This is a genomic window from Bacillus sp. DHT2, assembly GCF_026241455.1.
Taxonomy (GTDB): domain Bacteria; phylum Bacillota; class Bacilli; order Bacillales; family Bacillaceae_G; genus Bacillus_A; species Bacillus_A pseudomycoides.
Window position 1 is genome coordinate 114495 of sequence record NZ_JAPHWH010000010.1, and the last position, 57671, is coordinate 172165.

The 57671-nt window shown below is 35.6% G+C and carries 57 protein-coding genes, 1 pseudogene and 2 other annotated features (2 of these 60 cut by a window edge); of the genes and pseudogenes, 19 read left to right on the forward strand and 39 right to left on the reverse strand.

The window, feature by feature from the left end; translation table 11 throughout:
- From ORL93_RS21335 to ORL93_RS21345, 3 genes are all read right to left on the reverse strand, one after another.
- A protein-coding gene (locus ORL93_RS21335) for a hypothetical protein (protein WP_018782758.1) crosses the window boundary here: on the reverse strand, positions 1-354 show its beginning. 453 nt of this gene lie to the left of the window's left edge; only the first 354 of its 807 coding nucleotides appear in the window; its start codon is at positions 352-354; its stop codon lies beyond the left edge, outside the window.
- Positions 355-510: 156 nt separating this feature from the next.
- The gene (locus tag ORL93_RS21340) at positions 511-1293 is read right to left on the reverse strand and encodes a membrane protein insertase YidC (RefSeq protein ID WP_098160517.1); all 783 of its coding nucleotides are present in this window, start codon (positions 1291-1293) and stop codon (positions 511-513) included.
- A 28-nt stretch (positions 1294-1321) separates the two neighbouring features.
- A complete protein-coding gene (locus ORL93_RS21345) occupies positions 1322-1606 on the reverse strand; it encodes a hypothetical protein (RefSeq protein ID WP_018782757.1) in 285 nt (94 codons plus the stop codon).
- A gap of 275 nt (positions 1607-1881) precedes the next feature.
- On the opposite strand from ORL93_RS21345, the gene ORL93_RS21350 reads away from it, so the two are divergent.
- Entirely contained in the window at positions 1882-2775 is an 894-nt protein-coding gene (locus ORL93_RS21350) for a YitT family protein (protein ID WP_018765048.1), read from the forward strand.
- Between the two features lie 367 nt (positions 2776-3142).
- Complete coding sequence (locus tag ORL93_RS21355) at positions 3143-3529, forward strand: DUF3938 domain-containing protein (RefSeq protein ID WP_018765049.1); 387 nt, start codon at positions 3143-3145, stop codon at positions 3527-3529.
- A 157-nt stretch (positions 3530-3686) separates the two neighbouring features.
- Here ORL93_RS21355 and ORL93_RS21360 read toward each other — a convergent pair whose 3' ends face one another.
- From ORL93_RS21360 to ORL93_RS21375, 4 genes are all read right to left on the reverse strand, one after another.
- Entirely contained in the window at positions 3687-4793 is a 1107-nt protein-coding gene (locus ORL93_RS21360) for a M50 family metallopeptidase (protein ID WP_098160515.1), read from the reverse strand.
- Positions 4793-5506: a DUF3169 family protein gene (locus ORL93_RS21365; protein WP_265959458.1), complete on the reverse strand. Its 714-nt coding sequence runs from the start codon at positions 5504-5506 to the stop codon at positions 4793-4795. Before ORL93_RS21365 ends, ORL93_RS21360 begins: the two co-directional genes overlap by 1 nt.
- Complete coding sequence (locus ORL93_RS21370) at positions 5496-5717, reverse strand: helix-turn-helix transcriptional regulator (protein ID WP_003201788.1); 222 nt, start codon at positions 5715-5717, stop codon at positions 5496-5498. The genes ORL93_RS21365 and ORL93_RS21370 overlap by 11 nt, the downstream gene beginning before the upstream one ends.
- 201 nt (positions 5718-5918) lie before the next feature.
- Positions 5919-6533 carry a DedA family protein gene (locus ORL93_RS21375; RefSeq protein ID WP_003201786.1) on the reverse strand — a complete coding sequence of 205 codons (615 nt, stop codon included), beginning with the start codon at positions 6531-6533 and terminating at the stop codon, positions 5919-5921.
- Positions 6534-7071: 538 nt separating this feature from the next.
- Between ORL93_RS21375 and ORL93_RS21380 the strand changes: the two genes are divergently transcribed.
- On the forward strand, positions 7072-7974 hold the full coding sequence (locus ORL93_RS21380) for an EamA family transporter (protein ID WP_006096476.1): 903 nt from the start codon (positions 7072-7074) through the stop codon (positions 7972-7974).
- 30 nt (positions 7975-8004) lie between these two features.
- On the opposite strand, the gene metG is transcribed toward ORL93_RS21380, so the two are convergent.
- A complete protein-coding gene (gene metG, locus ORL93_RS21385) occupies positions 8005-9633 on the reverse strand; it encodes a methionine--tRNA ligase (protein WP_265959459.1) in 1629 nt (542 codons plus the stop codon).
- Positions 9634-9685: 52 nt separating this feature from the next.
- Positions 9686-9959: a binding site (T-box leader), on the reverse strand.
- A gap of 116 nt (positions 9960-10075) precedes the next feature.
- Between metG and ORL93_RS21390 the strand changes: the two genes are divergently transcribed.
- The gene (locus ORL93_RS21390) at positions 10076-10870 is read left to right on the forward strand and encodes a class I SAM-dependent methyltransferase (RefSeq protein WP_097795015.1); all 795 of its coding nucleotides are present in this window, start codon (positions 10076-10078) and stop codon (positions 10868-10870) included.
- 258 nt (positions 10871-11128) lie between these two features.
- Here ORL93_RS21390 and ORL93_RS21395 read toward each other — a convergent pair whose 3' ends face one another.
- A complete protein-coding gene (locus ORL93_RS21395; RefSeq protein WP_097795014.1) occupies positions 11129-12223 on the reverse strand; it encodes a TIGR04053 family radical SAM/SPASM domain-containing protein in 1095 nt (364 codons plus the stop codon).
- Between the two features lie 139 nt (positions 12224-12362).
- Between ORL93_RS21395 and ORL93_RS21400 the strand changes: the two genes are divergently transcribed.
- Positions 12363-12677: a metal-sulfur cluster assembly factor gene (locus tag ORL93_RS21400; protein WP_097795013.1), complete on the forward strand. Its 315-nt coding sequence runs from the start codon at positions 12363-12365 to the stop codon at positions 12675-12677.
- Positions 12678-12721: 44 nt separating this feature from the next.
- Here the strand turns inward: ORL93_RS21400 and ORL93_RS21405 are convergent, their stop codons facing one another.
- Positions 12722-14371 (reverse strand): M4 family metallopeptidase, encoded by a 1650-nt coding sequence (locus ORL93_RS21405; RefSeq protein WP_141556323.1) that lies wholly within the window; start codon positions 14369-14371, stop codon positions 12722-12724.
- Between the two features lie 242 nt (positions 14372-14613).
- On the opposite strand from ORL93_RS21405, the gene ORL93_RS21410 reads away from it, so the two are divergent.
- Positions 14614-14883 carry a hypothetical protein gene (locus ORL93_RS21410; RefSeq protein WP_033796560.1) on the forward strand — a complete coding sequence of 90 codons (270 nt, stop codon included), beginning with the start codon at positions 14614-14616 and terminating at the stop codon, positions 14881-14883.
- Between the two features lie 66 nt (positions 14884-14949).
- On the opposite strand, the gene ORL93_RS21415 is transcribed toward ORL93_RS21410, so the two are convergent.
- The 3 genes from ORL93_RS21415 to ORL93_RS21425 form a co-directional block, all read right to left on the reverse strand.
- Complete coding sequence (locus ORL93_RS21415) at positions 14950-15648, reverse strand: pirin family protein (protein WP_097795012.1); 699 nt, start codon at positions 15646-15648, stop codon at positions 14950-14952.
- Between the two features lie 49 nt (positions 15649-15697).
- Positions 15698-16108: a MarR family winged helix-turn-helix transcriptional regulator gene (locus ORL93_RS21420; protein ID WP_097795011.1), complete on the reverse strand. Its 411-nt coding sequence runs from the start codon at positions 16106-16108 to the stop codon at positions 15698-15700.
- Between the two features lie 113 nt (positions 16109-16221).
- On the reverse strand, positions 16222-16656 hold the full coding sequence (locus ORL93_RS21425) for a DUF3920 family protein (protein WP_097795010.1): 435 nt from the start codon (positions 16654-16656) through the stop codon (positions 16222-16224).
- A 395-nt stretch (positions 16657-17051) separates the two neighbouring features.
- Here ORL93_RS21425 and ORL93_RS21430 point away from each other — a divergent pair, with 395 nt between their 5' ends.
- The 3 genes from ORL93_RS21430 (at position 17052) to ORL93_RS21440 (ending at position 18007) form a co-directional block, all read left to right on the forward strand.
- Positions 17052-17492, forward strand: coding sequence for a Dps family protein (locus tag ORL93_RS21430; protein ID WP_018765061.1), 441 nt, complete (start codon positions 17052-17054; stop codon positions 17490-17492).
- Positions 17462-17623, forward strand: coding sequence for an NADH dehydrogenase (locus tag ORL93_RS21435; protein WP_081621459.1), 162 nt, complete (start codon positions 17462-17464; stop codon positions 17621-17623). The genes ORL93_RS21430 and ORL93_RS21435 overlap by 31 nt, the downstream gene beginning before the upstream one ends.
- 186 nt (positions 17624-17809) lie before the next feature.
- Entirely contained in the window at positions 17810-18007 is a 198-nt protein-coding gene (locus tag ORL93_RS21440; protein ID WP_018765062.1) for a hypothetical protein, read from the forward strand.
- A 27-nt stretch (positions 18008-18034) separates the two neighbouring features.
- On the opposite strand, the gene ORL93_RS21445 is transcribed toward ORL93_RS21440, so the two are convergent.
- Positions 18035-18613 (reverse strand): LOG family protein, encoded by a 579-nt coding sequence (locus ORL93_RS21445; RefSeq protein ID WP_018782746.1) that lies wholly within the window; start codon positions 18611-18613, stop codon positions 18035-18037.
- Between the two features lie 73 nt (positions 18614-18686).
- On the opposite strand from ORL93_RS21445, the gene ORL93_RS21450 reads away from it, so the two are divergent.
- The 3 genes from ORL93_RS21450 (at position 18687) to ORL93_RS21460 (ending at position 20914) form a co-directional block, all read left to right on the forward strand.
- On the forward strand, positions 18687-19007 hold the full coding sequence (locus tag ORL93_RS21450) for a MazG nucleotide pyrophosphohydrolase domain-containing protein (protein WP_016112448.1): 321 nt from the start codon (positions 18687-18689) through the stop codon (positions 19005-19007).
- A gap of 55 nt (positions 19008-19062) precedes the next feature.
- On the forward strand, positions 19063-19569 hold the full coding sequence (locus tag ORL93_RS21455) for a ferritin (RefSeq protein WP_097795009.1): 507 nt from the start codon (positions 19063-19065) through the stop codon (positions 19567-19569).
- A gap of 172 nt (positions 19570-19741) precedes the next feature.
- Positions 19742-20914, forward strand: coding sequence for a DUF418 domain-containing protein (locus ORL93_RS21460; RefSeq protein WP_097795008.1), 1173 nt, complete (start codon positions 19742-19744; stop codon positions 20912-20914).
- Positions 20915-20958: 44 nt separating this feature from the next.
- Here ORL93_RS21460 and ORL93_RS21465 read toward each other — a convergent pair whose 3' ends face one another.
- From ORL93_RS21465 to ORL93_RS21475, 3 genes are all read right to left on the reverse strand, one after another.
- A complete protein-coding gene (locus tag ORL93_RS21465; RefSeq protein ID WP_018765065.1) occupies positions 20959-22140 on the reverse strand; it encodes a NupC/NupG family nucleoside CNT transporter in 1182 nt (393 codons plus the stop codon).
- Positions 22141-22482: 342 nt separating this feature from the next.
- A complete protein-coding gene (locus tag ORL93_RS21470) occupies positions 22483-23664 on the reverse strand; it encodes a NupC/NupG family nucleoside CNT transporter (RefSeq protein ID WP_006096459.1) in 1182 nt (393 codons plus the stop codon).
- Between the two features lie 300 nt (positions 23665-23964).
- Positions 23965-25401, reverse strand: a complete 1437-nt coding sequence (locus ORL93_RS21475; protein WP_003201744.1) for an alanine/glycine:cation symporter family protein — start codon at positions 25399-25401, stop codon at positions 23965-23967.
- Positions 25402-25725: 324 nt separating this feature from the next.
- Between ORL93_RS21475 and ORL93_RS21480 the strand changes: the two genes are divergently transcribed.
- Positions 25726-26364, forward strand: coding sequence for an NAD(P)-dependent oxidoreductase (locus ORL93_RS21480; RefSeq protein WP_006096457.1), 639 nt, complete (start codon positions 25726-25728; stop codon positions 26362-26364).
- Between the two features lie 36 nt (positions 26365-26400).
- Here ORL93_RS21480 and ORL93_RS21485 read toward each other — a convergent pair whose 3' ends face one another.
- The 4 genes from ORL93_RS21485 to ORL93_RS21500 form a co-directional block, all read right to left on the reverse strand.
- Complete coding sequence (locus tag ORL93_RS21485) at positions 26401-27303, reverse strand: thioester domain-containing protein (protein ID WP_097795006.1); 903 nt, start codon at positions 27301-27303, stop codon at positions 26401-26403.
- A 140-nt stretch (positions 27304-27443) separates the two neighbouring features.
- The gene (locus tag ORL93_RS21490) at positions 27444-28004 is read right to left on the reverse strand and encodes a biotin transporter BioY (RefSeq protein ID WP_003209123.1); all 561 of its coding nucleotides are present in this window, start codon (positions 28002-28004) and stop codon (positions 27444-27446) included.
- 142 nt (positions 28005-28146) lie between these two features.
- A complete protein-coding gene (locus tag ORL93_RS21495) occupies positions 28147-28989 on the reverse strand; it encodes an aldo/keto reductase (protein WP_265959460.1) in 843 nt (280 codons plus the stop codon).
- 56 nt (positions 28990-29045) lie between these two features.
- Positions 29046-30263 carry an MFS transporter gene (locus tag ORL93_RS21500; protein WP_097795005.1) on the reverse strand — a complete coding sequence of 406 codons (1218 nt, stop codon included), beginning with the start codon at positions 30261-30263 and terminating at the stop codon, positions 29046-29048.
- A 319-nt stretch (positions 30264-30582) separates the two neighbouring features.
- On the opposite strand from ORL93_RS21500, the gene ORL93_RS21505 reads away from it, so the two are divergent.
- The 3 genes from ORL93_RS21505 (at position 30583) to ORL93_RS21515 (ending at position 33058) form a co-directional block, all read left to right on the forward strand.
- Positions 30583-30933, forward strand: coding sequence for a winged helix-turn-helix transcriptional regulator (locus tag ORL93_RS21505; protein ID WP_003202000.1), 351 nt, complete (start codon positions 30583-30585; stop codon positions 30931-30933).
- Between the two features lie 461 nt (positions 30934-31394).
- Positions 31395-31835, forward strand: a complete 441-nt coding sequence (locus tag ORL93_RS21510; RefSeq protein WP_003201998.1) for a DUF1641 domain-containing protein — start codon at positions 31395-31397, stop codon at positions 31833-31835.
- Between the two features lie 44 nt (positions 31836-31879).
- On the forward strand, positions 31880-33058 hold the full coding sequence (locus ORL93_RS21515) for an NAD(P)/FAD-dependent oxidoreductase (protein ID WP_003201996.1): 1179 nt from the start codon (positions 31880-31882) through the stop codon (positions 33056-33058).
- Between the two features lie 299 nt (positions 33059-33357).
- Here the strand turns inward: ORL93_RS21515 and tyrS are convergent, their stop codons facing one another.
- From tyrS to psiE, 12 genes and pseudogenes are all read right to left on the reverse strand, one after another.
- Complete coding sequence (gene tyrS, locus ORL93_RS21520) at positions 33358-34620, reverse strand: tyrosine--tRNA ligase (protein WP_097795004.1); 1263 nt, start codon at positions 34618-34620, stop codon at positions 33358-33360.
- A 70-nt stretch (positions 34621-34690) separates the two neighbouring features.
- Positions 34691-34912 (reverse strand) — a binding site (T-box leader).
- A 127-nt stretch (positions 34913-35039) separates the two neighbouring features.
- Entirely contained in the window at positions 35040-35957 is a 918-nt protein-coding gene (gene murB, locus ORL93_RS21525; protein ID WP_006096450.1) for a UDP-N-acetylmuramate dehydrogenase, read from the reverse strand.
- Between the two features lie 474 nt (positions 35958-36431).
- A complete protein-coding gene (locus ORL93_RS21530; protein WP_097795003.1) occupies positions 36432-37826 on the reverse strand; it encodes a DUF4179 domain-containing protein in 1395 nt (464 codons plus the stop codon).
- Positions 37796-38356, reverse strand: a complete 561-nt coding sequence (locus ORL93_RS21535) for a sigma-70 family RNA polymerase sigma factor (RefSeq protein WP_018765075.1) — start codon at positions 38354-38356, stop codon at positions 37796-37798. The genes ORL93_RS21530 and ORL93_RS21535 overlap by 31 nt, the downstream gene beginning before the upstream one ends.
- Before the next feature lie 114 nt (positions 38357-38470).
- Positions 38471-38866, reverse strand: coding sequence for an SET domain-containing protein (locus tag ORL93_RS21540; protein ID WP_003201985.1), 396 nt, complete (start codon positions 38864-38866; stop codon positions 38471-38473).
- 222 nt (positions 38867-39088) lie between these two features.
- Positions 39089-39577, reverse strand: a complete 489-nt coding sequence (locus ORL93_RS21545) for a YndM family protein (RefSeq protein WP_003201983.1) — start codon at positions 39575-39577, stop codon at positions 39089-39091.
- A 347-nt stretch (positions 39578-39924) separates the two neighbouring features.
- Positions 39925-41127, reverse strand: a complete 1203-nt coding sequence (locus ORL93_RS21550; protein WP_265959461.1) for a Ger(x)C family spore germination protein — start codon at positions 41125-41127, stop codon at positions 39925-39927.
- A complete protein-coding gene (locus ORL93_RS21555) occupies positions 41108-42214 on the reverse strand; it encodes a spore germination protein (protein ID WP_018765079.1) in 1107 nt (368 codons plus the stop codon). Before ORL93_RS21555 ends, ORL93_RS21550 begins: the two co-directional genes overlap by 20 nt.
- A complete protein-coding gene (locus ORL93_RS21560; RefSeq protein ID WP_373926183.1) occupies positions 42211-43755 on the reverse strand; it encodes a spore germination protein in 1545 nt (514 codons plus the stop codon). The genes ORL93_RS21555 and ORL93_RS21560 overlap by 4 nt, the downstream gene beginning before the upstream one ends.
- A 465-nt stretch (positions 43756-44220) precedes the next feature.
- Positions 44221-44367: pseudogene (locus ORL93_RS21565) on the reverse strand (DUF3955 domain-containing protein); the annotation flags it as partial.
- A 202-nt stretch (positions 44368-44569) separates the two neighbouring features.
- Complete coding sequence (speG, locus tag ORL93_RS21570) at positions 44570-45088, reverse strand: spermidine N1-acetyltransferase (protein ID WP_016112470.1); 519 nt, start codon at positions 45086-45088, stop codon at positions 44570-44572.
- A gap of 261 nt (positions 45089-45349) precedes the next feature.
- Positions 45350-45754 carry a phosphate-starvation-inducible protein PsiE gene (gene psiE / locus ORL93_RS21575; protein WP_003201971.1) on the reverse strand — a complete coding sequence of 135 codons (405 nt, stop codon included), beginning with the start codon at positions 45752-45754 and terminating at the stop codon, positions 45350-45352.
- Between the two features lie 367 nt (positions 45755-46121).
- Between psiE and ORL93_RS21580 the strand changes: the two genes are divergently transcribed.
- The 3 genes from ORL93_RS21580 to ORL93_RS21590 all read left to right on the forward strand — a co-directional run bounded on the left by ORL93_RS21580 (position 46122) and on the right by ORL93_RS21590 (position 49291).
- On the forward strand, positions 46122-46451 hold the full coding sequence (locus tag ORL93_RS21580) for a PadR family transcriptional regulator (RefSeq protein ID WP_097794486.1): 330 nt from the start codon (positions 46122-46124) through the stop codon (positions 46449-46451).
- A 1-nt stretch (position 46452) separates the two neighbouring features.
- Positions 46453-47220, forward strand: coding sequence for an NADH dehydrogenase subunit (locus tag ORL93_RS21585; protein ID WP_097794487.1), 768 nt, complete (start codon positions 46453-46455; stop codon positions 47218-47220).
- A gap of 577 nt (positions 47221-47797) precedes the next feature.
- On the forward strand, positions 47798-49291 hold the full coding sequence (locus ORL93_RS21590) for a peptide MFS transporter (RefSeq protein ID WP_373926182.1): 1494 nt from the start codon (positions 47798-47800) through the stop codon (positions 49289-49291).
- Positions 49292-49772: 481 nt separating this feature from the next.
- Here the strand turns inward: ORL93_RS21590 and ORL93_RS21595 are convergent, their stop codons facing one another.
- The 6 genes from ORL93_RS21595 to ORL93_RS21620 form a co-directional block, all read right to left on the reverse strand.
- Entirely contained in the window at positions 49773-50675 is a 903-nt protein-coding gene (locus ORL93_RS21595) for a TniQ family protein (protein ID WP_265959465.1), read from the reverse strand.
- 4 nt (positions 50676-50679) lie between these two features.
- Positions 50680-51816: an ATP-binding protein gene (locus ORL93_RS21600; protein ID WP_265959466.1), complete on the reverse strand. Its 1137-nt coding sequence runs from the start codon at positions 51814-51816 to the stop codon at positions 50680-50682.
- A gap of 6 nt (positions 51817-51822) precedes the next feature.
- Entirely contained in the window at positions 51823-54486 is a 2664-nt protein-coding gene (locus ORL93_RS21605; protein WP_265959467.1) for a TnsA endonuclease N-terminal domain-containing protein, read from the reverse strand.
- 10 nt (positions 54487-54496) lie between these two features.
- Positions 54497-55789, reverse strand: coding sequence for a TniQ family protein (locus tag ORL93_RS21610; RefSeq protein WP_265959468.1), 1293 nt, complete (start codon positions 55787-55789; stop codon positions 54497-54499).
- A gap of 428 nt (positions 55790-56217) precedes the next feature.
- Positions 56218-56553 (reverse strand): hypothetical protein, encoded by a 336-nt coding sequence (locus ORL93_RS21615; protein WP_265959469.1) that lies wholly within the window; start codon positions 56551-56553, stop codon positions 56218-56220.
- 108 nt (positions 56554-56661) lie between these two features.
- Positions 56662-57671: the 3' portion of a restriction endonuclease subunit S gene (locus ORL93_RS21620; RefSeq protein ID WP_265959470.1), read on the reverse strand. The gene runs 217 nt beyond the window's last position; 1010 of the gene's 1227 nt are visible here — the last part of the coding sequence; its start codon lies beyond the right edge, outside the window; its stop codon occupies positions 56662-56664.

Genomic DNA, 57671 nt, shown 5'->3' on the forward strand with positions numbered 1-57671 from the left:
CTCTTTTACTTGTTCATGTGTTAATGTACCAGACTTTTTCTGCTCCATGATTGCTTTTACCTTTTCTTTTGCCTGATCATCCAGGTTAGCAAACATTTCTCCTCGTTTCCCTTTTTCAGGAAGTTTCACACCTAGTTCTGCTAATTGCTTTTTCGCCTCCTGCATGATCGTTTGCACTTTTTGTTTCGTTGCTTCATCCAAGTTTTGATACGAAGTCCCTTTCTTAGTTTGTTCTGTGGCTTGTGTAGAATTGTCTGTGCTAGCTGCAGCAAAAGCAGGGATACCTGCCCCTCCCATAATTCCTAGTGATAAAGCTCCTGCAGCTACTACATACCCAATTGTTTTCTTCTTCATATGAAAATTCCTCCTTCATTTCATATCAAATAACTTTCTAAAACTTGTACACCTTCGTATACAATTCACATAGTAAATTGGTTTTCTTAATTTTTCCTTAACCATTAGATAAACTTCAACAAATCAATAAAAGCCGCTCAATTGAGCGGCTTTCTTCTATGCATTTTGTAATTGTCCTTCTTCACGATCCATTACTTTTCTAAGCACAATTGTTTGTAGCATTGTAAATATGTTACCTGTAATCCAGTACAATACAAGTCCTGATGGTGCCGCAAATCCCATAAATAAAATCATTGCTGGCATCATGAACTGTTGCACTTTCAGCATTTGAACTTGCTCTCCAGGTGTCACATTTGACTGCATAACCTTCATTTGAATAAATGTTGCTAGCGCTGCAAGAATCGGTAAAATATGATACGGATCTGCATGTCCTAAGTTTACCCATAAAAATGAAGATGTACGAATCTCTTCAGTCCTGCTAATCGCATAATACAATGCTGAAAAAATCGGCATTTGTATTAGAAGTGGCAAGCAACCAGCCAAAGGATTCCAACCGCCCGTTTTCATTAGTTCTGACATTTCTTTTTGATATTGTTTTTGCTTTTCAATATCTTTGCTTACATTACCATGCTTTTCTTTCAACTTCTGAATCTGTGGCTGCATTTTTTTCATTTTCATTTGACTACGATATTGCGAAACAGCTAATGGAATCATTGCTGAACGAATCACAAGCGTAATGATAATAATTGCAATACCGAGGCTTCCGCCAGGTACATGATGAGCAACAAATTGAAGCATAAGCGAGATTGGATAAACAAAATAGTGATCCCAAACCCCCGTACTATGTGCATCAATTGGTGCCGTACTGCTACAACCAGATAAAACAAAAACAAGTAATAATGATAAACTAACGAGCACAGCTCGGTATGATTTTAACATGTTCATTCCTCCAATGTTTCGTAATTAGTTAGCGAAACATTGGTAAATATGGACCGACCTCATCACTCTCTCCGCTCGATTCTTGTCTGCGAACCGACCGAACCATTCCATATTTATAGAAGATGGAAAAAAGCGGAGTATTTCCTATATGTTCTTCACATATATCAACGAATGCGAAAGCTCTTTGTCTACCGCTTGATGTTTGTTGGCGTACAAAGCGAGAAACATTAGCGAGAAAATAGACTTCTAATAAACAGAATGCTGTCGTTACAAAAGTTATATATAGAATTGCATCTTGCAATAAAAATTCCATCGCTTCACATCCTTAATAAGCTCATTTTAGCACATTCTCCAAACGTTCTCTATTTCCTTTTATTTTCAAATAAATGTTTTGCATATTTTCTCACAAAAATGATACAGAAAACCATTGTATTCGTTTTCTTTAGTATATTCACACATATAACTGAATAGGTTTGATTTTTTAGAAATTTATAAAATTTTCGTATTATAATAAAACGGTTGCCAGTTTTTGAAAAAAGCATTATTCTCTTCTTGTAATCAAAAATGAATATGGAGATGAAACATACTATGGGTCAATTAGGAGACGCCGATTACGTTCCCGACACCGCCTTTTTATCCTTCCCAGCAGCTAGAACATTTCATTTAGAATTTGTAATACAATTGATTGTTATTTTTATAGCTTCCATTTTGTATGCTATTTCAATGAATATGTTTTTTATCCCGCATAATATGATTAGCGGTGGTTTCGCTGGAGTTGGGATGATTATCGGTTATTTAATGCATTATAATATCGGTGCACTTATCTTTTTACTAAATATCCCTCTTCTCATTTTAAGTCACTTTTACTTAGGAAAGAAGACAACCTTTTTAACAGCGTATTTCGTGGCTGTATCATCACTTGCCATGAACATTATCCCAGTACATCAAGTATCAGATGATATTTTACTTTCTTCTGTATTTGGTGGGGTCATCTGTGGTGCAGCCTCAGGGATTATATTCCGATTTGCTTCTTCAACAGGTGGTTTTGATGTTGTTGGATTGATTGTAGCGAAATATAAAGACATTTCGATTGGTGCTATTATTTTTGGCTTCAACTTAATCTTACTTGTTGTCGCTGGCTTTATTTTCGGATGGGATATTACACTGTACACATTAATTAGTCGTTTTGTTGTCAGCAAAGTAATTGATGCTGTACATACAAAACACATTAAATTAACGATAATGACAATTACAGAAAAAGGCGAGGAAATTAAAAGCGCACTACTGCATCACGGCATACGTGGTGTAACGATGGTAGACGCTGTCGGCGGCTATACCAACCATAAGAAAAAAATGATTTACACTGTCGTAACCCGTTACGAATTAGGAGAAATAAAGCGTATCATTCGTCATGTAGACAATCATGCGTTTATGAATATTACAGAAACCGTTGAAATCGTTGGACGTTTCAAACGTATATAAGAAGGCGCAAGGAATTCGAATTCCTTGCGCTTTTATTTTTACACTCATTGTAAAATCAGATAATTCTATTATTATTATTAAGCTAAATATGTTATAATACAATAAGACTCACAAAAAAGAATGTATAGACTTGGGAGTTTCTCTTACTTGTATAAGCAAAAAGAAACGAGAAGTCGGGTATATCTCAAGTGCAAGTTTACGTAATAACGAATCATTTTCGCATCATACAAGAAACGGTTCAAAGTGACCAATTATCTTAATTATTCTTCATTACTCTAAAAAAGATACGTACAACTAAAATTTACTTCTATTACTATACCTACCTTTTTGACTTCCAAATCATCTTATTACATAAGGAGATGAACATATGAATCAACATATACGGTACATGGTAGCTGTCCTGTTTGCTCTTATCGGCGGCATGATTTGCTTCTGGACAAACATTCAGCTTGGAGAACATATCATTTTTAATGGAATCGAATCACTTGTAAGCGCTTCAATATTAGGCGGATACATTTTCTTCCTCTTTAATCCAGAAGAAAATGCTCAAAAAACAATGTTATTAACAATGATCGGAATCGTTGGAGGATGTATTTCCTTCTCAATGACGAATTACACATTACCATTACAATTAAGCTCAGCTTTCTTCCACGGTCTTTGGACTTGGTTTATCGCATTTTGCTTAGCAGATGTGTTTAACCTATTACAAGACCCTGAAGAAGAAAATGGTCGAGGGATCGAGAGCAACTCTTAATACAAAAGAGGCTAGAAGATGAATCTTCCAGCCTCTTTTTGCAATATATCGACCGGTCCACAAAATACGACACGCCTTGATCCTCACCATTCACTATATCAAGCTATATAAAATTATATATAGAAAAGAGGATATCTTACTCAGTGTAAGATATCCTCTAGATTACGAGTTTCTTTTGCAAAAGCTGGAACCATTCTCGTTCTAATTGTAAATAACCGACTCCACTCTTTTCAGCATTCTTTAACTCACTTTCTGCCTTCTTCATATATGTATGAAAGGATTCCGCATCCTTCTCTAAATATTTTAAGATTGCATGTGTACGGTAATACCCATGCGGGTCCAATTTTGTTATAGCCTTCGCGTGCTGCTTCATATCTTGTAAAGAAACATCGTCCATATCATATAGCACTTTATATAACAAATACCAGCTATGAAAACCACCAACAAAATATTTATTTTCTTTTGTAACAGGTATTTGTAAAACCTGTTCTAGGCAAACGATCCCTGTTTCCATTCCTTCTCTATCACATCGCGAATAAAACGTGAGCATAAGATCACTCAGTACTTCTCTTACCTCTTCATCGCCCTTTATTTTTTCTTCACTTATTTCTACTAACTTTTCGTCCCAATCTTTTGGCCGCTTGAAGCTCCACAACTCGCTAGATACTTGAATACTATGTAAATGTTGCTGCGCCTTTTCATCACCTTTAATTAAGATTAAAAATTGTTTGCCATCACTAAGCATAATTCCCTTCATTGGAATCACTGTAGCTAAAAAGATTGCTAAATGTAATACAGAAAAATATAAAAGAAATTGGTAGTAGCTCACCATGTATACATAACCAGCTAACAAACCGCACACCAAACTTGTTATCGGTCCACCTAGCGTCATCCATGCCCATTTCTTTGAAAGATTTGGTGTATGTATAGACGGAGGTAACAACATAGCTACGCCTCCAAAATACAACCACAATTTATTTTCTCTTATCCGTATTTTCTCTCCCTCTTTTTGGATAGTAATAGGGCCTGCTACCATAAATTTAAACTTCAAACCATTTAGCAGACCAAAAATAACATGCCCAAGTTCATGAATTGCAAGAACAAGTACTCCAATAAGCAGTACTCCCCATATTTCCATAAACCCTTGCATTTTTTCTGGTCTGATCCATCCATATATAACTGAACAAACAAAAGCAATAACTATAGAAAAAGCTGGCCTTTTCAAAATATCCACCTTGTTTCTCCCCTCAGTAATCTTTAACATTAATAAATCATTTTCTTATGCATTTCATACATGTATTTCCCAATATGCAATACCCATACAAATGAAATCATACCAATAAAGAAGAAACCTTCTCCCGTCCAAAGCGTATAAATAATCGCAGCCAACCATACGCATACAAGAACAATATTTGTAGATTGATAAGCTCGATACCCTGCTTCATGAACGATGTGAGTTTGTCCTTCATCTGCATTTTTTGCCCACATCTCAAGTGATTGTGAATATGTTACGCTCTGTTCTGGATACAGTGCGTTGTATCGACTTTTCATAATAACGCCTAATAAGATAACGACAATGATCCCTACTGAAGATGCAATTACATTTCCAACTTCAAATAATGACATTGTATTTGTTATATAAGAGCGATAGCAAGATATGTATGCATAAACTCCCCAAGACGGTATAATGATTTCACTTGCACGTAAATAAATTAATTGTGCTCCTAACCGTCTACCTAGAATGCTTTCCTCTTCATCACGTAATTTATTTAAGAAACGTGTCGTTTTCCAAATTCGATACATAATCCCTACGGCAAATAAAATAAGCGCAATGATTACTAAATAACTAGGCGCAGGTACTATTCTTCGTCCTGGTACAAAAGCATCCGCTAATATAAAACCAACACCAAAACCACCCATCATAGCCATTAAAATCTTCAAAATCGTAAACAAATTCCCTTTCTTTTTACTTCTCATCGTCCTTTTCCCCCTCTACTAATGTAAATATCTCCTCCACCGGTACTCCAAAAACATGCGCAATCTTCAGCGACAAAACAATTGAAGGCGCATAATCTCCGCGCTCAATTAAGCTAATCGTCTGCCGCGATGAATCAATTACTTTCCCTAAATCACCCTGTGACATTCGATGCTTTGCTCGAAATTCTCTCACTCGATTTTGAAGCTTCATATTCGACCTCTTTTTCGTTTATTTAATTAAAATTGTAAATAATATCCTCATAGTCGTCAATTATCATTGTCATTTTGACATTAATGTATGTCAAAATGACTCTATAAAACAAACTTTTACATGAAACTTAAAAGGAAAATAAAAAAGGCAGTGCCTATCAGCACTACCTCTTCCAATTTCCGACATAGAATGGATTCCATATTAATTTGCACTTTGTACAAATACGCGTTTTAATTGTTTGCGGAAACGAACTCCTAACGTAATTGCTACAATAACAATCACTCCAAAGATAATTTTCCCAATGTGTTGTCCAAGTACTCCAAATATATCATGTAAGTTTCCACCTAACCAATAGCCACCGATTAAGAAGAAAGATACCCAGAATAGAGCACCAGAGTAAATCGTTATAGCAAAGCGACGGAATGGTAAATTAATAATGCCTGCAAAGTATCCAGTAAAATGGCGTACACCTGGAATAAAGAATCCGATAAAAATAAGGAAGTATCCATATTTATCAAACCACATTCTCGTTAAATCAATTTTTCTTTGCGTTAAAAACACATACTTCCCATACTTCTGTACGAACGGCATACCAAGTTTATTACCTAAAAAGTACTGAATTGTCATCCCAACACTCGTTCCAATACATGATAAGATAATTAAAAGTGGTAATTGTAAATCCCCTTGATGCGCCAAAAAACCCGCGTATGCTAGTGTTGGCTCTCCCGGAAACGGAAGCGCAATATACTCTAACAGCAACCCTACAAGTACTACATAGTAACCGTATTGCTGAAATAATTCATGAATCCATTCCATGTCGATCTCTCCTTTTCTCTCTTATCTACAGCATCTATCACGTTCAAACTGTTACTATTATTGTATAAAAAAATTGTCGAAATAACTATCACAATAGCTTACATTTAGATTACATTTTTGTAAGGGAAATACTAAAATACCCCATATTCATGCAAATTCTCCTAATATCTATTATATATTTTCAAATTTTTTCATTTCTCCTTTATTATATACAAAAAAATTGCATTTTTCTCTCATTTTCGCATAGTTAACTTTTAGAAATTCACTTATCCTTATTTTAGAAGATACGCGCAACTCTTCTCACATGTGATTTCTAAAAAAACACACAAAACTTGCGAAAAGAATTACATCTACTTTATATTAAAAATGTAAAAGAGATTGCTATAAACTAGAGTCATAGTCATTATCAAATGTTTTATATCCAAACTCACACACGATTGTGAGTGGCGGAATTTTGTAGAGTTTTCACTCTGTTTCGTTCGCCCGCTGTCCTGAATTGGACAGCGGGCGTTTTTTATTTGTCGAAGGAGGATTTTTTATGGAGAAATTTAAGTTTTCATTATTAGTTTTATTTGGTGCCTGCAGCTACGGCGTACTTTCTACAATTTTCAAACTTGGCTTTATGAACGGGTTTTCTGCACATGAGTTACTAGGTGGACAATATGTATTTGGTTGGGTGGGACTTTTATTGCTCGTTCTTTTCTTCTCGCGCCATAAAGTCTCGAAAAAACAAGCATTGACCTTATTAGCTGTCGGAACAACAATGAGCATGACCGGGATTTTCTACGCGATTTCTGTAGAAGAATTACCTGCTTCCATCGCTGTTGTTCTACTCTTTCAATTTACCTGGATTGGAGTAGTCATTGAAGCAGTCGCTAATAAGACATTACCAAGCCGCGAAAAGGTAATATCTATTATTATTTTATTTGCCGGAACATTATTTGCAGGCGGTGTGTTTGAAGGTCTTGGTCAAAACTTCTCTACAAAGGGTATTATCTTTGGACTATTAGCCGCTGTCTCTTTTTCCTTTTATGTCTTTGCAAGTGGCCGCGTTGCTACAAATGTACCACCCTATACAAAAAGCTTCCTTATGACAACAAGTGCTACACTTATTGTGTGTTTATTCTTTCCGCCAACCTTTTTAATGGATGGTGCCTTGCAAGCAGGATTATGGAAGTACGCTTTCTTCCTTGGATTCTTCGGTGTTGTTGTACCGGTAATTTGCTTCTCCATCGGTGTACCAAAGGTCGGCATAGGATTGGGAACCATTTTAGGTGCTGCAGAACTACCAACAGCAATCATTGCTTCTATCACTCTTGTTCATGAAGTCGTATCACCGATGCAATGGCTCGGCATTGTTTGCATATTGCTTGGTATTTTCACACCACAAATTTTGACTGCACGGAAGGAGAAGAAAAAGAGCATAGAGCATAGCGCCTAAAAAAGAGCACATCATGTGCTCTTTTTACTTTCATGCTCCATATAACCTTTCTACCTCTTTTTCAATTTGTTTTATATCAATTCTTTCAAATAAAGGCTGTACATGACTTATCCGCTCTGGCAATATATTTTCACATTTCCAGCCCGTATTCGTAATCGCTAGCATATTCCGCACCCTTTCACTTGAAAACGGTAAAAATGGCTCCAGTAACTGCGCAAAATTCACAATAAAATATACACAGGTGTAAATCGTCTCTTCGCAAGCAACAGGCTCTTCCTCCCTTTGCTTCCATGGCGCCTTCTCATCAAAATATTTATTCGCAAAGCGTACCGTTTCAAAGATTGTTTCTACTGCTACTTTAAAATGAGCCTGCTCAATCGCATTTCCTACACTGCGATATAATTCCTCTATTCTTTCTTTTAGCTCTAGATTTATATGTCCCTTTGGTACCGCACCGTCATAATATTTCTCAATAAACTTTAATGTACGATTTACAAAGTTCCCATATGCGCCTAGCAACTCACTGTTATGGCTATAAATAAATTCGCGCCAAGAAAAATCGGTATCGCGATTTTCTGGTGCATTAATCGTTAAGAAATAACGAATCGAATCTGGATCATACCGCTCTAATATATCCGGTACCCATACTGCCCAGTTTTTGCTTGTCGATAACTTTCGTTTCTCAACAGTTAAATATTCATTGGAAACGATATGACGCGGAATTGCCTTTTCTCCTATCCCAAGTAATACAGCTGGCCAAATAATAGAATGGAACGGAATATTATCCTTCCCATGAACATAGTATGTCCTCGCGCTGCTACTCCAGAACTCCCCATCATCTTGCCTTGTTTCTTCAGCCCATCGTTTACTCGCTGAATAATAACCAGCAACAGCTTCAATCCACACATAAATTTTCTTATCCTCATATCCCTTAACTGGAATTGGTACTCCAATTGGTAAATCACGTGATACAGCCCGGTCCTGTAATCCTTCTTCTAAGTAACGCTCTGTTAATTGAATTGCATTATCACGCCATGCTCCTTCTCGTTTTGCAACTGCTACGGCATCTTTAATCTGCGGCTGAAATTTATGCAAGGCAAAATAGAAATGCTCCGTTTCCTTAACTGCTGGCGTATTTCCACACAGCTTACATTTCTTTTCTAATAAATCGAGTGGATCTAAAATAGCTGAGCATGCATCACATTGATCCCCACGTGCTGGTTCATGGCAATGTGGACAAACCCCCTCCACATAGCGATCCGGTAAAAATTGTGTACACGTTTCACAATATGCTTGCTCAACTGTCTTTTTATAAATAAATCCTTCTTCTAACAAACGTAAGAAAATCTTCTGTACCGTTTCATGATGATGCTGTGCATCTGTACGTGTATAACGATCATACGTAAAACCAAGCTGCTTAAAACATCGCTCAAATTCCTCATGATAATAGTCTGCAATTTCTTTTGCAGTAAACCCTTCTTGTTTTGCCCGAATAGCAATCGGAGTTCCATTACAATCGCTTCCTGATACGTAAAGAACATTTTCACCTTTCGTTCTATAATAGCGAGCTAAAATATCCCCAGGTAATAAACCCGCAACATGCCCAAGATGTAAAGAGCCATTCGCATATGGCCAAGCTCCTCCAATAAAAATACTCATCTTACATTCCTCCTTTTAAATATAAAAAAGCCCCGCCCCTATCTTCTAAAAAGATAAGGGCGGGGCTGTATAAACAGTCGCGGTACCACCTTATTTCGCCAGTTATTCACATAACCGACCTCGTCAAGTACGGAGCATTATTGTGCTCTTATACTGTGGTTTTGATAACGAGAACCAACTCTCGTCGCCGCTTACTATTATCATTTGATAAGTTCAGGACGCAGCTCAAAGGCCATTGTTCAAATGAACATTCTTGCTTCTTCTCAGCTCCCGAAGCTCTCTGGAAAGAATGGTTTCATTCTACTTTTCCTTTTCAAGGCTTTTCATATATAACACGTATTTTACGACTAAAGTACAGAAAAATCAAACTTTTAATAAAAGAAAACAGGAAATAAATAATCCCTTCCGAATATATACATGTTTAAAGAAAGGAGCGATCTCATTGAATCAAAAACAATTAAGCACAATTAATAAGCAAAGTTGGAACGCTGCTGCCTATGAGGCGTGGACCAATCGGCACGGTACACCCAAGGAATATGCAAAGAAATTATTACAAGATCCAGCCCATGAAGTATCCTATTACTTACCTTACATAGAGAATATACAGGAAAAACGCATCATAAATTTACTTGGTTCGAAAGGAAATAAAGCTGTGGCATTCGCATTATTAGGTGCTGACGTAACAGTTGTAGATATTTCTGAAAGCAATGCCAAATATGCAAATGAGCTAGCGGATGCTGCAGGAACCTCTATTACATATATTGTTTCTGATGTACTAGACATTTCTCCTTCCAAAACATTCGATGTTGTTTTATTAGAGCTAGGTGTACTCCACTATTTTTTAGATCTTAAGCCACTCTTTAAATTAATCGCTGGGCTGCTAAAAGACGGTGGCACTTTCATACTTCGGGATTATCATCCTCTCTATACAAAGTTAGTAGCGATAGATCATGAAATGTTCCAAGCAAACGGGAATTATTTTTATGAAGAGATTATTGAAGATAACGTTGCTTATAGCAGTCTACTGGATAAAACGCAGCGAGACCTACTACCAAAAACGAAGATTCGTCGCTGGACGTTAGGAGAAATTATTACAGAAATTGCTAAAGCAAACTTACGCATTGAAGAACTTATTGAGGAACGTGGTCCACATCAGCGCTGGGTCTTTCCTTCCTCTGCTCCAGAAGGTATTGAAAATAGAGTCCCTGGACTTTACACATTAATTGCTACAACATAACACAAAAAAGGATCCCTTCACGGATAGGATCCTTTTTGCATGCTTAACGCATATAAGTTGAGGTTGGAGATTACCATAATTCTGTAGAATAGGACACAAGGTATTTCAACATTTTGTCTCTGACTTACGCAGTCAAAAGGGGTATGACCAACATAACGAAGAGCAACGTTCGGTTGATACTGATAATCGTTATCAACTAATTAGAAGTATACATGATGTATCCTAAAAAGACAATAGGAATCTCACATTTTTTATTAGCTAGCTTCTTAAAGCTTTCGGCACATATACACAATATGGCTCGCTCTCTAAATAATCACCGGTTATCGCATATGCTCTTGAGCGAGAACCACCACACACATAACGGTATTCACACTTCCCACATTTTCCTTTATAGCTATCTGGATTACGTAATGCTTGAAAAATTGGAGAATCACGATAAATATCTCGTAAACGCTTTTCTCTCACATTCCCAGCTTGAATCGGTAGTAGCCCGCTTGGATATACATCACCAATATGCGAAATGAAAACAAAGCCGTTACCGTCATTGACTCCTTTTGGCGCTCGTCCTAAACCATCAATTTTTCCAGTTAACCCATTTTGCAGCGCATCTTCATAACACATTCTTTGCTTGCTTTTACCTTCCTTATTCTTTTGCTGCATCACAACGCGGCGATAATGCTGAGCAGCTGTCGTCTTTATATCAAATGAAGCCCTTTTTCCTATTTCATATAATTTACGAAATACAAGTTCATGTTCTACTGGTGAAATCATATCCTCTACACTTCCCCTTCCAGTTGGAACAAGGAAAAACACGCTCCATAGTACACCACCTAACTTTTCAACAAGCGCCGCCATCTCCTCTACTTCATGAATATTATACTTAGAAATGGTTGTATTAATTTGAACGGGAATCTGTAACTCATTTAAGTATTGAATCGCATCCATCGTAAGCTGAAAAGACCCTGCCACACCGCGAAAACGATCATGTGTCTCAGCTGTAGCACCATCGATACTAAAGGCCCAGCGTGCAAGTCCAACCCCTTTTGCTTTTTGTATTGCCTCTTTCGTCACATTTGGAGTCGCACTAGGCGTCATCGAAACGCGTAGTCCTTTTTGCACTGCATAATTTGCTAGCTCATAAATATCTTCTCTCATAAGCGGGTCCCCGCCTGAAAAAACTAACATCGGCTGATTCATTTCATATATTTCATCAATTAATCTCTTCCCCTCAAGAAAAGTTAATTCTCTCGGATCTCTCCTATACTGCGCTTCAGCCCGGCAATGCAGACATTTTAATTCACAAGCTCGTGTAACTTCCCATATCACGATAAAAGGATTTTCATCATAGTTCATTTTCAATCTTGCTCCTTCCTACATACTTATAATCAGTATAGGAAAGATTCTAAAAAAACACTGTGAGCTATTTCACTGCATCTTTATCTTATTTCCTTTATAATGAGAATGGATATCATTAATATTAGGAGTGTTGTGCATGTCGCAAGCGTTCGAAGAAAAATTATATGCCAATTTAGAGGCTGTTATCGATCCTGAATTAGGTGTAGATATTATCAATCTTGGTTTAGTATATGATGTGACAGCAGATGAAAATAATAATGCTGTTATTACAATGACGATGACTTCGATCGGTTGCCCAATGGCTGGGCAGATCGTATCGGATGTCAAAAAAGTATTATCAACAAATGTACCCGAAGTAAATGAAATAGAGGTCAATGTGGTTTGGAATCCACCTTGGTCAAAAGAGCGTATGTCACGTATGGCAAAAATCGCTCTCGGTATTCGCGATTAAATAACAAAGAAAGACCTGACAACCAAGTCAGGTCTTTTTTCATCTTATTTCACACCAACTGCGTCATAAGCTTTCGTTACAGCTTGTACTTCTTTAGAGTTTTGACCATATAAGTCTGTCGCAGCTTGAAGTGCCGCTTGGCGCATCATTTTAAAGTTAGAGTTTGCAGTTAAATATTTTGTAAGAGCGCGGTAGTAAATTTTTTCTGTTGCTTCACGGCCTACGCCATTTACTTTCACACCATAATGCGTGCCACCTTCAGACACTAAATATGCGGCTTTATTATTAATACTACTGTTAATATGCACGCCGCCATTATCAGCTTTTCCAGTGTAGCGTTTGCTGTAATGATCTGGGTAACCTTCACCAGGTTTTAATGGGTTCGGAATAGATGCTGGATCTTTCAGAGAACGAAGCGCATCCCCTTCAACACCAGGTGTATAAATATCAGCACCTAAATCCCAGCTTTTCTTCTCAACCATTACACCCATAATATCAGATAATGATTCATTTAATGCTCCTGGCTCATCTTTGTAAACAAGATTCGCCGTATGCTCTGTTACAGCATGTGTTAGCTCATGTCCAATAACGTCTAAACCTGCAGATAATGGAATGAATGTTTTTCCATCCCCATCTCCATACATCATTTGTACACCGTTCCAAGCTGCGTTATTCCACCCTTCACCTACGTGAACAGTAGAAATCAGCCTCGCACCTTTATTATCGAAAGAATTACGGTTAAATGTCTTTTTATAATAATCGTATACTTTTCCTGCATTTACATGTGCGTCAACAGCCGCTTTATCTTCAAAGAATTTTGATTTACTTTCTACTTCTTCACCTGTATATCCAAGCCATTGTGAGAAGAGATTAAACCAGTTCTCATCCATGTTTTGTGCATCAAACGTATGAACACCATTTCCACGTTTTCCATCAAACAAGTTAAATGCTCCTGTTTTTTCATCTTGAGCAATTTCAAATGATTGCTTGTTTCCTAGAACGCCATAGCCAAAACCAGTAATATGGTCGATTGCATTATATTTCTCAATCACATTTCCATTTGTTGCATCAACAAAGTAATGCCAGTATCCTGGTGCTGGTTTTGAAATAGACGCTTTAACAAGGTATGCAAGATAGTATTGTCCATCTTTTTCATACACATATAAATCTTTTTTCACACCATCATATTTATCTACTTTGCCAATTTCTTTCTCAATATCAGCCTTTGCAACTTCTACCGCCTTCTCATCAGTAATGCTAGCTGCAGCTGGAATATTTTTATCTTCTAAATTCGGGATAACTTGCCCGAAGAACGCCTTTACGTTATTGTCTTTATCAAGCGTAACTGTTTGATCTGATCCATATACAGGAACATTATTATGTTTCTCAACTAACTTCACATGTGTTGTACCCGAGTCAGCGTCCTTTTCTTCCCCTACAATATTAAAATGTTTGTCAATATTTCCTGCTAATTTAAACATATCTTTCTTGCTCTCTAAATACTGAAATACTGTTTCCTTTTTATCTAATCCTTGCGGTGCTTTCCATTCCTCACCTATGTAAGCCGGTGTTTTAAATTCTTGGTGATACTGAATTTGTTGCTCTGCCGCTTGTGTTTTTGTTGCTCCGAATGCCCCAAAACCCCCAACGATAACGGATAAAGCTAATGCTGATGAAACGACTTGCTTTTTCAATCTAACACTCCCCATTCCCCAAAAATTTTTGACACTCTTATACATTTCGAGAAAAGGAAAATATCTCCTACCAAAAAATATTGAGAAACTTTTTTACAATTCCATCCAAAAATCCCTATTTTAAATTCACGAAACATTCCCATTATATTACACTTAAAAATATCTACATATAAAAAATAAAGATAAAATTGCATAGCCTTCTTAACTAGAATCATACTTTATCTTTGAAAGGTGGTGATATAATGTTACCGCAAATTATTATGTATTCCTTCTGTCCGATAACATTAGTAGCGACTTTCCTCCTTTTCATAAAACTACAGCAAAAAGCAATCGTATATTTTCTACCTACTATCGTTTCAGCAATATTAGGCGTTCTCTGCTATGCTCAGTTTTTATTCACTAACGGGTTAAATGAATTTGTTCTCGCCATTTTCTTTATAGTTACAGCATTAACAAATCTATTTTTCATTCTAATCTTAAAAGTATTCAAGATGTTTCGTATGAGGAATTAAGAAAAGCACAAAAAGAAATAGCGCATTATTTTCACTGCGCTATTTCTTTTTTATTCATAGTGTCTCTTATTGCTTTTTCATCTCAATCGCTAAATAATGTGAGTGCTCTTTTGCTTGAATACGAATATCTTCTTCAACTACTTCTGCTGCATCGCGCATTACAAGTGTCTCACCATTTACAACACCGCTTCCTTCAATTTGCACAAGATAAACTTGACGATCTTCGCTAACAGGGAAAGTGATTTCTTTTCCTATTTCTAAAGATAGTGAATATAAATTTGCGTCTTGATGAATTTCAATTGGTGCACCACCATCAATTGGAGATACCATATGGAACCAATTGTTTTCACGTTTATTCCAATCAAACTTGAACTCACCGTAGTTTGGTGTGTGCCCTGCGCGGTCTGGTAAAATCCAAATTTGTAATAGGCGTAATGTCTCATTCCCTAAATTATGTTCACTATGAAAAACACCTGTACCAGCGCTCATATATTGTACATGCCCACGCTCAATTGTACCGCGGTTCCCCATGCTATCTTGATGTGTTAATGCACCATCTACAACGTAAGAAATAATCTCCATATCACGGTGCGGATGCATATCAAATCCTGTTTGCGCTGTTACTAAATCATCATTAATAACGCGAAGCGCCCCAAATCTCATATTATCTGGATTATAATAATCTGCGAATGAAAAATGAAAATGTGTATTTAACCAACCGTGATTTGCTCTTCCCATATTTTTATGATCAACTTTTTTAAACATATCCTTCACCTCATATTATCTCGAATTCGAGATATTTATTTAAAATTTTTTATTGTAACTTTCGAAGTAATTCTAGTAGTTGTTTTTGTTCATTACGATTTAACTTATCAAATTGTTCTGCTTGAAACGTCTCTTGCGGTGGAACAACATCTTTATACAAAACTCTGCCCTTTTCAGTTAACGAAAGGTATTTCGTAGTACCTTCCTGTTCTCGCTTAATCCAATCAAGCTGCTCCATTTTATTTAAAAGCTGCGTGATGTTCCCTTTTGTAACAAATAGCTTTCGCCCGAGTTCTTGCTGTGTTAATCGATCGTGCCCACCAATTTGGGCTAGAACATCAAACTGGGCAGCAGATAAACTCCATTCTTTCAAATGTTGATTTGTCTCACGAATGCTTCTGTTATAAAAGCGTGATAAACGAAACCATAACAATAATCCTAATCTTTCTTCTGTTTTCATTCCATCACCTCGCTTACTTGATGTCTTTAGTTTAGAACTAAACTTTAAAAATGTCAATTACTTTATTTTAGTAAGCAATAGACAAAAGCATAGTAAATTTCTCTCACTATGCCTTAGTTTAAGTTTCTTCTTATATATTCATTCATTTTACGTTCTGCAAATGCTCGGGCATCCTTTTCAATCCAACGTGCTTCATACGCTTCTTTTCCAATGTATAATACATTTTTCTCATGTTGCATTGAATGCCTGAATTCATGTAGTAACGTTTTGAGCACTTGCTCATACTGTTCCCACATACAAACAAAAATCATTTGTCTTTCTTTATGATAAAAACCGCTTAAAGGAAATAAAAATTCTTCTTCCTCTTCTCCTAAGTTTACAAGCACATTATTTGTATCACACGTATCGCAAAAAATAACTGGAATTTCGCGTTTCTCAATAAGTGAAAATATATCATTTTTCACCCGCTGAATATCCCACGGAAACTCTGAGTCCAGCACATACCAATTTCCAGCTTGCTGATATACGTTTTGAAACTGGAGTTCCATTGCCCTCCATTCTCCTTTCTATATTCCCTTTTTCTATATGTATGCCACCATATAGAAAAAATAAACACATATTGCAATACAACATTACATCTATATAAATCCATTTTGATTTTTCAACATATAAGTCGCTGCTTTGAAGAACAAAAGGTGACCCCTACTTGTTTTCTCTCTTTGTTTTTACTTGGCATGGGGCAGGAAGAGGATCTGACCGCTTCTATGCATGGCTAGATGCTCTCTCCCACCTAAAAAGAAGGGTTTTATCTCGTTTTTCAATTTGTATTTATATAGTTCAAAAATAATGTTTGTAAATGGTTGATTTATATCAATTACTAGATTATAATAATTATAAGTTAGTAACCAATATAATATAAATAACTCAAAAGGAGATTGATCATATGAACACACAAGTAATCGAAGTATTAAACAAACAGGTAGCAGACTGGAACGTATTATTTACAAAACTACACAATTTCCATTGGTATGTAAAAGGACCTCAATTCTTTACATTACATGAGAAATTCGAACAATTTTACACAGAAGCAGCTGGACACATCGATGAAATTGCAGAACGCATTTTAGCAATTGGTGGCAAACCAGTAGCGACAATGAAAGAATACTTAGAACGATCTTCTGTTCAAGAAGCGGCTTACGGAGAGACTGCAGAAGGGATGGTCGAAGCAATTATGAAAGACTACCAAATGATGCTAGGCGAACTGAAAAAAGGTATGGAAATCGCGCAGGGTGCTGACGACGAAACGACATCTGACTTACTACTTGGCATCTACACAGAACTAGAAAAACACGCTTGGATGCTACGTGCGTTCTTGAATCAATAATCATATTAAAAGCGGAAGCAGCTCGCTTAGAACAGGAGGGCGTTGGAACTCCTGATTCAGAGGCGCTTTTTGCCTCAGATAAAGGAGTGAAACGACCGACTGTTCTAGCCGCTGGAGCTGGATACTATTAAAAGCGGAAGCCACTCGGTCAATAAATCCCCTCAATTCACTTGAGGGGATTTATTATTATATCGATATATCTCAACCGTTTTTATGTTAAAATATAGAAAATGGCCTTCTAATAGTTACGTCTAGACAATACTTTTCCAAATTCATCATTTAGGTACTATCACTATCAAATGACGGGAGTGGTTCAGTTGAAAGACTATTTGATTCGAGTATTTTTCGCTTCATTAGCTGTTGGAATTACTTTCATGATAGCCAATATTTTAGGCATAAACGTAGATGTAGGAAGCTATCCTTTCCTTATCTGTATCGCGATACTTGGTGGTTGGGGTGGCTGGCATTTATATAAGAAATCTATGAAAGACAAATCTAAAGGCATTCCGAAATGAACGGAATGCCTCTTTTTATTCATCTTATTATGATAACTGCTTCCACTTATTCCCCATAACAGGTCTCTTATAGTTTTTCATGTGGAGCAATAATTCTTCTGCATTATCCGCCGAAACAATTAACTCTTTATTCGATGGATTCATAAACCCTTCTTCTGCCGTGCGATCGATCATTTGCAAAATTGGACTATAAAAATCTTTAATATTTAATAATCCAACTGGCTTGTCATGAATTCCAATTTGTGACCAACATACAACCTCAAATAACTCTTCAAATGTTCCGTAGCCACCTGGTAACGCAATAAATGCATCCGCAAGCTCTCCCATTTTTGCTTTGCGCTCATGCATTGTTTCTACTTCAATTAGTTCTGTTAATCCTTTATGAACAATCTCTCCGCGAAATAAACCACGAGGCATAACACCAGTGACACGTCCGCCTAAGCGCAACACTTCATTGGCTACTTCCCCCATTAAACCAACACATGAACCGCCGTATACTAGTTCACAATTATTTTGGACAAGCACTTCTCCAAGCTTAATTGCTTGCTCTTTAAATTCAGGTCTTTCTCCTAAATTAGAACCTGCAAACACACAAATCTTTCTCATACCTACACCCCGAAACTATATATTGTTATGATACAATGAACATTGTACAACATATTGAGAGGATGGGAAAGAATTGAATATTGCCGAATTTCAGAGATGGGTTGAGGAATTTTACGAAAAACGAAGCTGGTCACAATATAACTCTTTTATTCGCTTGAATTTCTTAACAGAAGAAGTAGGAGAAGTTTCACGAGTTGTACGCGCCATTGAAATTGGACGCGATCGCCCAGATGAACAAGTAAAACAAGTGGAAGAATTGAAAATTGAATTAAAAGAAGAACTTGGAGATGTACTTGCAAACCTCATTATCCTTTCTCAAAAATATGATTTAGACTTACAAGATATTATGGAGGCACATGTCGAGAAGCTTTCTAATCGTTTCGAAAACAAATGAGAATATTTATCAATTATGATATAATGGTTCCGACAACATACAAAGGAGAGAATTTATGTTATCTACTAAATTACACGATGCGCTTAACGGCCAAATGAATTTTGAATTTTACTCTGCCCATGTTTACATGGCAATGGCTGCTTACTGCACAGCAGAAAGCTATGATGGATTTGCAAACTTTTTCCTTGTACAAGCAGAAGAAGAGCGTTTCCACGCAATGAAACTTTACAATTACATTAATGACCGCGGAGAGCGCGCCATTATTACTGGATTCGAAAACCCTAACAATGAATATGAATCTGTTTTAAGCGCATTTGAGATCGCACTTGAGCATGAGCGTGAAGTAACAAAGCGTATTTACAACTTATCCGATATCGCTTGGGATGAGCGTGAGCACGCGACAATTACATTCTTAAAATGGTTCGTTGACGAACAGGTTGAAGAAGAAGCTTCTTTCGACAGCATCATCCAAAAACTAAAACGTATTACAAGCGACTCTAACGCTCTATTTATGTTAGATGCGGAATTGGAAAAACGTACGTTTACTCCTCCTGCTGAGTAATATCCTTATCACCTTAATGAATTCGTTAAGGTGATTTTTTTCTCCTTTAAATCACTTTTCACCTTAACATCGGATTAAAATCAGCTTAAATCTTCGCTCATTCTACATAGGACTACTATTATAAATGGTATTATTTTCAATATAGAGTACAAATAGGAAGGAGAACATCTCTATGAAACAACGTGTAGAAGCAATCGATGCCGTTCGTGGTTTTGCTTTATTCGGTATTTTACTTGTTAACATGACATTAATTCAATTTGGAATGTTTAGCGGTGAACAGCCTACTTATGTATTCGGAAAAATTGATGAAGGTGCCAATTGGTTTATTCAATTTTTTGGCACCCACAATTTCATTTCCCTATTTTCTTTTCTATTTGGGATTAGTATTACTTTGCTGCAAAACAGTATCATAAAAAAAGAAAAACGTTTCTTTCCGGTTTATATCCGCCGCCTTAGTATTTTACTCATCCTCGGATATCTCCATGGTACTTTTATTTGGGATGGAGATATTTTATTCGGTTATGGAATTATAGGAATCTTATTAATGATGTTTATCAATCGAAAGCCCAAAACATTGATCATTTGGGCATCCATCATACTAGTACTAACTATGCTGATGTCTTATCCCTTTGAACCAAGCACCAATATGTCCGATGACTTTGCACCTTATATCGCAAAAGAACAACAGGTTCATGAAACTGGTAGCTATATAGAACATGTAAGCTTCCGCCTTAATGAAGATCCTTTTAAGTATATAGGAATCACTGGCTTTTTCGGAACATTTTTCATAACACTTTTCGCACTGATTTTCATGACTCCACTATTCCTACTAGGAATGTATGTTGGAAAAAAAGGCTGGCTGTTTGAAATAGATAAACATTTACCTTCCCTCAAAAAAATCTGGCTTATCAGCGGTATTTTTTCTTTCACAGTAAAAATCTTAGAACTATTAACAAAACAACCTCTTCTCATTATGTTAAAAGACAGTGTTACACCGCTTAGCATGGCCATTTTTTACGGAAGCTCTATCATTTTATTATTTCATTACAAAAAAGCATCACGCTTATTAGAATATATGGCTAACATGGGAAAAATGTCAGTTAGTAACTATTTAGCGCAATCCATCATTGCTACCACCATTTTTTATGCGTATGGACTTGGTTTATATGGGAAAATCGGCTACTTCTTTGGCATTGTATTAACAATTGTAATTTACGTCATCCAATTATATGCTAGCACCTGTTGGTTAAAAAGGTATCGCATAGGGCCAGTTGAATACGTATGGCGTCTTGGCACATATTTAAAAAGACCTGCTTTTAAACGTAAGTTAAACAAAGTAAGTTAAATAAAAAAAGCAATGAGCTCACGCGCCCATTGCTTTCCTTATTTTTATAGCATAACCCCAACGATAACCGCTGATAATATACTTACTAACGTTGCACCATACACAAGCTTTAATCCGAAAGAAGATACAACGTTTGCTTGTTTTCCATCGATACTCTTCGTTGCACCTGCGATAATCCCAATAGATGAGAAGTTTGCAAATGATACAAGGAAGATTGATAAAATACCTACTGTACGAGCTGATAAATCGCCAGCTACTTTTCCTAAATCAAGCATCGCAACAAATTCGTTTGTTACTAATTTGGTTGCCATAATTTGTCCTGCTTGTAGCATCTCTGATGTTGGGATACCCATAACAAATGCTAATGGTGAGAACACATATCCTAAAATGCTTTGGAACGTAATGCCGAAAATAGAATCAAATACACCGTTAATTGCTGTAATCAATGCAACGAATCCGATTAACATCGCAGCTACTGTTACTGCAATAGAGAATCCAAGCATAATGTACTCGCCTAACATTTCAAAGAACGTTTGCTTCTTATCTTCTTGTAATTCTAAAATATCTTCTTCTTCACTAATGTCATACGGATTAATGATATGAACGATAATGAATCCACTGAATAAGTTTAATACAAGTGCTGTTACTACATATTTTGGATCAATCATTTTCATATAAGAACCGACAATTGACATCGATACCGTTGACATAGAAGATGCACAAAGTGTATATAAACGATTTTTTGGTAATTTACTTAATTGATCTTTTACTGTGATAAATACTTCACCTTGACCAACGATTGCCGCTGCTACTGCATTATATGATTCTAATTTTCCTAGACCATTTATTTTACTTAATACGAAACCAACTGCACGAATAATAATCGGTAAAATTTTAAGATGTTGCAGAATACCAATCAATACCGCTAAGAAAATAATTGGTAGTAATACTGTTAAGAAGAACGGTGCTTGTCCATCATTCGCTAAACCACCAAATACGAAGTTAACCCCAGCTTCTGCGTATTTTAAAATGGCGCCAAAGCCATCTGAAATTCCTTTTACTAATACAAATCCAATCTTTGTATTTAATAAGAAGTAAGCCAATGCTAATTGAATAACAAGCATAATTGCAATTGGTTTATACTTAATTTTCTTACGATCTGAACTTACAAGGAAACCTAGTACAAATACAACAAGTAAACCGACTAGAAACATCACTAGTTTCATATGTGAATCCTCCACTTTCCATGAGTTATTGGTCGTCCAACGAATGACGTCTGACCATCGATGTTAAAAAAATAGAACCCCTAAATACTATTTACTTTACAATGTATCCTAAAACCAGTAAGCGTTTACATAAATTATAATTTACAATTAGTGGTCTTCTTACCTACTTGATTTAAAGTATGAAACTGATACCACCCACAAACAAATTGTAAGCGTTATCCAGATGAAATGCAACATAATTTTTTCAATAAATGATATGTTAATTTCTCCCTTACAAATCTCGCTAGAATTTATGTCTATGAAATAAAAAAGCAATGAACTTCTGCTCACTGCTTTTTATTTCTATAACATAACACCAACAATAATTGCTGATAAAATACTTACTAACGTTGCACCATATACGAGCTTTAATCCAAATGAAGAAACAACATTTGATTGATTTTCATCAATCCCTTTCGTTGCCCCTGCAATAATTCCAATAGACGAGAAGTTTGCAAATGATACAAGGAATACAGAAAGGATACCAACTGTACGAGCTGATAATTCTCCTCCTACTTTTCCAAGGTCAAGCATCGCAACAAATTCATTTGATACTAATTTTGTTGCCATAATTTGTCCCGCTGTTACCATTTCTGATTGCGGGATACCCATTACAAATGCAAGTGGTGAGAAAATGTATCCTAATATTGCTTGGAATGTAATGCCGAAAATAGAATCGAACAAGCTATTAATTGCTGTAATTAACGCTACGAAACCAAGTAACATCGCTGCTACTGTAATCGCAATTGTAAATCCAAGCATAATATATTCGCCAAGCATTTCGAAAAATGATTGCTTTTGTTTATTTTCTAACTTAAGTGTGTCCTCTTCTTCCGTAATATCATACGGGTTAATAATATGAATGATAATAAAACCACTAAATAAATTTAATACAAGTGCTGTTACTACATATTTCGGATCAATCATTTTCATATATGATCCAACAATCGACATAGATACTGTCGACATAGAAGAAGCACAAAGTGTATATAAACGATGCCTCGGTATTTTGCTTAATTGATCTTTTACCGTAATAAATACTTCAGCCTGCCCGACGATTGCTGCCGCTACTGCATTATATGATTCTAACTTTCCTAAACCATTTACTTTACTTAACAGGGTACCAATTGAACGAATAAATATCGGTAAAATTTTAAAGTGTTGCAGGATCCCAATTAATACGGCAAAGAACACGATTGGTAATAATGCTGTTAAGAAGAAGGAAATTTCCCCTTTATTAACAAGACCACCAAATACGAAAACGATTCCAGATTCCGCATATGTAAGTAATGCTCCAAATCCATCAGAAATTCCTTTTACTAAAATATAACCAATCTGTGTATTTAATAAGAAGTACGATAATGCTAACTGAATAACAAGCATAACCACAATTGGTTTATACTTAATCTTCTTTCGATCCGTACTTATAAGAAACCCGAGTATAAATACAACGAGTAATCCTACAAGAAACATAACAAATTTCATAGATAAAATCCTCCATTTAAACCTTATTCAACGCTATAGAAAATTATTTAACATTGAACGTCTGACCATATAAAAAATAAATAATCCGAACTTTCACCTAACATATAAAAATATATATGCTATACCTCAAAACCCGTCTTACCTCTTACCTGGAAAGACCTTATACATTCTAACATAAATTTCAACTCACATCTTTATATTTCTAAAAAAATATAATAAACATAAAAACTCTATTAATGTTCGGTTTTTCCTGCAAACCATAAAAAAAGGCATCAGATTCTCTCTGATGCCCTTTCCTTATTATACAGCTTTTTCTTCTTTTTCTTTTGTTACCATAGAATCTTCCCAGCATTCTGTGTTTTCCAAACCTGGAATAGAGCTTGCATGGAAGACTGGATCTTTCCCTTGTTTCTTTTGCTTTACATAGTCTGTCAACGCAGCATATGCAAATCGGCCAAGAAGTGTAATCGCAATTAAGTTTGTGATTACCATTAGACCCATAAATAAGTCTGCCATATTCCATACGACTTGAAGCGTCGCAACAGAACCGAATAACACCATTCCGACTACTGCAGCACGGTAAATCATTAACCATGTTTTACTTTTCTTAATGAATTCGATATTTGTTTCACCATAATAATAGTTTCCTAGAAGTGAACTGAACGCAAATAGGAAAATAATAATCGCTAAGAAGCTACTTGCCCATGGACCAATTTGTGAGCTTAGCGCCTTTTGTGTTAATTCAATTCCTTCTAAATTCGTTGCCTTATATGCTCCAGAGCATAGTACGATAAACGCTGTTGATGTACATACTAAAAATGTATCTACTAAAACTCCAATTGTTTGAATAAATCCTTGTTTAGCTGGATGCGTTACATCTGCTGTCGCAGCCGCATTCGGCGCACTACCCATACCTGCTTCGTTCGCAAATAATCCACGCTGAATACCATACTTCATCGCAGCCCCGATACCGCCACCTACAGCTGAATCTAAACCGAATGCACCTTTAAAGATTTCTGTGAAAACATCTGGTAGTAAATAGAAGTTTTTAATAACAACGAAAACAGCTACTGCTATATAAATAATTGCCATTGGTGGAACAATCATTTCTGACATACGTGCAATACTTTTAACACCGCCAAAAATAATAACTGCGACTAATGCAGCTAATGCGATTCCTACAACATAACGCTCTAAACCGAATGCATTTTTAAATGCTAGCGTAACTGTATTTGCCTGTACTGAGTTGAAAATTAAACCGTAACTAATTGTAATCAGAATAGAAAACCAAATTCCCATCCAACGTTTATTTAAACCTTTTTCCATATAATAAGCAGGACCACCACGGAAGCCGCTGCCATCTTTTACTTTATAAATCTGTGCAAGTGTACTTTCTACAAAGCTTGAAGATGCCCCGATAATTGCAATTACCCACATCCAAAAGACTGCGCCGGGTCCTCCCATAGAAATAGCTAGTGCCACACCAGCCAAGTTCCCGATCCCAATGCGGGCTGCTGAACTCATACAGAAAGCTTGGAAAGAAGATACGCTGCCCTTTTTACGTGTCTTTCCAGTTAATCCATCACTCATTAATCGTACCATTTCGCCTAGATGGGTAATTTGTACGAATTTCAATTTAATAGAAAAATAAAGCCCTAAGCCTATTAACATTGCGATAAGAATATATGACCAAAGAATCGTATTCGTTGATGAAACGAACTGTTCTAAAATATTCATACGATTAGTCCCTCCCTTTTCTTCTCATAAATTGAATTATATTTAAAAAATATTCAAAAATCAACATTTTTCGACAGATTATCACTTCCAAATGTTAGGTTTTATAACACAATCGTGTTACTTGTTAAGAAATATGACTTCTTATTTTTAGAAACGCACATACTACTTGAAGAAATATTTTTCATAAACAAAGCGATTGACAAAAACTACCTCTGTAACTATACTAGTTACAACAAGTGGTATCAAACTCACTTAACTACATCGATTCATTTTTGCACATACATTTTAGGCATTTATTCTATTAAACATTTGGAGGTATATATTATGAAAATCGGAATTATCGGAGCAAACGGAAAAGCTGGAAGTCGTATTATGAAAGAAGCACTTGATCGCGGTCATGAAGTTACTGCAATCGTAAGAAACGCTGCAAAAATCACAGAGAATAATGTAAAAGTTTTAGAAAAAGATGTTTTCGATCTTACTGCTAATGACATACAAGCATTTGACATAATCGTGAATGCGTTTGGCGCTCCTGCTGGAAGTGAACATCTTCACGTAGATGCAGGGAACGTATTAATTGAGGCAATGAAAGGTGCACCTAATACGAAGTTACTTGTTGTCGGAGGCGCTGGAAGTTTATTTGTAGATGAGGCAAAAACAACACGTGTATTTGATACACCAGGTTTCCCTAAAGAATATCTTGCAACAGCTCAAAACCAAGGAAAAAACCTAGAAATTTTACAACAAACAAACGATATCACTTGGACATTCATTAGTCCTTCTGCTCTATTCGCATTAGGAAAACGTACTGGTTCTTACAAAGCTGGTAAAGACCACCTTCTTGTTAACGAAAAAGGCGACAGCTATGTAAGTTACGAAGACTTCGCTGTAGCTGCACTTGATGAAATTGAAAATCCAAAACACGTGAACGAACGCTTTACAGTTGTATCAGAAGCTGAATAATAATAGAAAAAAGCGCTGGCAAACGCCAGCGCTTTTTTATCGTTTATAAGGTTTATTCGGTTTCTGCGGTGCTTCAGTTTTTCTCCAGCTTACCGCTAAATCTGGGCTTGTTTTTTCTTCACTGCGCTCTAATAAAACTACCGCATCTTGAATTTTCGGTGTTCCTTTATGCGCGATACCTTGTAATTTTGTTAAAGTTCCTGATACTTTAAAGCTAAATTCACCAGATGGCGTCTGTTTTGGAATTAAAATACGGAACTTTTCCCCCACATTAAACTGTGTTTTTGTTTCGCCCTTTTCATTCACAAATTTAACTCCTGCAGGCGCACCAGTTGCTTGCACTTGGTACGTTCCACTTTTCGCATTTGTTTGCACCGTATATAAACCTGTTTCGAAGAACTCATCTTTTAATACTGCTTCTTGCTTTTCTGACGGCGTAACACTCATCGTAATTTCTTGTACTTCTTCACTGCTCTTTGCTTTCGCAACAATATCTTTCATTACTTTTTCTACATTTTTATTACGAAAATCTAAATCATTAATATCCACTTGTCCCAGCGCATTCCATACAGCGAGCTGCGTCGCATAATGCGCCTCTCTCCAATCAGAGACACCTAATTCTTGTGGACTCTTCTGTGGATATCCATTTAATAACACGCGGTACACCCCAATATCCACCTTACCTATTTCAGGTAAATCTTGACCGCTTGGTGATTTCAAATCTACATTCAAGCAGAATGCAATTTTCCCATCTGCTGTTTTAATAAGCTCTGTTCGGATTGGTTTCTTTTTTGATTTACTGTAGCTCCAATCCATTTGATACTTTGTATGATCCATGACTTCTGCCGATGCTTTTTGGAGTGGGAATAATAAATTCGCAAATACAAATAAAACACTCAAAAAAGCAACCAATAACTTATACGATTGTTTAATATTCATGTTCACAACCCCTTATAAAATAACAAATTTACTACTGTATAGTATCTAGTTAAAAAGTCTTTTTATACATTACTTTTCCCTTCTTAAGGCGCTATAAAAAACACGCGCAGAGATCATTCTACGCGTGTTTCTATTATCATTTAGTTTTCTTGCAATAATAATTTCGAACGCACTAACGCTCCTCTTACCTTAATCCCAACCCATGCAGCTAATGCAGCTTTTATTACACCTACAATAAGGAATGGCACAAAACCACCCATGAAAGCCGCTTGCCATCCTAGCGATGCCACATACTTTAAGAATACAGTCCCAATTGTTAATGTCACAAACATTCCTAAAACATTTGCCATTAACGAATTCCAAAATGTAAGCTTTGTCTTCTCAGTTAACAAACCAATTAAAAAAGCAGTTGGAATGAAGGCTAATAGGAAGCCGCCTGTAGGACCAAATAAAACGGATAAACCGCCACTAAACCCAGCATAAACAGGAATTCCAGTTGCACCAATTAAAACATATAACAGTACAGATAACGTGCCATAACGTGAACCCAAAATTGTAGCAGTAAGACCAATCGCTAATGTTTGTCCTGTTATCGGAACGAGCGGCAGAGGAATTGTAACTTGGGCCAAAATACCAATAATAGCAGCAAATAGTGCAGTAACAATTAACATGCGGAAATGATTTGTACGATGATTGTTCATATGTGCCTCCCTAGGAAAATTTCATATTATAAATTTAAGATATCCTATTTCATATACAGAGTAAATATTTGTTTGAATTTTTAGTTTTCTGAAATTGAAAAGAAGAGCACAAATTTTTTTGTGCCCCTCTCTTCTGTTCATTTTAGAAATCAAAGTTATCCGGATCTGGACCAACGCGATGATTCTGATTTAACGCATCAATTTGTTCCATATCTTCTTTTGTTAATTCAAAATTAAATATGTCCGCATTTTGGGTAATACGGTGTTCTTTTGTTGATTTCGGAATCGTTACAACTTCATTTTGTAAATCCCAGCGCAAGATAATTTGCGCAGTCGTTTTACCGTATTTATCTGCGATTTCTTGTAATGTTTCGTTATCTAATAACTGCCCTTGCATAAGAGGTGACCAAGCCTCCATTTGAATACCTTGTTCACGACAGAAGTCCCGCAATTCTTTTTGCGTTAAACGTGGATGATATTCTACTTGGTTAATCATCGGTTTCACTTCTGCATCTTCCATTACATCTTTCAAATGATGAATTTGGAAGTTACTCACACCAATTGCACGTACGCGTCCTTCTTTATATAACTTTTCTAATGCTCTCCATGTATCTTTATATTTTCCTCCTACCGGCCAATGAACAAGATATAAATCTAAATACTCAAGCCCTAACTTTTGTAGACTTTCTTCATAAGCTGCTAACGTCTCTTCGTATCCTTGATCTTTGTTCCATACTTTTGAAGTGATGAATAAGTCTTCTCTTGAGATACCTGCTTCTTTAACACCTTCGCGAATTCCTTCTCCTACCGCTTTTTCATTTGCATAAATCGCCGCTGTATCAATGCTGCGATATCCTTGTTTAATCGCCGTTTTTACTGCATTAACAAGTTCAGGTCCTTCCTCTACTTTAAATACACCTAAATCAAACCAAGGCATTTCCACGCCGTTATGCAACGCTACACGATCTTGTAAATTCTTAATCATATTCTCTTTCTCTCCTATCATCTTTTCATTTGTATAATATGGTTCACTTATAAATATTAACTTTTTACCTGATCTCGTTTTTCTAATCCCATACTCCATGCCGTTAATATGACTGCACCAGCTACCATAATCGCGCCGACCCACGCTGTATGAATTAACCCTAATGAATTCGTTACAATGCCACCAAGGTAAGCCCCAAGAGCAATCCCTGCATTAAAGGAGGCAATGTTAATTGCAGATGCAACATCTACAGCGCTCGGAACAAAGCGTTCAGCTAATATCACAACATATACTTGTAATCCTGGAACATTCATAAACGCGAATAATCCCATTAAAATAATCGTGATGAGCCCCGCTACCTTAAACGGCGCCGTAAATGTGAGTACGAATAGCACAATCGCTTGAATGAAAAACATATAGAATAATGCACGAATTGGATTATGGTTCGATAGTTTTCCACCAATCATATTTCCAATCGCAATTGCAATCCCATACACTAACAAAATGATTGTAACTGTACTTGCTTTAAACCCTGTCACCTCTTGTAATAATGGAGACAAGTACGTAAATGTTACAAATGTCCCGCCGTACCCTAATGCGGTAATTACGAAAACAAGTAATAGTCTTCCGTTTGTTATTAATTTAAATCGATCGCGAAATGATACAGACGTACCTTTTTTTAAACTAGATGGAATTAACAAACTGTTTGCGATAAGGGCAACAATTCCAATTGCTACGATAACCATGAACGAAGCTCTCCAGCCAAATTGTTGACCAATAAATGTTCCAATTGGTACACCTGTGATAGTTGCGACTGTTAAGCCTGTGAACATAAAAGCAATTGCACTAGCACGTTTATCTTCTGGTACAAGAGCTGCAGCGATTGTTGAACCTATCGACATAAATACCCCATGCGCAAATGCAGATACAACTCTCGCAGCAAGCAGTACACCAAAGCCTGTTGCCACTCCTGCAATACCATTACCAATAATGAAAACAATCATAATCCACATTAATAACGTTTTCCGTGACATACTAGCTGTCAACGACGTTAATATAGGAGCGCCAAATGCTACTCCTAGTGCATATAAAGACACGGTTAAACCTGCTGTTGTAACTGAAACATGTAAATCGTTCGAAATAGATGGCAATAAACCGACGCTAATAAATTCAGTTGTACCAATTCCAAACGCACTAATCGCTAATGCTAATAAAGCAAACACACTTCTTCTATTTGTTTGAACATCTGAAGACGGTACTGTATATGAACTCAATCGAACTCCTCCTTAATATGAGAAATCCAATCATAATAGTATGATAAAAAGGCCCTTTTATCTTCTAATAAACACAGTTTTACTGCTCACAACTGCTATTATGAATGGTTTCATTCTTTTTCGAAAGAACGCACTTTAAAGTGCGATAGGTACCAAAAGGTAACATAGTTACTTTTTGGTACCGTACTACTCATTTACATCTTACGTATGCTATTATGAAACATGTTCAACATGAAAAACAGTACGTACTTTAAAGTGCTATAGGCACTAAAAAGTAATATATGATTATATAAAAGTTCATTAAAGGTGGTTGTAATATATGAAGACATATAATATTCCTGTAGAAGCAACCTTAGAAGTAATCGGGGGAAAATGGAAAGTCGTCATCCTTTGTCACTTAACAAAAGGAACAAAACGAACAAGTGAATTAAAGCGTTTAATGCCTGGCATTACGCAAAAGATGCTCACACAGCAATTGCGTGAATTAGAAGAAGATGGGGTTATTCAAAGAAAGGTATATAATCAAGTACCACCAAAAGTTGAATACTCTCTTACCGACTACGGTCGGTCCTTAGAAGCGATTCTTGATTCCCTTTGCACTTGGGGGGAGTGCCATCTTGAAAAGAACGGGAATTCGTCCATGCTTATCCCGCAAACAGATCAATCTTAATCAGAAAAAAAGGAAAAAATGAACATTCATTTGCTCGTTTTTTCCTTTTTTTCTCTATAATTAAGTATATTTTAGGTAACAGTAAAATAAAATATATGCTTTTTTCCCTTGCTAATACTAAGTTATGGGCTCAAAGTGAAATAATTAGGGATCATTTTTATGTTAACCTGGGTGTATATAGTATATAATATAAGATATATATTATATACACTTTCCGATAAAGGAAGTTTCCATTATACGGACAAGCCATGTATCGGACAGTCCATAAATAATAGGTAAGAAATTATGGTTTTGAATTTATGATTGTGTACTACTTGCAATCATAAGTTTAAAGGCATTTTATTGCGTTTTGTGAAGCTTTGTATAAAGTTTTGCAATTTTTTGCTAACGCTTACCTGTTACTTGGGAATGTTTTATTCCTAAAAAAATAAGAGTATTGCTATCGTAAAGGAGAATTGGAGATGCCAGAAACTATCACTCAAACAAAGCCTGAACAAGAATCTTTACAAATTTCTGCTAGCCAAGGACAACTTGATGTACTTGATCAATTGTTAAAACCTGAGGTACAAGAGTCATTAACTACACTAGTAGAACAGCTTCCAAAATTAACTGAGCTTGTTAACATTTTAACTAAGTCTTATGACTTCGCTCAAACTGTTGCTACTGACGAAGTATTAAAAAGCGACACTGTTGGCGCAATCCAAGAGATTGTAGAGCCTGTAAAAGATACAGTGAAAAGCATGGCAGCAACTGCTATCGAAGCAAAAGATCGCGCTGAAGAAAGCTCTGAAGTTATCGGTCTTTTCGGTCTGTTAAAATTACTAAAAGATCCACAAGCACAAAAAATGTTCCGTTTTATCAATGCTTATCTTCAAATTAGTGCAGAACGCAATAATAAATAATTTATCTTATAACAACAATTAGTAAAGACGGGAGATATCATACTATGTCAAAACAAATTGTCATCTTAGGCGCTGGTTATGGCGGACTTCTTGCTGCTTTAAATGTACGTAAATATTACAGCAAATCAGAAGCACAAGTTACAGTAATCAACCAATACCCAACACACCAAATCATTACAGAACTACACCGCCTAGCAGCAGGTAACGTTTCTGAACAAGCTATTGCAATGCCACTTACAAAACTTTTCAAAGGCAAAGACATCGATCTTAAAATTGCAACAGTTGAGTCATTCTCAGTAGACAAAAAAGAAATAAAACTAGCTGGTGGCACTACTTTATCTTACGATGCACTTGTAGTTGCTTTAGGAAGTAAAACTGCTTACTTCGGTATTCCAGGACTAGAAGAAAACAGCATGGTATTAAAATCTGCTGCTGATGCAAACAAAATCTACAAACATGTTGAAGATCGTATTCGTGAATACGCAAAAACAAAAAATGAAGCTGATGCTACAATCTTAATCGGTGGTGGCGGATTAACTGGCGTTGAGCTAGTTGGTGAGCTTGCTGACATTATGCCTAAACTTGCAAAAAGCCACGGCGTAAACCCTAAAGAAGTAAAATTACTTCTTGTTGAAGCAGGTCCAAAAATCCTTCCAGTATTACCAGACGATTTAATTGAACGTGCAACTACTAGCTTAGAAGCACGCGGCGTTAAATTCTTAACAGGTCTTCCTGTAACAAACGTTGCTGGCAATGAAATCGACTTAAAAGACGGTCAAAAAATCGTTGCAAACACATTCGTTTGGACAGGTGGCGTACAAGGCAACCCATTAATCGGTGAATCAGGTCTTGAAGTAAACCGTGGCCGTGCAACTGTTGATGCATACCTACAATCTACTTCTCACAAAGACGTATTCGTTGCTGGAGACAGCGCTGTTGTCTTCGGTCCAGAAGGACGTCCATACCCACCAACTGCACAAATCGCTTGGCAAATGGGTGAGTTAATTGGATACAACTTATACGCAGCACTAGAAGGCAAAGCATTCGAAGAGTTCGCACCAGTAAACTCTGGAACACTTGCAAGTCTAGGTCGTAAAGATGCTGTTGCTACAATCGGAGCAAGCTCAACTCCACTTAAAGGCTTACCAGCATCATTAATGAAAGAAGCAAGTAACGTTCGTTACTTATCACATATTAAAGGATTATTCAGCTTAGCTTACTAATCTGATTACTAGCCCGAATCGTGATTCGGGCTTTTTTTTAGATAGAAGAGAGCATCCGCCCATGCATAGGAGCGGGCAGTTCCTTTTTTTGCCCCATGCCATGTTTAAAACAAAGAGAAATGATGAGTGCAAGGCTCCTTTTGTTCTTCGTGGCAACGATTTATATATTATTCTTATTCGGCATGAAAACTAAATAAACCTCCATAACAATCTTAATATACTGACTTTTTATGACGAAATTGTGTACATAAAAAGAGTAGAAATGAGGATATCTCCTCACTTCTACTCTATAACAAACTTTATTCTCCTAATTTCACCAAGCTGTAATTCTTTTTACCTTTACGGATAATAATAAATCTTCCATCGAATGAATTTTCTACTGTAACATGTGTATTCACATCAGTCACTTTTTCACCGTTCATAGAAATAGCTCCATTATTAATATCTTCTCTGGCTTGACGTCTAGAAGGTTCAATTCCTAAATCAACTAACCACTCAACGATATTTTTTGTTTCTTTTGAAGCATGGAAAGTCGGCATATCTTTAAATCCTTGTTCAATTTCATCCGCAGTTAATGATTTAATATCCCCACTAAATAATGCTTCTGTAATTTTTAGTGCTTGGGACAGCGCATGCTCACCATGAACAAATTTCGTCATTTCTTCTGCTAGCACTTTTTGCGCTTCACGCTTATGTGGCTCCGTTTGAACCTTCACTACTAATTCATCAATTCTATCCTTCGTTAAGAACGTAAAGTATTTCAAGTACTTAATTACATCACGGTCATCCGTATTCACCCAGAACTGGTAGAATTCAAATGGCGTTGTTTTTTCAGGATCTAACCAAACTGCTCCGCCTGCTGATTTACCAAATTTCGTACCGTCTGATTTTAATAATAATGGAATTGTTAATCCAAAAACTTTGGCTTCATGCCCTTCTAATTTACGAATTAAATCTAAACCACTTGTAATATTTCCCCACTGGTCACTACCACCAATTTGTAGTTGTACCCCTTCTTCTTTGTATAAGTGATGGAAATCCATTGCTTGTAATATTTGGTATGTGAATTCCGTAAATGAAATCCCTGTATCTAAACGGCTCGCTACTATATCTTTCGCTAACATACTATTTATACTAAAGTTTTTACCGTAGTCACGTAAAAACTCGATAATATTGATTTGATGCGTCCAGTCGTAGTTATTTACCATTTTCACTTCACTATTGCCGCCAAAATCAAATAGCTTTTGCATTTGTGCTGTTAATGCGTCAACATTATGCTGTACCTGTTCTAACGTCTGCAACTGACGCTCTGTTTGGCGTCCACTTGGATCCCCAATCGTTCCTGTTGCTCCCCCAATTAAAATCACTGGATGATGCCCAGCTAATTGAAACCGTTTCATCATCATAAACGGAATTAAATGTCCAATATGCATACTGTCACCTGTTGGATCTACACCACAGTACAAGGAAATCTTTTTCTCTTCTACTAATTCACGTAATCCATCTGCATCTGTTTGTTGATTAATGGCATCGCGCCATTCTAATTCATCAATAATGTTCATGTCTTTCCATCCCCTTTAATATTTAAAATTCCAATTTTAAAAACAAAAAAGCCCCTATGTCTACATTAGACATAGGGACGATTATTAACCGTGTTACCACCCAGATTGCACAAATAGGAACAATTTCACTATCCATACCACTCCTAGCAATAATATCGATTGCCACTCCGCTTAGCATTACCTAAGATACTCCAGAGTGTAATTCACAAGTTTGTTTGTGCTAGGTTCCATCAACCCCTAGCTTTCTCGATAACAGTGACAAACTGCTACTGGGCTCTTTCAACGTATTTAATATGTTAAATTATAGCCAATTATAGTGAATTGAAAACACATTGTCAATTATGCCCAAAAAATATTCACAATTTATTTCTTGTAGCATAAAAAAATAAATATATTACGCCATTTATTCCTTAAACCTTTTACTTTAAATCTTCTCCAATAATCCTTACTTCTCTTTCTAACGTAACACCAAATTTCTCTTTAACTGTCTTTTGAACGAAATGAATTAAATCGATATAATCTTGCGCCGTTCCATTATCAACGTTTACCATGAATCCAGCATGTTTTGTTGAAACTTCCACACCGCCAATTCGCGTCCCTTGTAATTCAGAGTCTTGAATAAGCTTACCAGCAAAGTTATTAGGCGGACGCTTGAAAACACTACCGCATGAAGGATATTCTAATGGCTGTTTCGATTCTCTTTTATACGTTAAATCATCCATTTTTTCTTTAATCTCTTCATATACACCATTCTCAAGTTCAAATGTAGCTTCAAGTATGATGTAATGATTATTGGCAAATCTACTTTTACGATATCCAAAATCAAAGTCGTCTTTTGAAAGAGTAATTAGCTCTCCCTCTTTTGTCATGACAACCGCTTTTGTTAATACATATGCTACCTCACCACCGTATGCACCTGCATTCATATACAGAGCTCCCCCAACAGATCCCGGTATACCACAAGCAAATTCAAGTCCTGTTAAAGAATGTTCTAATGCTATTCTTGATATATCAATAATCGCTGCACCACTTTGTGCTACAATTGTCTGCTCGTTCACAGTAACATCCGTAATATGAGTCAAACTTAATGTAATTCCACGAATACCACCGTCTTTTATAATGACATTCGAGCCGTTTCCTAAAAACGTAATTGGAATGTTGTGTTTATTTGCATACTGTACAACTTGTTGAATTTCAGTATAGGTAGTAGGCTGTACAAACACATCTGCTTTTCCCCCTACTTTTATATGCGTATGATTCTTTAACATCTCATCTTGTTTTACATGTTCTTCCGGTAATACTGTACGTAAATATTTATATACTTCCTGCATATTCATTCTATGATTCCTCTATTTCTATTAATAATTAATGGCCTATCCTCTCGATAGTTCCAGCATTCTTAAAACTAGTTCTCTTATTCTCTTCCATTTCGCTTACAAGTTCATTCACTACACTACATGTAATGCCATGCTGAAAATAAGTAGATAATCGGCCACCACATAGATTACCTAAATAGTTTAGTAAGATAGCTTCCGTCTCTATCTTATCAAAAAATCGAGAAGAAAACTTTACCTTCAAAAATTTTCCGGTATAATCAAGTTTAAGATAGAAAAATTTAAAATCTAATCTCTTCCTTTACAAAACTCTATTATATCGCATGTCAATGCGAAAAAATATGTTTAAAGATGGAACTTTTCAAACTGATAAAAATGTCTATATTTTGTCATATCAAAAATAGACATTACAAAACTGTAAGGCTCTTGTAATATAAAAGGATGCCTCCTTATATGTTAAGGGCATCCTTTTTTCGATTATTTTAATTGAATTTTGACTGGCGATAATGGTTTTTCAGGATGATAGGGTGACATCTCCACTTCTAATACATAATTCTTTAAACTAAAATTCTTCACACCATATTCGCCATCTAGCTGAAACGTTGCCTGGAATTGTAACTTCTCCTTATTCAATACCTTCACATCACTGCCTTTTACAACATGACCGATTGGTGCAAATTCCTTATCTACATATGAAGAATCCATTAAATTCATAACTTCCCCACAATTTATCAATTCATCCATAGATTTATGTTTTGTATCGGCTTTTTGAAGTGTATACTGTACGATTAATCGCTGTTTTTTATGTTGAATTTTATTCACGACAATCTTTAAATCACTACGAGTGCTTTGTATTTCAAATGGTGTCTTTTGATTTAAAGCCTGAATAGACGGCTTTTCAGATAATCTCACATTCGGATGTAGCGCAATAAATTCCGCTCCCTCTGGAATTTTCCCGAAAATAGATCGTTCATCAGATTCTATCTGATTTCCAACCTTTTCTCTTCCAAATTCAATACCCGACGTTTTAAAATCAATTTCATTCCCCTTATCATCAGTTACCTTTCCAATTCTTGCTAAATCATTTTCTCCGGCAAGCGGATACATTGCTTTATAGTCGATAGCAACGGATCCTTTTCCCACTGTAATCTTTTCAAAGTTAAATGTATGTTCTTTATCTTCACTGCTCACTGATTGCTGCGGATGAATTATTTTATTTTCTAGTTGCTTTACTGGAATATCAAATTTCCAAATCCCTTTTGTGTCTCCGATAGACGTAATGGTAATTGGTAATGTAGTATTTTTGGGAAGCTCTTTTTCTGGATAATTAATATGAATATTTCCGAACCAACCGTCTTTTGTTATTTTACCATCAAATGAAGCTGCCCTCCCCCACTTTTGGCTTCCATCAACAAGTTTAAAATCATAATAAAAGTCTCTGTCAGAATTATGCCTTATCTCTACTTCATCTGGGTTATCCACTTTAAACGTAACGCCAATTCTACCACCATCATAATAAACACTATTCATTGTTACGCTAATCCCATTGCTCACCGCCTGCTGATTTAACTCTGTTACAAGCTTACTTGCCGACAGATTTTGACCAATTGTATCATGAAAATGCGAATAAATTTTCCCGATAATCGGAACTTCCGCCAAGACACGGCTCATTTGTGGAAACACAAATCCAGAGCCTAATACACCTATACAGATTGAAGCGGCAGTTAACAAAGCGATTCTTCTTTTCTTATATGCTCTTTTAACAGGTTTTTCCGCCTTCGCTCTAGTAATCCCTTTTTGTATAGTCAAATTTAATTCTTTTTTTGGAACATCAATTTTATTTACCTCGTCATTAAACCACTGCTTATCCAATTCTCTTCACTCCCCCCTAATAAATTTTTTAGCGCTTTTCTTGCCCGGTGCAAATATGTCTTTACTGTTCCCTCTGGTATATTCATTTGCCAAGCAATTTTATTGATTGAAAGATCATGATAATAATATAAAATGATTACTGTTTGATAATTTTCATCCAATTTTTGAATTGCTTCTTGTAAGTCGATATTTTGTTCAATTTGATGTAATTTATTTGGCATCTCGCCATATGTATCCGCTTCTCTTCCGTCCTCTATCTTCTTCACTTTTTTCTTTTCACTTAATAGCTGATAGGCATTGTGTATAAGAATACGTGTCAACCATGTCAAAAAATAGTTCGGTTTCTTTAATTGCTCTATGGATAAATACGCTTTATAAACTGTTTCTTGTACAATATCTAGTGCATCTTCTTTATTCTGTACATATAGATAAGCAGTCCGATACAATTGATCTTGATATAAACTAATAAGCTGTTCGAAAGCTGCATCGTCACCTTTTCTTGCCTTTTTGACTAATTTTATTTCATCCATCGTATCCCCTCCTTTCATTTATTAGATAGATAGAAGGGCAGTTTGGTTTCAAAAATTTATTTTTGTTCCATACAAAAGAGCACATCCAATCGAATGTGCTCTTTTTACACTTAATTATTTATCGTTTTCTTCTTTTTCCCTATCAAACCATAATAATTCATCATCATCAACATCACCATTATAGTTGATCAGAATTTCTTCTCCTGCTTTTATATCCTTGTAAGCAAAGAATTTAAAGGTGTGATTCTCAAAAACGATCTCATACGTCGCATTCGGCGTATAAGAATGATTAAATAACATACCGTAACCTAAAAGAATTGCCGTATGATTCACTCCATACTCAAATGCGTAATCAGCAAGTAATGTTTTCTCTATAAACTCATGCTGTTCATTCGGATAAGAGATAACGGGTGCTTCGTGTAGAAGTTCGCCCTTTTTTATATCACGCTTTGCGAATACTCCTCTATTAAATTCTCCATCGCTAAGTGCGGAAGTCTTGATTTCAATCATATTCTTCACCTATACATTTCTTTCTCTAAAGTATTTTGTCCCGCATTAACGGGCAGTAAGACCCCCACTAATGGAAGTTTCACTTTATCTCCTTAAGCTTGGCAGATAATGAGAAGAAAAGCAATTGGTTTTATTTTTCCTTTTTATATAAATGGGAGCTAATATTCCATTAATCCCTAGATCATATATAATTAAATGATAAAAAGTGACTAAAGCCACTTTTTATTTCCATTCATTATCCCGATCTTCTACCTTCTCAGATAAACGCTTTTTTTGTATTATAGCGTGATCTATATACTCCTCTGAGAATTCCGTAGCATATCTCTTATGATAAGATACTCCTCGTAACTGGTCATCTTCATGTAGAACCAATCTCTTCATATAGATATGAAAAAGTATTTCTACTACACCAATAAGAAGGGCCGACCAAAATGAAGCTGCTGTAATGCCACGAGGCACATTAACATTTGTAAGAAAATAAGTTAATACCCAAATTCCTAAAAAACTTAATCCAAAGTCAACAATTGTAGCAACCGTATTTCCATACTTAGGCAAAATAAACAAGTCTCCAATTAGATAGGCTACTCCTGTAATTACTAACGAAATAAACAAAACCCTAGGAATAGAAACACCTTGAAAAATACTTAATATCATGAGTAACACAGCACTAATTGCAGTATATTTGATTAATAAAGCAACAATATGTTTCATTCGTGCTCCTCCATTTTCCAGCTTTCATTTAGAAATAAAATTTTCATTTTTATACCTTATATTAGATTGTGTTCGTACTGTAAAAACATACAGGAAATTATAAACAAAAAAAATGTTGGCGGAAGGTCACTCACTATTCCACCAACATTTTTTCATTTATCTCATACTATGTCATGCAATAAAGTGAAACTTTAATCAGTGGGGGTTTTCTCCATCCTCCACTGATTATTAGCCCTCACCAATCGGGCTTTTACGGACAGTTCATCTCCCACCTAACTTCTTTGCTTTCACTGAATTTTGAAGTGGGAGTGTTACTGTCCGTTAATGCGGGATAAAGAATCTCACTTCTAAGTCCCTTCCGTACCATAGTCCTCAATAGTTAACTTTACGCTATATTTGATGGGAACCTTACTAAATGTTTTATCCCAATCTTTTTCGACCTTTTTCCATACTTTTGGATACTCAATTTTTAATCTGTTACCGAAGCCAGCGACATCGGCCTGATATTCCTTTTGAATCTTTTTTAATGTCCGCTTCACCAATCGATTCACTTCTTGTTCCGCAGATTTTTCTACACTTCTTAGAAATTTATTTTCAAAAGGTTCTCCTGAAGCGACCCAGTTTTCAGATAGCCGTCCCTCTGATTGGATGTTCACATCAAAAGAGATGTTATTTCCTTTAACGTGGGGTTGAATTTTACTTTTCATAGATTTCACTTCATACAGAATGGGCTTCCCTGTCTTTTCATCAAAACTCTTCACCAAACCGCTTTTCCCTTTCCCAGTTATCCATGTTAAGCCTTCTAACTCATTTTCATTCAAAAAACCGCGCAGCTTTTTTGTCTTTCCTTTGATTACGGCAGCCCCCGCAAATTTCACTTCTCCATTTATCGAAATCACATTTGGCAAAAGAAAACTAGCCCCTGATTGGATCTTTCCTGGTAATTTAGCAAGCGGCACGGGAGGTAAAATCCGTGATGATCTATATTGATTATCCCCAATTCCAATCAAAAGGAACGCTGGAATTTCTCCTGCTTCCCTCGATTTCAATGTCTCACTAGCTCGCCCCTTACTAATTAACACGAGGCAACTTGGTCTCATCTCATTATCACGGATGTAAATATCCAGTAACTGCTTCAAACTATACATTCGTGCAAGACTTTCACTAACAACAATCACTTTCGTGTGATGGAAGATTATAGGGCGCTGCCTTCTTAATGCGACTTCACGAATCGATTGGTGAAGAGAATCTCCGGTTTCAGAAATATTCGTGTAGGCTTTTTGCTGTCCCCCTCCACCCTTTCCTTTATCTGATAATTCTGGTTTAACAAACTGATAGGTCGATGTTATAAGATTCCTTTTTCGATAACCTCCTCCATGTTCTTCTATCTCTTTCTCAACTTTCGTCTCCTTCCCTTTATCAAATGCCAGCCCTACCGCGAACCCCTGCTCTTCAATTTCACGACTGCTCCAACACCCTGTAAGAGCCAACAGCAAAAGAACTGATGATAAAGCCAAAAGAAGTCGTACATTATTCACACTTCGGTTCATTCTTTCTCTTCCTCCATCTTGAAATTACAAGGAGAAGCAGTGGTAGGATACCAAATAATATCATCGCCGCATTACCAATCACATCCCCCAATTTAAATAGATCATTAATGTTTTTCGGAATTTGAGAAACGATATAAATAACCGGGAGTAACCCATACAAAAAGGAATGAATATTTTTATTAAAGAGCTGTGCCAGTCCCAAAGCAGCAGCATAATAGCAAATTGTATAAGTTGCGAAGATTTGCATAATCCATATCACAAGTAATAAAGACTCAAATCGCTCAAATATCAAACCAGGGAGTTCAAAACTTCGCATAAGATCGATCGTAGGCCATGTTCTCATTAATACCCCATCGACAGAAAATGTTCCTATAACCATCACAACTGTAATGACATAAAAAATTAAGGGAATAGCAGTTCCAATTAGAACGACTTTTACAGCTTGGCGTGGTTGTTTCATAAATGCCAAAAGTAGCAACATGATTTCGGCACCTGAATATGCAAGCGTTGTTGTTTTTAAGCCTTTTAGTACTGGGATAATCCCTAACCCTAATACAGGACGAAGATTGTCTATCTCAAATATTCCAATGCTCATAAAGGAAGTGAACAAGAAAATAAAGACTGTAATTGGAAATATAATTTCAAATAAACGTGCTATTGAGTTTATTCCACCTAGGTTTAAATAGAGACTCACCCACATAAATGGCATGATAATAGCCCATCCAGGTGTTCCTTCCAGTAAAAAGAAACTTGTTATTCCTTCCAGCGTTTTGACTTCAAATGAAGAAAGCATAAAAAAGTAACCTACAATAAATAGACTAAGTATCGCTCCTACCCATTTCCCTACAATTTCTTGATTATATTGATAAAATGTTTTTCCAGGAAATTGTTGACTTAATTTGACCATGATTATCCCTGCAACCATCGCAATTAATCCGCCTAAAATAACGGTTATCCAAACATCTGGTGTGTTTACTTTCTCAGCAGCTGTTCTGGGCAAGGTGAGAATTCCTACTGCGAGTATATAATTGATAAGAATAACAGCCGCTTGCGAAGTCGGAATTCGATCTTTAGAGTTGGTAATCATCCCTCTTCACTTCCTTTTCGTATCGAATCTTTCATATTCATCATTTTTGGGCGACGTTTCATCATCTGAAGTGGCATGCGAATCATGAAATCTTTCCAATCGCTTAAATGATAAACAACAGCTGGACTGGCATATGGTACGCCGAAACTCTTCAATCTCGCTATATGACTGCATAGAACGAGAAAAAACAGAATGACTCCGTATAGTCCAAATATGGCAGCGCAAAACATAGCTACAAAGCGAAGGATCCGTAGTGGAATTGCTGTACTATAATGAGGGAGCGCAAAGGAAGAAATAGCAGTGGCCGCTACTACAATTACCATAATTGGACTAATAATTCCCGCTTCTACGGCAGCCTGTCCAATGATTAATCCACCGACAATTCCCATCGCTGAACCAATCGGCTTAGGCAGGCGTAACCCTGCTTCCCGCAAAATTTCGATGGCTATTTCCATAAATAATGCTTCTATAATTGCAGGAAACGGAACTCCTTCCCGTCCCCCAAGAATTGAAATAGCCAACTTGGTCGGAATTAATCCAGGATGAAATGAGATAAAGGAAATGTACAAAGCAGGTGCAAAAAGAGAAATAATAGCTGCTCCAAAACGCAATAAACGGATAAACGTGCCTGGAATCCAACGTTCATAATAATCTTCGGGCGATTGCATCAGCATGCTAAATGTAACTGGAACAATCAGGGCAAAAGGTGTTCCATCCAATAAAATCGCAACACGCCCTTCCATCAACGCTGCGATGACGCGATCAGGGCGCTCCGTACTCTGTGCTTGTGGAAACGGGCTGAGGTAATTATCTTCGATGAGCTGCTCCACATATCCTGATTCTGGCACATTATCAATATTGATTTTCTGAATTCTTTTCTTAACCTCTTCTACCAATTCCGAATCAGCAATCTCTTTCATATAGGCAATAACCAACTCTTTTTTTGCCCGCTCTCCTACATGAAATTTTGTTAATGACAATCCCTCGTTTTCGCCATGTAGCCGTAAAAGAGCGGTATTATCAGACAAAACTTCTGTGAAACCTACCCGCGGACCTCTAACTGATCCCTCTGATATCGGCTCTTCAACATTGCGTGTTTTTCCTTTTTTTGTACCAAGAATTAATACACCTGCTAATCCATCAACTAAAAGTGCCGTTGAACCTATCAACACTTTTGCCATCAACTCTTTTATAGAATAGACTTCTTCTACCTCACTAATAGAAAGGACGTGATTCTTAATAAACTCTTTTGAAATGGTACCTTCCACATAAGATGGTGCACTCTTATATTCTTCATAAAAATTAAACATCAATGACTTCAAAATATGCATATTAATGAGATCCTTATCCGACAGTCCTTCCACAAAAACAAGCGCCGCTCGAATATTTGTCCCCCCTATGTTAAACTCTCGAAAGTGGGCATCCGAGTTATAACTAACTTCTTTTTTTACAAGCTCTAGATTCAAGGTAAAATCGCCTGTAAAATAATCTGTTACGTTTTGAAAAGGCTTATCCTGATATGTATCGGTTTGTTGCCTCATCTTTGATTCCTTCTCTTTCATCCTCATCACTCTTTCTCTAATGTACGGATCCAACTAAAAACTCTTGAGGTCACATAAGGAACGAAAAATACTATAAAAGTTTGCACAAACACTTTCCAATCTGGAAGATAAGAAACAAGCATTTTCCACATTTTAATCACCCAATATCCGCAGTTGACACTGCGATTTCTCACCCTAATTGGAATTTCTTAAGCATTATTATGTCTGATGTACGGAAATTTAATCCATTCAAAGCTTTATCATTACTTTCTTGTTGATATTAGCCTTCTACTATCAAAAACTTATAATTGGATGTATGATTAGACAAAAAAGCCCATCTTTTTATAAAGATTGGGACTTCTTTGTTTATTACTAACGATGAAGCATACCCTTGGACAATCAAAAAAGAAGCATAACCCTAAGTTATGCTTCCTTTTATATATTTAAAACGGTACATCAATTGAATTAATTAAGTTTCCCTTTTTTGAACATCGAAATGATAGCCACAAACAATATTGCAATAATACCACTAAAAACAAATAAATAACTTAATGGAATTAAGAAGAAAGGCTCCACCAAAGTACCATCTGGTTCCACTCTTGAGCCAATCATACTATAGATAACTAAGCATAAAGTGAAACTTTAATCAGTGGGGGTTTTCTCCATTCCCCACTGATTATTAGCCCTCACCAATCGGGCTTTTACGTACAGTTCATCTCCCACCTAACTTCTTTGCTTTCGCTGAATTTTGAGGTGGGAGTGTTACTGTCCGTTAATGCGGGATAAATATTTATTTTTCATCATACATTAAAACTTATGATTTCATTTCTAAATATTGATGCTGGAAAATACACATTCTGATTGCATTATGGTAGTTACCATCAACAAAAAATTCATCTTGTAACTCGCCTTCAATCGTAAAACCGACTTTTTTGTAAATATGCGTAGCTTTTTCATTTTCTTTATCCACTACTAAATAAAGTTTGTGCATATTTAAAACTGAAAAGGCGTAATTCATCGCTAAACGGGTTGCGCACGCTGCATAACCATACCCTTGATACTTTGGATCAATGATAATTTGAAATTCTGTTCTTCGATGAATGTAATCAATCTCCACTAATTCAACTAATCCAATCATATTATTATCTTTTTCTACTATAAATCGACGTTCACTTTGATCATGAATGTGCTTATCATATAGATCCTGCAACTCCACAAAAGCTTCATAAGGTTCTTCAAACCAATAAGACATAATATGTGCATTGTTGTTAAGTTCATGAACAAATTTCAAATCTTCTCGTTCTAATGGGCGCAGTTTAGGTTCTTGACTCATTTTTTCAATCTCCATTCTTCATTTCATTTCTCAACAGTTTTCACTTCAAAACGCTCCCTTACAACTCTCTACTCACATTCTAATCCTTCAAGTAACTTGAAGGTCAAGGAGGAAGTAAACATACATTTTGTCTCTTTTCATCACTAGAATGAAAAAAGTAGTGCGAACCAATACCTTGGTCTGCACTACTTTTTAGTATGCTTTATGTAATTCATGCAAAAGTGGTTTCATATACGATATAGCTTTGCATCAAAATCATATTTAATGTTTCTTCAAATCCCTCATATTAGATATATATAAAGCAATCACTAAAATGAGAATAGATCCTGCATATAATAATGTTTCAAATGGCTCTTCATGAGAAACAATAATTAATCGAATTAGAGCTGTAATTCCTATGTAAATAAAATAACGTAATGGAAAATGATAATTCGATTTAAAATATTTAATAATCAATGCAATAAATTCAAAGTATAAAAAGTAAACAATAATACTTTCAACTAATTTATAGGATGTGTATTTCTTTGCGGAAAATATGTATTGTATAAATGTAATTGTTTCATTAATTAAAAAGATAGATAGAACAATGGATAATATGATTAAAGCTGTATTTAATATCCATTGTAAAACACTGGCAATAAAGTCATCGACATTAAATGATCGCATTTTCTAGCACTCCTCTACGTATATGTCATGCTCATATATTATAGCAAAATTATCCTGCTATATAAATTGCAGAAGTGTTAAATCGTAGTTTCTTCCTCGTATAAGCAAGTCTTATCGTATGAATTAATTTTATTTAATATTCATAAATTATCAATTGATAATCATCACTCCTAAAATAAGTACATAATCCTGTAAAGCATACTTATATGCACATTGAGAAATACCATTGAAATTAAATTCACATACCTTGCATTACAAGTTAATTTTATGTTACCTTTATTACAACACTTGCATTGCAAGGTATCCTCACAATTATATACCTTGTATTACAATATATATATAAAGATATACGAACAGGAGAGCTAAAATGGCTGACTCAACGCAAATGCTAAAAGGAATTTTGAATGGTTGTATTTTAGCCATTATTCAAGAAGGTGAAATATACGGTTACGAATTAACAGAGAAATTACATAGCTATGGTTTTCACTCTTTTAGTGAGGGCACGATCTATCCATTACTATTACGTATGCAAAAAGAAGGATTGGTTACGAGCGTATTAAGGGAATCAACTGCTGGCCCTAAGCGGAAGTACTATCAGCTATCAGAATTAGGGGAGAAAGAATTAAACAACTTCAAAGAGCGCTGGACTGATTTAAAGCTATCTGTTGAAAAAGTGATTAATAAAGGGGGCGAATAGAATGTTATCAACAAAGTCTGAACAATTTTTAATTGAACTCAGAATGTACTTACTGCAACGCGGAAAAAAAGATGAAGATATAAATGCAATAGTAGACGAACTAGAAGTTCATTTAACAGAAGCTGAACAAAGAGGTCAGAATGTTGATCATATTATTGGAAAAAGTCGTAAACAGCACATGAAGAATATTGGGAAAGAACTACCTGTAGACAAGGAAGGATTGCTCGTCATCATTCCTGCAGCGATTTTAGTTATCGTTGCTTCTATGTGCTTTGCTCCAGCAGTAAGAGGGCAGTTCAAGATTTCACAAAACATATTGTTATTTGGATCATTACCTTTATTCTTGGCCCTTGCTATATTTGCATTTACGCTATTTAAAGGACTTCCAAAAGTATACCCATCTAGAAAAAATACAATTTTTCTTTTAATAATAGCTCATCTTATTACCATCGGCGGATGGGTTGGTTTTTATTTTTGGTTAGATGGACGACTTGATACAGATTACTTTGTAGCGACTACTATGCAAAACTATATCATCGCTAGTATATGTGTCCTTATTTTTATTCTTTTTGCATCATATACAAAATCATGGTTAATAATTGGGGCAGCATTCACGATGGGCATTGGTCCACTTTTAGAGCACGTTATTCCACCTGAAATTAATAAAGATCCCATGTATATTACACTAACGATTATCATTAGTATCGTCATAGGTATTTTGCTAGTAATCTATTTCTACAAGAAGGCGAAAACCACTTCCAATACTTAGGAAGTGGTTTTCTTCCTATTCCACTGATTATTCCTCCTCACTAATCGGGCTTTTATGGGCAATTGATCTCTCACCTAACTTCTTTGCTGATAATTGTTTCTTTACATATACACTTTCTAACTGCTTAATTTTATTTGGGAGATTTGCAATATGAATAACTTTTTAGGAAGCTCTTAATTATGAACTGAAGTCTTAACAATTGTACGCGTTGTACTAATCACAAGGTTCAAAGGAGTATCCCCTTGTATAATCTACTTTATCCTACTATATTGTTCCCCTTAAATATTATCCACCCTCTTAAAAACAACACCATATTGCCTTTTCAAAAGCACTAGCTGCAAGCAGTAAGAGTTAATCTAAATAAACTAGATGTTTTTAACATCTAGTTTATTTTAGTTAGATAATAATACAAGTCTTTATCACTTATAACATACAGATTGAATACAAAAGACCAATACTCCCATAAAATTCAAGCGAGAGATACATTTTAAAAAGATACATTTCAATATTCTGCTTTCAATCCTAAACATTTACGTTATACTAAAATAATATATAAATATACGAAGGAGAAAGCATTATGGATATAAAAGAAAAACAAACAATGATGGAGAGTATCCCTCAACAAGGTTTTTTTGGTCACCCTAAAGGTTTATTCACTTTATTTTTCACCGAGTTTTGGGAAAGATTTTCTTATTATGGAATGAGAGCTATTTTACTTTACTATATGTATTATTCCATCGCAAAAGGTGGATTAGGACTTGATCAAGCTACTGCCACTTCAATCATGGCAATTTACGGCTCTCTATTATACATGTCCAGTGTTATCGGCGGCTGGGTCTCTGATCGTTTACTCGGTTCAAGCAAAACGGTCTTTTGGGGTGGAGTTTTAATTATGATTGGCCACCTTATTCTAACATTGCCGGGTAGTATCATTACTTTATTTATTTCCATGGTATTTTTAATACTTGGGACAGGATTATTAAAACCAAATATCTCTAACATTGTTGGAAATTTATATCATGAATCAGACACACGCCGAGACTCTGGTTTCAGTATTTTCTATATGGGCATTAATTTGGGTGCTCTTGTAGCTCCTTTAGTTGTCGGTACATTAGGACAACAATATAACTTCCATCTTGGTTTCGGAGTCGCAGCAATTGGTATGGTAATAGGTTTAATACTATTTGTTTTCACGAGAAAAAAGACTCTTGGAGTAGCTGGCACTCAAGTGCCAAACCCTTTAACAGATATTGAAAGAAAAAAAACTATTAAACACTTTAGCATCAGTATCATTGTAATCATACTTTTATGTGCTATTACAATACCAACGGGTATATTAACGATTAATCGTTTTACTTTTTTAATTAGTATCTTAGGAATTATTATTCCTACTTGTTACTTTATTTATATGTATCGTAGTCCAAAAACTACCAAAGTGGAACGTTCTCGCCTTCTTGCTTATATACCTTTATTTATTTCAGCTGCAATATTTTGGGCGATACAAGAACAAGGTGCAATTATTTTAGCAACATATGCAGATCAACGAACTCAGTTACAATTCGCTGGATTTAAAATACAACCTACATGGTTCCAATCATTAAGTCCTATATTTATAGTAATACTAGCACCAATATTCGCGTGGATTTGGGTAAAACTGAATACAAAACAACCTTCCACTCCTAAAAAATTCGCGATTGGATTACTTTTTGCTGGATTGTCATTTTTAATCATGATGATCCCTGCCTTTATTAACGGTACAGAATCTCTAGCAAGCCCTATATGGCTAGTTCTTAGCTTTTTGTTAATCGTAATTGGGGAAGTTTGTTTATCGCCTGCTGGATTATCAATAACAACAAAATTAGCTCCAGCTGCTTTTTCAGCGCAAACAATCAGTTTATGGTTTCTATCTACCGCATCCGCACAAGCCATAAATGCACAAGTTGTAAAACTGTATAATCCTGCAACAGAAATCATTTACTTTGGAGTAATTGGAGCTATATCCATTATAGTAAGTATCACTTTATTTATGCTATCAACAAAAATTCAAAGCTTCATGAAAGGACTTCAGTAAAGAGTCACACGAATCGTTCAACGATATCAGTTATTTCAATTCAATATCTATTTCATAAAAAATAAAGAAGCTGGTACTATACCAACTTCTTTATTTTTTATGAATAGAATTATTTTTTATGCCATTGTCACTTTTTGATTCTTTTACATAAAAACATTACATACTCAACAATCGTATTCTCTATCCACTTCATTTCTCAGAACAATCACTTTGCCGCAAACAAAAAGAACCATAAGCTTGCCGTTCCGGCAAACTTATGGTTCATATTACAAAATGTCACTTTACCTATAAGTTGGCCGCAGTTGGAAGCATAAGTTGGCCAGAAAACACTTATTTTTGCAGATAATTATCTAATTATTCAACAGAATGGGAAGCATAAATTGGCCGTAAGTTAATTATTAACCCATAAGCTGACCGTGAATTTCACAAAACAGCAAATAAAAGCACCTATTAGTAACATAGGATATTCAAAATTACTAGCTTATTCATTAGAATCTTTATATGATAAACACATTAACTCTAACAAAGGGGTCTTTGTATAATAACTTAACGATAGGAGAGCTTGTAACGGTAGCCTTCGTGACTCTCGTAGAATAGTTCTTAAATAAACGGGGTGTATACCTGTTATTAAGCAAAATTCTTTTTTATTCCCTTGAAAAAAATTTCTAAGGTTTCCCTCAACAATAGAACACACTAGTTCCCTTGTAGGTGGAATAACATATGGTGCTATTTTTAATAGTTCTCCTACACTTCTATTAATCCATTCATCCCGTTCAATTAAATTATGTTCTTCTTGAAGAAATTTATATTGTTTCTGCCCTAACCAATTACCACACTTATAACAATATCCTGGACGATCTATCTTGGCAGATTGCGACTTTTCACATTTAGGATTAGGACATAAATATTCCAATTTTCTTTTGTGTCTTAAACATACATTTATACTATTCAAATACCACATTAAAGGCTCATATATTTCTTTGTTAGCTTCATTCCATTCATCAAAACATTCTGGACACCACTTCTTATCAAAAGAAAACATCCTATTATGTATGACTTCTTTCCAAGTTAACATCGTCATATACTTAAAACCTTTTTGTAATGTTAATAATTCTAGTGATTCAGCAATCATTGTAGCCGTCTTCCCATTACTGTAAAATGAGGAACTACACCAAAGAGGCACTGATACAAATTGCTTAGGGTACAAAGGCCGCTTACAAGGGTGTAATGCTATAATATGAGCAGCAAGCGTTGTTAGCTTAACACTATGTGCTAACGCTAATCTTCCAAGATAGCTCATTAAGCATTCCACCATAGGAGTTCCAACATTCATAGGCTCTAGGGAATATAAATAACTAGATGAGTACTGTCTTGATATATACATATCTTTATCCCTCTAGATATTCTTGTTTTCCCACTGGATCTCGCTTCGGCTTACGCCTTCCTACGCCACTTTTTTGAGTTGCATCTTTTTTAGCGCTTTTTTCTTTTTCCCTGGCCTTTAACCCTATCTTATATAGTAAATCTAGCCTATCTTGTTCATTCTCTTCAAATAAATCCTCCCCTTGCTCAATTTCCTCAATCAACATCTTCAAAGCATTAATAGGCATTGCATATGTATATAGCATTTCTTTAGTTATAGTTTTCTTTCCATTATAGATAGCATCTCCTAAACAACGTGTGAGCCAGTCCTTGAGTATCCCTATACACCCTAAAGTACGTTCATAAATAAAATCTGCATGTTCAAGTAAATTCGGTTCTTCTTCTAAAGGCAATTTTTTCTGTAGCATATGGATTACCGAAAGGAAGGTACGGTAATCCTCCAAATTACTCGCTCTATATCTTGGGAATTGTATACTTATTGTTCTCCGACTAAGCTGTGCACTTAGATTAAAAAATTCTTTGAGCTCGTAAGTTCCAATTAATATATGTGGAACTTTCGTATTATTAGCTAGCGATTTTATTGTATCTAGTTGGTTTTGCAAACTTTTGGCACCGGATACCTTAAGCAAATGCTGTGCTTCATCAACTATACAGGCCACAGGATTTCTAAATCTAAAAGCATTTTCAAGGGACCTTCTCAAAGCATACCAAGGAGATTTACTGTTATAATCCTTCTTCATAATTACACTTCTATTTTCTAAACAAATCTTATGATCTATCAGTGGTTCCTGTAATTCCTCTAAAGTTCGATAATAATAATCTTTCCAGTGAAACTTTCCAGAGTCGAAACCCACAATTTCGGTTCTAACTATAGGTATTCTACCTTTATCATTTTCTAACTCTTCTCGCATCCCTTGGATGAAGTAATCTTCTAGCACTTGTGCTAGGGTGGTTTTTCCCACCCCGCTTGGCCCAAGTACTAAAACAATAAAAGTTCCCGCTGGATTATGAATGTAAGAAATAAGTTGTTCTTTCACTTGTTTGATGATAGGATGCTCGATTACGATATCCTCAAATTTTTTCAACTTACTTTCTTTATCAGAGAGATCAAAATCATTAAGCTTCCTTTTAAGTTCGTCCATCTAATATCAGCCTTCCTTTTGATAGATCTCAAACTCTTGAAATTCCATGTTTTTTATCAATTCTTTAGTATTAGGTGCAGTAGATATGGTTAACTCCAAGTCCACTTCACGTTGATTACCCCTAGATGCTAATGTATTTTTTAGACTCCCGGCCATTAATTTTTCTTTTTCCTCTATCTCATTAATAAATTCAGCAATTTTTTTAGCTGTAACAGTATAACCCTTTGCATGATTTTGCTTTCTTTTCTTAATCTCTTCCATAGCCAGTTTTAGCTCTCGCTCTGTTTTCCCTTTTAGCACATGGTAATACTCTGATGTACAAGTTATCCACTTTTTATTTACATAAGCATACGCCATACCTATATCAAATGGATCATATCTCACAGGTACACCCTGGTTTTCCAATACTGGACTATTAAATGCGGGATTCCAGTAATTTATATAATTGACTTTCACACCCGTACGGGAATTTACTTTAGCGACTCCATTCCTTGTGGATGGCAAAGTCGTGACTATAAAATTTTCATCATACGCAATGAACTCCAGTTTTCTTTCTCCTGTTCTATATATCCCCTCATTAAATGCTTCATCAGGAGTCTGTCCTTCCAAAGCTGGATGTACATTATCGCTATATACCGCTGATACCCATTCTTCTAACGCTTCATATAGGGCTTCTAAGCTCCACACGGCATGATTCACAGGATTCACTTTTTTAGTGACTTGGCGAACATTTTTTGTAATTTTAGTGTTCCCTTGCAAGTTATGAATAAAATTAGAGTTTGAAGTTCCAAATAATCTCTCAATTACATTACCAAATCTAGATTTGGCTGGTGGCCTTACTTTTTTATTAATTTCATAAATAGCTGTAAATGTATCAAAGTAAATACTATGGAACTCTTTCCCTCCATCTACCACAATAGATTGCGGTAATCGATGATACTTACGTACACATTCTCTTAGAGTCATCATAACCGACCTGTAACTGGCCGATTCGAATGAAATGTGATATGACAGAATAGTTCTGGAGTAGGCGTCTACTAAGAATGTCAGCCATGGCCTCCCTAATACTTTACCTGTTTTAGAGCACACAAGCTGCACGTCTAGCTGAGTATGATCTATATGAGTTATCTCAAATGGCCTATCTCCGTGTCGTGGAACACTATGATCCAGGTTCCAATAAAATGATTCATGTTTGTATGCCGCTCGATCTCCTTGCCTCTTTTTAACTTGTTCATAGCGATTTCTATTCTGAACTGTTGCACAAAAAGTCTTATAACTAGGTACTAGGATGTTTTTACTCTCACAGAGATTAACTAATTGTCCGTATACTATAATCTTATTTTTTTGTTTAAGGTTTTCATACTCATTTTCAATTACCTCTTCCATTAAGGATGTGGTTTCTGACGGAAGCCTTTGATCTCTATTCCCCTTCTGCTGGTGCTTTGGGAGTAAACCTATATATCCACTCCCATATAATTGCTCTCCCTCTTTATAATCTTTTATCCACCGCCTAAGAGTCCGTTCAGAAGCTTCGTTACTAGATATTTTCTCCCCATTTAGCTTTCGCTTGACTAAATCCATTCTGTTATTAGCTATTGCTAGCTCTTCTGGTCCTGCTTCTAATAAAATATCCAGATAGGAAGCATACTTTCGACTTCCGCTCTTCTCATCTTCGGGAACTACCTTGCCATTATTAAGTAATTCAACAAAATACAGTTTTGGTAATTCTAAAAAACCATTTTCATCTGAATAAAGATAAACAGATTTGAAACCCATATTTACAACTATCCATGTAACTCCATCCCACATAACCGTTGAGTTAATATTTACAGTAAGGGCTGTTACTGGATAAGTGTTTTCAGGTTTCGTTGAACGGATACTTTCAAAAGCTGCACTATGCTGCTCACTTAAAAAGACAGGGACATCACTGGATTTAGCAATGATGTATTGCTCTAAATCTATATATAATTCATTTGTAGCTACCAAAGTATATACATCATCAGCATCTGTTGTTTTTAGGGAGACAAGCAATTCGGCTAGCTTCATTCCTAAGTCGGAAGAAAGAATATTCGTTATTTCTCTTTTCTTTTCGTCAGATACTTTATAGTTTTCATTCTTCAAATAAGCTTCTAGAAATATAAGGTTCCTGTATAAGTTTAAATTCACTTCAGCCGATGTTCTCACACAAAAGTTCAAGCCGATTTGGTTGGCTGCTACTTCAGCTGGCGGACATCGCCAATGCCCCTCCTCATCCTTAAAATACCTAACTGGATCTTTTTGTGATAGTTTGATTAGTTGTTCTTCTGTTTTCCATTCCTCAATCTGCACACCATCTCTTCTTAATACTAAAAAATCCGGAGTATAAAAAAACGATATTCTACGCCCATTCTCACGAGTATAATCTAACTTTAAAGTAATAGGTTGGTCATAATATTCGAGTACATCGTCATCATACTCTGCTAAATAAATAGCAGCTAACTCCACGGTGTGACTTTCAAATTGAATTGACATCCCCATTTTTTTACTAGGGTATCTTCCAGCTACATTATATTTTGAGCTTCTCACGCTTCGAGATGGAGGCGATGTTCTAATTTTTTGGATAGTTTCAATCGTTTCTTTAGTGAAGTCCATCAGTGTACACCAACTTTGAAATTCCTGTTCACTTAACATAAGTTACCTCCTATCCTGAGCAAGTTTTATCTTCTATCAATTCCTTAAAATAATCCCTTAGCTTCTTGTCCTTTAGTAAACCTGGCTTATTTGTCATTTCTTCAATTCTTCGTCTACTTGGGTATACACCTTGTTGCATAAGATTTTCAACGTGTTGATAAATTACCAGACAATTACTAACGTAAACTTGATTTGTCTTTTCTTTAATAGCGTCTGCATTCTTTGTTGAAATGACTTTACACAAATTCGGGAAGTACTTGTAAAGCGTTCTTTTGGAGTATCCTAACTGTTTAGCTAGCTCATTCATTGATACGTTGGAGTCTGAGTGGTGAGCATATTTTTGGAGTATAGATAAAGCTGTATCATAATCAAATTTTATTTCTCTTTTTTTAGTATCTTTCGAATATATCCCTGCATTGAAAGCAATTTGCTCTTTATTTATACTTATATCTTCGATATAAAAACTAACTGGCGACATATCAAATAAGTAACATATTTCCAATACTCTGGACAATGGGGGTAAAGCCTTTCCATTACACCAATCCCACAGGGTTGTCTTTGCCAAATTTAGTTTCCATGCAAACTCCTGCATGTTTCCCTCTGTATAAATATCAACAAGATGATTTAAGTTTCTAATGACTTGATGCTTACTCGCTGAAATTTTAATTTGTTCTTTATGCTTTATAATTTGTTCTGCCAATAAAGTGATTTTGTAATCAAAATCATTTTCATCTAAGCGTCTATTAAAATTTGCTTCTGCACCAAGCCAAGTACTGCAATAAGGGCAGTATCCATTTTGGCTTTTCCTATGTAAAACCGGAATCTTTTTATGGCATAAAAAACACTCAGCTTCTAGCTTACACCTATGCCTTGAACATGTATTAACCATTTCAAGGCTCCACAACAGGAGATTATAAATGGCATCCCCAGTATTAAGTTGTTCTTCATAGCATACTGCACACCATGAAAGATGATTTTTTAATAAATAACGCAATGGCACTACTTCTTTTATAGATACCAACGTCAATATACCTAATTGCTCTACCTTTGTAAGTTTTTCTAAAGCATCTACCATATCTAGTGCGTTGCTTCCAAAACCATTCATTGTCTTTGCACCATCATAAAATCTATTTCCACCTCTAGCTGTACTATAGATAAGAAATTCTTTATTCAATATTGGGGCAATAATGTAAGAGATTAGTGATGAGGGATAAACTTGATGTGCTTCTGATAGCCTAATCAAGTAACTTGTTAAAGATTCAATATAAGGCTCCTCTATGCCAATGGGTTTTAAACTATACAACTGGCACCTTTGCGAATAGGTATTTCTCACTTTTAACACCGCACTTTTTTAATATCCTATTACAAATATGGACACTTATCTCTTTATGTAAACTAGTACAGTGATATGATTAGATATATCGAATGAAAAAATAAAGAAGACTATTACAGTTAACTCTCTTAAAGCTGGTTTAAACCTGGAAACTGATTTTTATTTAATAAGATTAATCAATTACATGATGTTGGTTTTAAAAAAAGTTTGATTAAGAAGAGGCTACAAACGTTGATTTTATATATAGAAGAAAGCCACACATTTTGAACAAAGATTGATAAAAATGTGTGGGCTTGATTTTGAAATAAACTTTGGCTTTATAAAAAAGATTGATTAAAACTATTTCTTTTTAAAATGTTTTTCTACCAATTAACTCCTTCGTCAAATCAAGTAAATTATCATAATGAAGCAATAATAAAGTAATGCTCATTTCTATTAATAAAATTTAATGTTTCTTGCTCAGTTGGATTTTTATCTAATAAGTCTTTAAATTCATTGTGCATAAATTTAATTTTGTCATGGCTTTGTAGTTCTACCATGTCCAAATAATTATTCGGGAATAAATGTATATTATGTCTAGCTGCCTTAGGGTACTCATGAAATTTATTAACACTAATCTCACTGAGTATTCCTGAAGTTAATGGATAAATTTTTTCTGACTCTTTTACTTTTTCATACTCTAGTTGATCACTCTCACTTAAAAAGCAATAATCTTGTCCTTTATAAAGTTTCATAACATCCCCCTTTTACATAATTACTTCATTGACTTTCTTTAAATAAAAGTCAACTCATTTGGAACAAAACAATCAAAATGAGTCCTTTTTTCATTCACATGAGGGTATCTAAATAAACATTTGTTGCATAAATCCTTTTTTCTGTTCTTGTAAAGAATCTAATTTTTGTTCCTCTATTTGAATCTTTTCATCTAACTTAGATAAAAAGTCAACAATTTTTCGTTGCTCAGCATATGAAGGTAAATCAAATTTCAATGTAGAAAAATCTTTGTAGCTAATAGATTTTCCATCTCTAATTCCATAAGTAGCTGTTTTTAATTGATTAATAAATGTTTCTGTTTTAAAGAGATATTTAAAATAGTTGTTACAAACATCATCATTTTTTTTACGGAAAATTGTATAGGCTGGGCTTACTAAGCCTTTTAGATGCGATAATTCAATCCCACCTTGGAACGATCTTAAACTTATAACAAAGTCATCTATATCAACAATCTTATACGAGTTTAAATTAGTAGTAGAATATTGCATATCCTTGTTTAATAAATCCCTTAAGACCATTCCTTGATCTTGAGTAGCTGATAATACGGGTAATTTCTCTTCTGGATTCTTATTTGAAATAGCTTCAAATAATTCAGCTGCTTTAACCTTTTTTCTCCATTTAGGATACTCCCCGCCATTATCATCCTTAAACCGAACCGCTTGCTTAAAAAGCTTCTGCATATAACCCTTTTTCTGTTCTTTCAGCAAGTTGATGTTTTCTTGTTTGAGTTGGATCTTTTTATTTAGTTCACGAAAAAAATCAGCAATTTTATTTTGTTCTTCTAATGTAGGCATAAACATTTTATATTCTAGCAATTCTGCAACAGTAATATTTGACTGATTTGCGTTACCTCTTTGAATACTATCAATATGATTCATATATCTTTTTTGCTTCGTATTTTGATATACAAAATAACTATTTATTTTATTCTTTGTAGTTAGTTTGATTAGGTTTTGGTTGAGAAATTCTTTCTTCAAATCATTATAGTATATCGTTCTTCCTACAGCAGAATTTATTAACTCCGGTTTCGAACCGACTGTTGTCACGATAATCCCCTCCGGTTGTAACTGATATTTTT

What these genes read in the sequence shown, in the direction of transcription:
- ORL93_RS21340 (WP_098160517.1), bottom strand. Translation starts at nt 1,293, where the DNA reads ATGTTAAAATCATACCGAGCTGTGCTCGTTAGTTTATCATTATTACTT.
- ORL93_RS21345 (WP_018782757.1), bottom strand. Translation starts at nt 1,606, where the DNA reads ATGGAATTTTTATTGCAAGATGCAATTCTATATATAACTTTTGTAACG.
- ORL93_RS21350 (WP_018765048.1), top strand. Translation starts at nt 1,882, where the DNA reads ATGGGTCAATTAGGAGACGCCGATTACGTTCCCGACACCGCCTTTTTA.
- ORL93_RS21355 (WP_018765049.1), top strand. Translation starts at nt 3,143, where the DNA reads ATGAATCAACATATACGGTACATGGTAGCTGTCCTGTTTGCTCTTATC.
- ORL93_RS21360 (WP_098160515.1), bottom strand. Translation starts at nt 4,793, where the DNA reads ATGTTAAAGATTACTGAGGGGAGAAACAAGGTGGATATTTTGAAAAGG.
- ORL93_RS21365 (WP_265959458.1), bottom strand. Translation starts at nt 5,506, where the DNA reads ATGAGAAGTAAAAAGAAAGGGAATTTGTTTACGATTTTGAAGATTTTA.
- ORL93_RS21370 (WP_003201788.1), bottom strand. Translation starts at nt 5,717, where the DNA reads ATGAAGCTTCAAAATCGAGTGAGAGAATTTCGAGCAAAGCATCGAATG.
- ORL93_RS21375 (WP_003201786.1), bottom strand. Translation starts at nt 6,533, where the DNA reads ATGGAATGGATTCATGAATTATTTCAGCAATACGGTTACTATGTAGTA.
- ORL93_RS21380 (WP_006096476.1), top strand. Translation starts at nt 7,072, where the DNA reads ATGGAGAAATTTAAGTTTTCATTATTAGTTTTATTTGGTGCCTGCAGC.
- metG (WP_265959459.1), bottom strand. Translation starts at nt 9,633, where the DNA reads ATGAGTATTTTTATTGGAGGAGCTTGGCCATATGCGAATGGCTCTTTA.
- ORL93_RS21395 (WP_097795014.1), bottom strand. Translation starts at nt 12,223, where the DNA reads ATGAACTATGATGAAAATCCTTTTATCGTGATATGGGAAGTTACACGA.
- ORL93_RS21400 (WP_097795013.1), top strand. Translation starts at nt 12,363, where the DNA reads ATGTCGCAAGCGTTCGAAGAAAAATTATATGCCAATTTAGAGGCTGTT.
- ORL93_RS21410 (WP_033796560.1), top strand. Translation starts at nt 14,614, where the DNA reads ATGTTACCGCAAATTATTATGTATTCCTTCTGTCCGATAACATTAGTA.
- ORL93_RS21415 (WP_097795012.1), bottom strand. Translation starts at nt 15,648, where the DNA reads ATGTTTAAAAAAGTTGATCATAAAAATATGGGAAGAGCAAATCACGGT.
- ORL93_RS21420 (WP_097795011.1), bottom strand. Translation starts at nt 16,108, where the DNA reads ATGAAAACAGAAGAAAGATTAGGATTATTGTTATGGTTTCGTTTATCA.
- ORL93_RS21425 (WP_097795010.1), bottom strand. Translation starts at nt 16,656, where the DNA reads ATGGAACTCCAGTTTCAAAACGTATATCAGCAAGCTGGAAATTGGTAT.
- ORL93_RS21430 (WP_018765061.1), top strand. Translation starts at nt 17,052, where the DNA reads ATGAACACACAAGTAATCGAAGTATTAAACAAACAGGTAGCAGACTGG.
- ORL93_RS21445 (WP_018782746.1), bottom strand. Translation starts at nt 18,613, where the DNA reads ATGAGAAAGATTTGTGTGTTTGCAGGTTCTAATTTAGGAGAAAGACCT.
- ORL93_RS21455 (WP_097795009.1), top strand. Translation starts at nt 19,063, where the DNA reads ATGTTATCTACTAAATTACACGATGCGCTTAACGGCCAAATGAATTTT.
- ORL93_RS21460 (WP_097795008.1), top strand. Translation starts at nt 19,742, where the DNA reads ATGAAACAACGTGTAGAAGCAATCGATGCCGTTCGTGGTTTTGCTTTA.
- ORL93_RS21465 (WP_018765065.1), bottom strand. Translation starts at nt 22,140, where the DNA reads ATGAAACTAGTGATGTTTCTAGTCGGTTTACTTGTTGTATTTGTACTA.
- ORL93_RS21470 (WP_006096459.1), bottom strand. Translation starts at nt 23,664, where the DNA reads ATGAAATTTGTTATGTTTCTTGTAGGATTACTCGTTGTATTTATACTC.
- ORL93_RS21475 (WP_003201744.1), bottom strand. Translation starts at nt 25,401, where the DNA reads ATGAATATTTTAGAACAGTTCGTTTCATCAACGAATACGATTCTTTGG.
- ORL93_RS21480 (WP_006096457.1), top strand. Translation starts at nt 25,726, where the DNA reads ATGAAAATCGGAATTATCGGAGCAAACGGAAAAGCTGGAAGTCGTATT.
- ORL93_RS21485 (WP_097795006.1), bottom strand. Translation starts at nt 27,303, where the DNA reads ATGAATATTAAACAATCGTATAAGTTATTGGTTGCTTTTTTGAGTGTT.
- ORL93_RS21490 (WP_003209123.1), bottom strand. Translation starts at nt 28,004, where the DNA reads ATGAACAATCATCGTACAAATCATTTCCGCATGTTAATTGTTACTGCA.
- ORL93_RS21495 (WP_265959460.1), bottom strand. Translation starts at nt 28,989, where the DNA reads ATGATTAAGAATTTACAAGATCGTGTAGCGTTGCATAACGGCGTGGAA.
- ORL93_RS21505 (WP_003202000.1), top strand. Translation starts at nt 30,583, where the DNA reads ATGAAGACATATAATATTCCTGTAGAAGCAACCTTAGAAGTAATCGGG.
- ORL93_RS21510 (WP_003201998.1), top strand. Translation starts at nt 31,395, where the DNA reads ATGCCAGAAACTATCACTCAAACAAAGCCTGAACAAGAATCTTTACAA.
- ORL93_RS21515 (WP_003201996.1), top strand. Translation starts at nt 31,880, where the DNA reads ATGTCAAAACAAATTGTCATCTTAGGCGCTGGTTATGGCGGACTTCTT.
- tyrS (WP_097795004.1), bottom strand. Translation starts at nt 34,620, where the DNA reads ATGAACATTATTGATGAATTAGAATGGCGCGATGCCATTAATCAACAA.
- murB (WP_006096450.1), bottom strand. Translation starts at nt 35,957, where the DNA reads ATGAATATGCAGGAAGTATATAAATATTTACGTACAGTATTACCGGAA.
- ORL93_RS21535 (WP_018765075.1), bottom strand. Translation starts at nt 38,356, where the DNA reads ATGGATGAAATAAAATTAGTCAAAAAGGCAAGAAAAGGTGACGATGCA.
- ORL93_RS21540 (WP_003201985.1), bottom strand. Translation starts at nt 38,866, where the DNA reads ATGATTGAAATCAAGACTTCCGCACTTAGCGATGGAGAATTTAATAGA.
- ORL93_RS21545 (WP_003201983.1), bottom strand. Translation starts at nt 39,577, where the DNA reads ATGAAACATATTGTTGCTTTATTAATCAAATATACTGCAATTAGTGCT.
- ORL93_RS21550 (WP_265959461.1), bottom strand. Translation starts at nt 41,127, where the DNA reads ATGAACCGAAGTGTGAATAATGTACGACTTCTTTTGGCTTTATCATCA.
- ORL93_RS21555 (WP_018765079.1), bottom strand. Translation starts at nt 42,214, where the DNA reads ATGATTACCAACTCTAAAGATCGAATTCCGACTTCGCAAGCGGCTGTT.
- ORL93_RS21560 (WP_373926183.1), bottom strand. Translation starts at nt 43,755, where the DNA reads ATGAGGCAACAAACCGATACATATCAGGATAAGCCTTTTCAAAACGTA.
- speG (WP_016112470.1), bottom strand. Translation starts at nt 45,088, where the DNA reads ATGAGTCAAGAACCTAAACTGCGCCCATTAGAACGAGAAGATTTGAAA.
- psiE (WP_003201971.1), bottom strand. Translation starts at nt 45,754, where the DNA reads ATGCGATCATTTAATGTCGATGACTTTATTGCCAGTGTTTTACAATGG.
- ORL93_RS21580 (WP_097794486.1), top strand. Translation starts at nt 46,122, where the DNA reads ATGGCTGACTCAACGCAAATGCTAAAAGGAATTTTGAATGGTTGTATT.
- ORL93_RS21585 (WP_097794487.1), top strand. Translation starts at nt 46,453, where the DNA reads ATGTTATCAACAAAGTCTGAACAATTTTTAATTGAACTCAGAATGTAC.
- ORL93_RS21590 (WP_373926182.1), top strand. Translation starts at nt 47,798, where the DNA reads ATGGATATAAAAGAAAAACAAACAATGATGGAGAGTATCCCTCAACAA.
- ORL93_RS21595 (WP_265959465.1), bottom strand. Translation starts at nt 50,675, where the DNA reads ATGTATATATCAAGACAGTACTCATCTAGTTATTTATATTCCCTAGAG.
- ORL93_RS21600 (WP_265959466.1), bottom strand. Translation starts at nt 51,816, where the DNA reads ATGGACGAACTTAAAAGGAAGCTTAATGATTTTGATCTCTCTGATAAA.
- ORL93_RS21605 (WP_265959467.1), bottom strand. Translation starts at nt 54,486, where the DNA reads ATGTTAAGTGAACAGGAATTTCAAAGTTGGTGTACACTGATGGACTTC.
- ORL93_RS21615 (WP_265959469.1), bottom strand. Translation starts at nt 56,553, where the DNA reads ATGAAACTTTATAAAGGACAAGATTATTGCTTTTTAAGTGAGAGTGAT.